Annotated in this window: 60 protein-coding genes and 1 riboswitch (2 of these 61 cut by a window edge); of the genes, 41 read left to right on the top strand and 19 right to left on the bottom strand. The window is 46.9% G+C overall.

Annotated features, from left to right (window positions below):
• On the top strand, positions 1-342 hold the 3' portion of the coding sequence (locus tag MHH93_RS20890; RefSeq protein ID WP_017691032.1) for a cupin domain-containing protein. Its footprint begins 120 nt before the window's first position; the window shows 342 of its 462 coding nt (coding positions 121-462); its start codon lies beyond the left edge, outside the window; the stop codon is at positions 340-342.
• 87 nt (positions 343-429) lie between these two features.
• Here MHH93_RS20890 and MHH93_RS20885 read toward each other — a convergent pair whose 3' ends face one another.
• The 3 genes from MHH93_RS20885 to MHH93_RS20875 form a co-directional block, all read right to left on the bottom strand.
• Entirely contained in the window at positions 430-1,284 is an 855-nt protein-coding gene (locus tag MHH93_RS20885) for a hypothetical protein (RefSeq protein WP_500055590.1), read from the bottom strand.
• Positions 1,281-1,799 carry a sigma-70 family RNA polymerase sigma factor gene (locus MHH93_RS20880; RefSeq protein ID WP_500055589.1) on the bottom strand — a complete coding sequence of 173 codons (519 nt, stop codon included), beginning with the start codon at positions 1,797-1,799 and terminating at the stop codon, positions 1,281-1,283. The genes MHH93_RS20885 and MHH93_RS20880 overlap by 4 nt, the downstream gene beginning before the upstream one ends.
• A gap of 269 nt (positions 1,800-2,068) precedes the next feature.
• Positions 2,069-2,896, bottom strand: coding sequence for an aldo/keto reductase (locus MHH93_RS20875; protein ID WP_500055588.1), 828 nt, complete (start codon positions 2,894-2,896; stop codon positions 2,069-2,071).
• A 332-nt stretch (positions 2,897-3,228) separates the two neighbouring features.
• Between MHH93_RS20875 and MHH93_RS20870 the strand changes: the two genes are divergently transcribed.
• The 4 genes from MHH93_RS20870 (at position 3,229) to MHH93_RS20855 (ending at position 6,797) form a co-directional block, all read left to right on the top strand.
• A complete protein-coding gene (locus MHH93_RS20870) occupies positions 3,229-4,485 on the top strand; it encodes a DUF445 domain-containing protein (RefSeq protein ID WP_500055587.1) in 1,257 nt (418 codons plus the stop codon).
• A 357-nt stretch (positions 4,486-4,842) separates the two neighbouring features.
• On the top strand, positions 4,843-5,124 hold the full coding sequence (locus tag MHH93_RS20865; RefSeq protein WP_091038121.1) for a hypothetical protein: 282 nt from the start codon (positions 4,843-4,845) through the stop codon (positions 5,122-5,124).
• A gap of 57 nt (positions 5,125-5,181) precedes the next feature.
• On the top strand, positions 5,182-6,474 hold the full coding sequence (locus MHH93_RS20860) for a Tle-like phospholipase domain-containing protein (protein ID WP_500055644.1): 1,293 nt from the start codon (positions 5,182-5,184) through the stop codon (positions 6,472-6,474).
• 50 nt (positions 6,475-6,524) lie between these two features.
• A complete protein-coding gene (locus tag MHH93_RS20855; protein WP_091018402.1) occupies positions 6,525-6,797 on the top strand; it encodes a hypothetical protein in 273 nt (90 codons plus the stop codon).
• 138 nt (positions 6,798-6,935) lie between these two features.
• Here MHH93_RS20855 and MHH93_RS20850 read toward each other — a convergent pair whose 3' ends face one another.
• The 4 genes from MHH93_RS20850 to MHH93_RS20835 all read right to left on the bottom strand — a co-directional run bounded on the left by MHH93_RS20850 (position 6,936) and on the right by MHH93_RS20835 (position 11,224).
• A complete protein-coding gene (locus MHH93_RS20850; RefSeq protein WP_500055586.1) occupies positions 6,936-7,712 on the bottom strand; it encodes a YcnI family copper-binding membrane protein in 777 nt (258 codons plus the stop codon).
• Positions 7,713-7,768: 56 nt separating this feature from the next.
• On the bottom strand, positions 7,769-9,484 hold the full coding sequence (locus MHH93_RS20845; RefSeq protein WP_500055585.1) for a copper resistance CopC/CopD family protein: 1,716 nt from the start codon (positions 9,482-9,484) through the stop codon (positions 7,769-7,771).
• A 251-nt stretch (positions 9,485-9,735) separates the two neighbouring features.
• Entirely contained in the window at positions 9,736-10,392 is a 657-nt protein-coding gene (locus MHH93_RS20840; RefSeq protein ID WP_036616682.1) for a response regulator, read from the bottom strand.
• A gap of 1 nt (position 10,393) precedes the next feature.
• A complete protein-coding gene (locus tag MHH93_RS20835) occupies positions 10,394-11,224 on the bottom strand; it encodes a sensor histidine kinase (RefSeq protein WP_500055584.1) in 831 nt (276 codons plus the stop codon).
• Positions 11,225-11,528: 304 nt separating this feature from the next.
• On the opposite strand from MHH93_RS20835, the gene MHH93_RS20830 reads away from it, so the two are divergent.
• Positions 11,529-11,696 carry a hypothetical protein gene (locus MHH93_RS20830; RefSeq protein WP_017691019.1) on the top strand — a complete coding sequence of 56 codons (168 nt, stop codon included), beginning with the start codon at positions 11,529-11,531 and terminating at the stop codon, positions 11,694-11,696.
• Positions 11,697-11,831: 135 nt separating this feature from the next.
• Here MHH93_RS20830 and MHH93_RS20825 read toward each other — a convergent pair whose 3' ends face one another.
• The 3 genes from MHH93_RS20825 to MHH93_RS20815 all read right to left on the bottom strand — a co-directional run bounded on the left by MHH93_RS20825 (position 11,832) and on the right by MHH93_RS20815 (position 16,229).
• On the bottom strand, positions 11,832-13,664 hold the full coding sequence (locus tag MHH93_RS20825) for a bifunctional diguanylate cyclase/phosphohydrolase (RefSeq protein ID WP_500055583.1): 1,833 nt from the start codon (positions 13,662-13,664) through the stop codon (positions 11,832-11,834).
• 311 nt (positions 13,665-13,975) lie between these two features.
• Positions 13,976-14,566 (bottom strand): DUF5317 domain-containing protein, encoded by a 591-nt coding sequence (locus MHH93_RS20820; RefSeq protein ID WP_500055643.1) that lies wholly within the window; start codon positions 14,564-14,566, stop codon positions 13,976-13,978.
• 241 nt (positions 14,567-14,807) lie between these two features.
• Positions 14,808-16,229: a hypothetical protein gene (locus tag MHH93_RS20815; protein ID WP_500055582.1), complete on the bottom strand. Its 1,422-nt coding sequence runs from the start codon at positions 16,227-16,229 to the stop codon at positions 14,808-14,810.
• Positions 16,230-16,507: 278 nt separating this feature from the next.
• On the opposite strand from MHH93_RS20815, the gene MHH93_RS20810 reads away from it, so the two are divergent.
• The 7 genes from MHH93_RS20810 to MHH93_RS20780 all read left to right on the top strand — a co-directional run bounded on the left by MHH93_RS20810 (position 16,508) and on the right by MHH93_RS20780 (position 23,975).
• Positions 16,508-17,539 (top strand): BMP family lipoprotein, encoded by a 1,032-nt coding sequence (locus MHH93_RS20810; RefSeq protein WP_500055581.1) that lies wholly within the window; start codon positions 16,508-16,510, stop codon positions 17,537-17,539.
• A 333-nt stretch (positions 17,540-17,872) separates the two neighbouring features.
• Positions 17,873-19,372 carry an ABC transporter ATP-binding protein gene (locus MHH93_RS20805; protein ID WP_500055580.1) on the top strand — a complete coding sequence of 500 codons (1,500 nt, stop codon included), beginning with the start codon at positions 17,873-17,875 and terminating at the stop codon, positions 19,370-19,372.
• Positions 19,369-20,436, top strand: a complete 1,068-nt coding sequence (locus MHH93_RS20800; RefSeq protein ID WP_017691012.1) for an ABC transporter permease — start codon at positions 19,369-19,371, stop codon at positions 20,434-20,436. The genes MHH93_RS20805 and MHH93_RS20800 overlap by 4 nt, the downstream gene beginning before the upstream one ends.
• Positions 20,420-21,343, top strand: a complete 924-nt coding sequence (locus tag MHH93_RS20795) for an ABC transporter permease (RefSeq protein WP_076332630.1) — start codon at positions 20,420-20,422, stop codon at positions 21,341-21,343. Before MHH93_RS20800 ends, MHH93_RS20795 begins: the two co-directional genes overlap by 17 nt.
• 46 nt (positions 21,344-21,389) lie before the next feature.
• Positions 21,390-22,061, top strand: coding sequence for a sulfite oxidase-like oxidoreductase (locus MHH93_RS20790; RefSeq protein WP_500055579.1), 672 nt, complete (start codon positions 21,390-21,392; stop codon positions 22,059-22,061).
• Position 22,062: 1 nt separating this feature from the next.
• Positions 22,063-22,821, top strand: coding sequence for a nucleoside phosphorylase (locus MHH93_RS20785; RefSeq protein WP_500055578.1), 759 nt, complete (start codon positions 22,063-22,065; stop codon positions 22,819-22,821).
• Between the two features lie 401 nt (positions 22,822-23,222).
• Positions 23,223-23,975, top strand: coding sequence for a hypothetical protein (locus MHH93_RS20780; RefSeq protein WP_500055577.1), 753 nt, complete (start codon positions 23,223-23,225; stop codon positions 23,973-23,975).
• A gap of 339 nt (positions 23,976-24,314) precedes the next feature.
• Here the strand turns inward: MHH93_RS20780 and MHH93_RS20775 are convergent, their stop codons facing one another.
• Positions 24,315-24,500 (bottom strand): hypothetical protein, encoded by a 186-nt coding sequence (locus MHH93_RS20775; RefSeq protein WP_076319539.1) that lies wholly within the window; start codon positions 24,498-24,500, stop codon positions 24,315-24,317.
• Between the two features lie 135 nt (positions 24,501-24,635).
• Between MHH93_RS20775 and MHH93_RS20770 the strand changes: the two genes are divergently transcribed.
• The 9 genes from MHH93_RS20770 to nfsA all read left to right on the top strand — a co-directional run bounded on the left by MHH93_RS20770 (position 24,636) and on the right by nfsA (position 32,318).
• The gene (locus tag MHH93_RS20770; RefSeq protein ID WP_500055576.1) at positions 24,636-24,923 is read left to right on the top strand and encodes a hypothetical protein; all 288 of its coding nucleotides are present in this window, start codon (positions 24,636-24,638) and stop codon (positions 24,921-24,923) included.
• Positions 24,924-25,024: 101 nt separating this feature from the next.
• Positions 25,025-25,210 (top strand): hypothetical protein, encoded by a 186-nt coding sequence (locus MHH93_RS20765; protein WP_036616704.1) that lies wholly within the window; start codon positions 25,025-25,027, stop codon positions 25,208-25,210.
• A gap of 121 nt (positions 25,211-25,331) precedes the next feature.
• Entirely contained in the window at positions 25,332-25,823 is a 492-nt protein-coding gene (locus MHH93_RS20760) for a GNAT family N-acetyltransferase (protein ID WP_500055575.1), read from the top strand.
• A 125-nt stretch (positions 25,824-25,948) separates the two neighbouring features.
• Positions 25,949-26,347, top strand: coding sequence for a metal-sensitive transcriptional regulator (locus tag MHH93_RS20755; RefSeq protein WP_500055642.1), 399 nt, complete (start codon positions 25,949-25,951; stop codon positions 26,345-26,347).
• A gap of 59 nt (positions 26,348-26,406) precedes the next feature.
• Positions 26,407-26,607, top strand: a complete 201-nt coding sequence (locus MHH93_RS20750) for a copper ion binding protein (RefSeq protein ID WP_253429412.1) — start codon at positions 26,407-26,409, stop codon at positions 26,605-26,607.
• A gap of 219 nt (positions 26,608-26,826) precedes the next feature.
• On the top strand, positions 26,827-29,313 hold the full coding sequence (locus MHH93_RS20745) for a heavy metal translocating P-type ATPase (RefSeq protein ID WP_500055641.1): 2,487 nt from the start codon (positions 26,827-26,829) through the stop codon (positions 29,311-29,313).
• A 352-nt stretch (positions 29,314-29,665) separates the two neighbouring features.
• Positions 29,666-30,823, top strand: coding sequence for a YhgE/Pip domain-containing protein (locus tag MHH93_RS20740; protein WP_500055574.1), 1,158 nt, complete (start codon positions 29,666-29,668; stop codon positions 30,821-30,823).
• 159 nt (positions 30,824-30,982) lie between these two features.
• The gene (locus MHH93_RS20735) at positions 30,983-31,582 is read left to right on the top strand and encodes a TetR family transcriptional regulator (RefSeq protein ID WP_500055573.1); all 600 of its coding nucleotides are present in this window, start codon (positions 30,983-30,985) and stop codon (positions 31,580-31,582) included.
• On the top strand, positions 31,575-32,318 hold the full coding sequence (gene nfsA, locus MHH93_RS20730) for an oxygen-insensitive NADPH nitroreductase (RefSeq protein WP_500055572.1): 744 nt from the start codon (positions 31,575-31,577) through the stop codon (positions 32,316-32,318). Before MHH93_RS20735 ends, nfsA begins: the two co-directional genes overlap by 8 nt.
• 102 nt (positions 32,319-32,420) lie before the next feature.
• Here the strand turns inward: nfsA and MHH93_RS20725 are convergent, their stop codons facing one another.
• The 5 genes from MHH93_RS20725 to MHH93_RS20705 form a co-directional block, all read right to left on the bottom strand.
• Positions 32,421-33,230 (bottom strand): TatD family hydrolase, encoded by an 810-nt coding sequence (locus MHH93_RS20725; protein ID WP_500055571.1) that lies wholly within the window; start codon positions 33,228-33,230, stop codon positions 32,421-32,423.
• Between the two features lie 105 nt (positions 33,231-33,335).
• Positions 33,336-34,244 carry an ABC transporter ATP-binding protein gene (locus tag MHH93_RS20720; RefSeq protein WP_500055570.1) on the bottom strand — a complete coding sequence of 303 codons (909 nt, stop codon included), beginning with the start codon at positions 34,242-34,244 and terminating at the stop codon, positions 33,336-33,338.
• Positions 34,245-34,283: 39 nt separating this feature from the next.
• The gene (locus tag MHH93_RS20715; protein WP_500055569.1) at positions 34,284-35,042 is read right to left on the bottom strand and encodes an ABC transporter permease; all 759 of its coding nucleotides are present in this window, start codon (positions 35,040-35,042) and stop codon (positions 34,284-34,286) included.
• A complete protein-coding gene (locus tag MHH93_RS20710) occupies positions 35,042-35,332 on the bottom strand; it encodes a thiamine-binding protein (protein ID WP_017690996.1) in 291 nt (96 codons plus the stop codon). Before MHH93_RS20710 ends, MHH93_RS20715 begins: the two co-directional genes overlap by 1 nt.
• Positions 35,333-35,554: 222 nt before the next feature.
• The gene (locus tag MHH93_RS20705; protein ID WP_500055568.1) at positions 35,555-36,595 is read right to left on the bottom strand and encodes an ABC transporter substrate-binding protein; all 1,041 of its coding nucleotides are present in this window, start codon (positions 36,593-36,595) and stop codon (positions 35,555-35,557) included.
• Between the two features lie 219 nt (positions 36,596-36,814).
• Positions 36,815-36,927, bottom strand: a riboswitch (TPP riboswitch).
• A 244-nt stretch (positions 36,928-37,171) separates the two neighbouring features.
• Here MHH93_RS20705 and MHH93_RS20700 point away from each other — a divergent pair.
• Positions 37,172-38,572: a phospholipase D-like domain-containing protein gene (locus MHH93_RS20700; protein WP_500055567.1), complete on the top strand. Its 1,401-nt coding sequence runs from the start codon at positions 37,172-37,174 to the stop codon at positions 38,570-38,572.
• A 229-nt stretch (positions 38,573-38,801) separates the two neighbouring features.
• On the top strand, positions 38,802-39,302 hold the full coding sequence (locus MHH93_RS20695; RefSeq protein ID WP_500055566.1) for a DUF2798 domain-containing protein: 501 nt from the start codon (positions 38,802-38,804) through the stop codon (positions 39,300-39,302).
• 371 nt (positions 39,303-39,673) lie between these two features.
• On the opposite strand, the gene MHH93_RS20690 is transcribed toward MHH93_RS20695, so the two are convergent.
• Positions 39,674-40,909, bottom strand: coding sequence for an MFS transporter (locus tag MHH93_RS20690; protein WP_500055565.1), 1,236 nt, complete (start codon positions 40,907-40,909; stop codon positions 39,674-39,676).
• Positions 40,910-41,297: 388 nt separating this feature from the next.
• Here MHH93_RS20690 and serS point away from each other — a divergent pair, with 388 nt between their 5' ends.
• Positions 41,298-42,596: a serine--tRNA ligase gene (gene serS / locus MHH93_RS20685; protein WP_500055564.1), complete on the top strand. Its 1,299-nt coding sequence runs from the start codon at positions 41,298-41,300 to the stop codon at positions 42,594-42,596.
• 67 nt (positions 42,597-42,663) lie between these two features.
• Here the strand turns inward: serS and MHH93_RS20680 are convergent, their stop codons facing one another.
• Both MHH93_RS20680 and MHH93_RS20675 read right to left on the bottom strand, forming a co-directional pair.
• A complete protein-coding gene (locus MHH93_RS20680; protein WP_500055563.1) occupies positions 42,664-43,281 on the bottom strand; it encodes a hypothetical protein in 618 nt (205 codons plus the stop codon).
• Between the two features lie 16 nt (positions 43,282-43,297).
• Positions 43,298-43,501: a hypothetical protein gene (locus MHH93_RS20675; protein WP_500055562.1), complete on the bottom strand. Its 204-nt coding sequence runs from the start codon at positions 43,499-43,501 to the stop codon at positions 43,298-43,300.
• 180 nt (positions 43,502-43,681) lie between these two features.
• On the opposite strand from MHH93_RS20675, the gene MHH93_RS20670 reads away from it, so the two are divergent.
• The 16 genes from MHH93_RS20670 to MHH93_RS20595 form a co-directional block, all read left to right on the top strand.
• The gene (locus tag MHH93_RS20670; RefSeq protein ID WP_500055561.1) at positions 43,682-44,788 is read left to right on the top strand and encodes an Ig-like domain-containing protein; all 1,107 of its coding nucleotides are present in this window, start codon (positions 43,682-43,684) and stop codon (positions 44,786-44,788) included.
• A 386-nt stretch (positions 44,789-45,174) separates the two neighbouring features.
• A complete protein-coding gene (locus MHH93_RS20665) occupies positions 45,175-45,726 on the top strand; it encodes a GrpB family protein (protein WP_500055560.1) in 552 nt (183 codons plus the stop codon).
• A 4-nt stretch (positions 45,727-45,730) separates the two neighbouring features.
• Positions 45,731-46,129 carry a ribosomal maturation YjgA family protein gene (locus MHH93_RS20660; RefSeq protein ID WP_500055559.1) on the top strand — a complete coding sequence of 133 codons (399 nt, stop codon included), beginning with the start codon at positions 45,731-45,733 and terminating at the stop codon, positions 46,127-46,129.
• 32 nt (positions 46,130-46,161) lie between these two features.
• Complete coding sequence (locus tag MHH93_RS20655; protein ID WP_500055558.1) at positions 46,162-46,719, top strand: GNAT family N-acetyltransferase; 558 nt, start codon at positions 46,162-46,164, stop codon at positions 46,717-46,719.
• A gap of 51 nt (positions 46,720-46,770) precedes the next feature.
• The gene (locus tag MHH93_RS20650) at positions 46,771-47,100 is read left to right on the top strand and encodes a DUF952 domain-containing protein (RefSeq protein WP_091038169.1); all 330 of its coding nucleotides are present in this window, start codon (positions 46,771-46,773) and stop codon (positions 47,098-47,100) included.
• Positions 47,101-47,169: 69 nt separating this feature from the next.
• Positions 47,170-47,760, top strand: coding sequence for a DUF1572 family protein (locus MHH93_RS20645; RefSeq protein ID WP_500055557.1), 591 nt, complete (start codon positions 47,170-47,172; stop codon positions 47,758-47,760).
• Positions 47,757-48,350 carry a histidine phosphatase family protein gene (locus MHH93_RS20640; RefSeq protein ID WP_500055556.1) on the top strand — a complete coding sequence of 198 codons (594 nt, stop codon included), beginning with the start codon at positions 47,757-47,759 and terminating at the stop codon, positions 48,348-48,350. Before MHH93_RS20645 ends, MHH93_RS20640 begins: the two co-directional genes overlap by 4 nt.
• Positions 48,351-49,184 carry a DUF2785 domain-containing protein gene (locus tag MHH93_RS20635; protein ID WP_500055555.1) on the top strand — a complete coding sequence of 278 codons (834 nt, stop codon included), beginning with the start codon at positions 48,351-48,353 and terminating at the stop codon, positions 49,182-49,184.
• 37 nt (positions 49,185-49,221) lie between these two features.
• On the top strand, positions 49,222-49,938 hold the full coding sequence (pxpB, locus tag MHH93_RS20630) for a 5-oxoprolinase subunit PxpB (protein WP_500055554.1): 717 nt from the start codon (positions 49,222-49,224) through the stop codon (positions 49,936-49,938).
• Positions 49,935-50,969: a 5-oxoprolinase subunit C family protein gene (locus MHH93_RS20625; protein WP_500055553.1), complete on the top strand. Its 1,035-nt coding sequence runs from the start codon at positions 49,935-49,937 to the stop codon at positions 50,967-50,969. Before pxpB ends, MHH93_RS20625 begins: the two co-directional genes overlap by 4 nt.
• Positions 50,966-51,763 carry a LamB/YcsF family protein gene (locus MHH93_RS20620; protein WP_500055552.1) on the top strand — a complete coding sequence of 266 codons (798 nt, stop codon included), beginning with the start codon at positions 50,966-50,968 and terminating at the stop codon, positions 51,761-51,763. Before MHH93_RS20625 ends, MHH93_RS20620 begins: the two co-directional genes overlap by 4 nt.
• Positions 51,760-52,218, top strand: coding sequence for an NUDIX domain-containing protein (locus MHH93_RS20615; protein ID WP_472474920.1), 459 nt, complete (start codon positions 51,760-51,762; stop codon positions 52,216-52,218). The genes MHH93_RS20620 and MHH93_RS20615 overlap by 4 nt, the downstream gene beginning before the upstream one ends.
• Positions 52,219-52,669: 451 nt before the next feature.
• Entirely contained in the window at positions 52,670-53,086 is a 417-nt protein-coding gene (locus tag MHH93_RS20610) for a pyridoxamine 5'-phosphate oxidase family protein (RefSeq protein WP_074093246.1), read from the top strand.
• Between the two features lie 475 nt (positions 53,087-53,561).
• Positions 53,562-55,805, top strand: coding sequence for a bifunctional 2',3'-cyclic-nucleotide 2'-phosphodiesterase/3'-nucleotidase (locus MHH93_RS20605; protein ID WP_500055551.1), 2,244 nt, complete (start codon positions 53,562-53,564; stop codon positions 55,803-55,805).
• Between the two features lie 214 nt (positions 55,806-56,019).
• Positions 56,020-57,078 carry an EAL domain-containing protein gene (locus MHH93_RS20600; RefSeq protein WP_500055550.1) on the top strand — a complete coding sequence of 353 codons (1,059 nt, stop codon included), beginning with the start codon at positions 56,020-56,022 and terminating at the stop codon, positions 57,076-57,078.
• Positions 57,079-57,251: 173 nt separating this feature from the next.
• Positions 57,252-57,671, top strand: the start of a protein-coding gene (locus MHH93_RS20595) for a methyl-accepting chemotaxis protein (RefSeq protein ID WP_500055549.1). It continues 1,677 nt past the right edge of the window; only the first 420 of its 2,097 coding nucleotides appear in the window; its start codon is at positions 57,252-57,254; its stop codon lies beyond the right edge, outside the window.

Genomic DNA, 57,671 nt, shown 5'->3' with positions numbered 1-57,671 from the left:
GATACATATTCCGGTCCACGATTCTCGGCAAGTTCCACGTATTTCCTGCTGCATGCACATGAAATTTCCGAGTGGCATACCGTTCTGTCCGATGAACTTTGGCTCTGGCATAGTGGCAGTCCGGTTGAACTGAAGCTGGGCGGCAACGGGGAGAACCCGGAGAATGAGGAAGTTCTTGTTCTGGGAATGGATATCGCTGCGGGACAATCACCACAGGTGCTCGTTCCTGCCGGCGTATGGCAGACAGCGCGCCCGCTGGGCGATGAGCCTGTGCTGGTAACTTGCGTAGTCGCGCCAGGTTTCCACTTTGATGATTTCAAGCTTGTATCCAAAAGCGAATAGAACCTGATATAGAAATAAGGAATAAGATATAAGAATCCCGATTCAGGTGCATAGGCATCCGAATCGGGATTTTTCTTATGGCAATAACTAATCCTTTGGATTTTCGTTACTCATCCAGCTGTCCACATAAAATTCTCCATGATAATCCGGTTGCCGGGCGAGTTCTTTGAGCTTCTGTTCAGCTTCTTCAGCGGAAGGATATTCTCCAATAACTGCTGTAAACTCACCAGTGGACGTTTTGAGGAAGGAGATGTCCTCATCTGGATATGATTCTTTAATTATGCCCATCGATTCTCCAAAAGGCATTGGTTCTGTGCGGAGAGAGTATACTTTCCGAGGGGTGACCGGTTTGCTGTCGGAAGTCAATTTCACTTCCAGGTATCCGGGGTTTTGGAATTCCGTAATGGCATACTGTACCCCTTCTTGTAAAACAACGACGAATCCGACGGAAGAGTCGTCTAAAATCATGGAACCATAAACATCTTTCACCAAAGGTTGGGTCATAAAGTCGGCTTTGACTTTCTCTACATCCATGTAACGTGCACCGCTAAACGTGAAGAGGACACGATTCGGTGCTTCTTTGTGTACGACATTATAAGAAGGTGCATCATGGGCCTGGTCCTGTTCGTCGGTGCTAAAATTAATTTTAAGCGTATTTTCAGTTGCTTCTGAACCCACGGTTACGCCATCCGTAACCTTGCCGCCATCGCCGAATTGAAGTACCTGAACAATCGTTCCGACCACAGGTATTTTGATCATGGCGTTTGCGACGGAAGGAATGTTGATGATGAGCAGAAAAGCGGCACATGCTACCAGACTGGAAGCGTAGCGAATGATACGGGATGAGCTTTTGCGAGCGGCAGCCTTTTGCTGCGCATGACGAATAACATCTGAAAGTTGAGCTGGAATTTCAATGTTCTCGTAACGTTCTTTACCTGTCATAGATCTCCAACCTCTCCTTCAATTAAATCCATTTTTAATTTGTTGATAATCCGATAGAATCTCGACTTCACGGTATTCTCTGACAGGGATAGCACCTCAGCGATCTCTCGAAAACGCATATTACCAAAAAACTTTAGTATAATATAGGCTCTATCTTCCGGAACGAGCCGATCCAGTGCATCATACAGATCCATTTTCTCTTCCACAGATGCCCCTCGCTCTGGAGCTACAAACTGCTGAACATGATCCTCCATATAGGTCACTCGTTGATTGCGTCGAATATGGTCTATCGCTGTGTTAATCACAATTCGTGACATCCAGGAATCAAAATAAGTCATGGATTCCATCTTTCCATAAGCGATGAACCCTTTATAGACTGCTTCGGATACGATATCCAGCGCTTCTTGTTCATTTTTAACGTAGCAGTACGCCAGTCGATATAATTTATTTTGAATCTCTGTTATTTTTTCGCTGAACTGTTCTTCTTTTGTCTTTCTATGGTTCAGTCTAATCACACCTGATCCCCCCATGATAAACCTAAATGTTCAAGTCACCGCTCGTTCCAGGCCTGGATTCAAGTGCTGCTTGAGTTCGCTTGACACTCGTTAGACTGATGAGGAGATAAAATAGTTCTAAATGGTCAAAAAAACTTTTTTCGGCACTGAATAGGTAAGCGGGCCTCGCCTCCATTCTTAACGACGAATAGATTGCCTATAACATCACATCACAAAACACCCGCTCTTCTAAGATCGAAGGCGGGTGTAATCGAATTAAGATGTTTATATTAAAAATTAAAGTTGTCTGGATCAGAACCAAAGCGTTTGTTCTCGTTCAGGCCATTAATCTGCTCTATTTCTTCCGAAGTTAACTCAAAATCGTAGAGATCGACGTTCGCGCGAATGCGCTCAGGCGTAACGGATTTGGGTATGGTCACGATGCCGTTCTGCAGATCCCAGCGCAGAATGACTTGTGCGGGGTACTTGCTGTATTTGGCGGCAATGTCCTGAAGCAACGGGTGATCCATCAGATGACCTTGTCCGAGCGGAGACCAGGCTTCAATCTGAATCTGATGTTTGTTGCAATACTCACGAAGCTCCGATTGAATCAAAAGTGGATGAAGTTCCACCTGATTGACAGCAGGTTTGACCGTGGCATCAATCATGAGGTCTTCCAGATGATGAATCTGGAAATTGCTCACACCAATTGCGCGGATGCGTCCTTCCTTGTGGAGTTTCTCCAGTGCTCTCCATGTATCTTTGTACTTGCCTTTGACCGGCCAGTGGATGAGATAGAGATCCAGATAATCCAGTTCGAGTCGTTCCATGCTTGCTTCGAAGGCGGCCAGTGTGGATTCATATCCCTGATCGCTATTCCATACTTTCGTGGTAATGAACAGATCTTCACGGGCTACTCCGGATTCACGAATACCCTGAGCGACACCTGTTTCATTGTTATACGCTTTGGCTGTATCAATGCTGCGATACCCGGCTTGAATGGCCGTTTTGACAGCATGAACGACTTCGTCTCCGTCTTTAACTTTGAATACCCCAAAACCGAGCCATGGCATTTTGACTCCGTTATAGAGCGTGGTTGTGTCCTGCACGTGTTTCATGGTCCGAAATTCCTCCTCTGATTGATTCATTGTCTCATTATGTAATTACCCTGTAGTTCAGCAGCCAATCGATATCAAAGGGCCGTTATGATTGATTATACTAAAATCTCCCTGGTATTGGAAAAGAGGCAGTCCATTTTACAAAGTAAACGCCCTATATGTCCTTTTTTGCCAAGCTGAGGTTTGGTTTTGACGCTTGTGGGTGATAAGATGAAGTATACGAAATATGGAAGTTATGACTTCGCTAGTGGAGAGTTTACATAAGAAACGATAGAGTGCGGAATCGGGTACAGGCCGGGCCGTGCGATTAATGATAAAGGAGCAAGATTACAATGGCTAAACCTAAACAAACCAAAAAAGCAGCAGCCTGGTCTCTCGTGGTGATGGGCGCGGGATTTGCAGCATCCTTGCCGTTCCAGGGCGTTCCCGTGGGCAAGTTGCTGGTAGGGTCATTTGAAGCAGGACTTGTAGGGGGACTTGCGGACTGGTTCGCAGTGACCGCTTTGTTCCGTCATCCGCTCGGCATTCCCATTCCGCATACGGCATTGTTACCGAAGAATCGGGATAAAATGACGGAAGGTTTGGTCTCCGCAGTAGAGAATAACCTGCTCAACAAAGACAGCATTACCGAGAAGATTGCAGATTTCAAAGCAGCAGAGACGGTGCTCGATACGTTGACGCGTGAGCTTCATAATGACGGCATCAAGACCATGATTGATACGCTTTGCAAACGAATTCTGGTGGGTCTGCCGTTAGAGCAGATTGCTCCACTCGTAGCGGGTGAGATCAAATCTCAGGCGGGCGCCTTTGATCTGGGTCCGATTCTGGAACGGGCTGCCCATCAGATGACAGAGCGGGGTTATGATGCCAAAGCATTGGATTACGGTTTGAAGCAAGCCGAAGAATGGCTGGTTAAAGCCGAGAATGTGATGTTTTTGGGTGAAAGCGGAATGAGAGCGATCAGCGGCATTCAAATGAACGGATTGATGCAGTTTGCGATGAATGCGTTCCTGGGTTATATGAACGAGGAGCGTTTGGGTGGCATTTTGCAAGGATATCTCTTCGATCGGGTAGAGGATATGAAACGTGAAGGCAGTGCTCTAAGGTACAAAGTGCTTGATATGGTACGTACCCAGACGGTGCGATTGGCAATGAGTGAGGCAATGCAAGATGGAGTCAACGGCTGGAAGAACAATATGCTGGAGGGCTGGAACGCAGAGGAAACGGTGCTGAACAAACTCACCGAACTGAGAGACAAGGCACTCGCTGCGATGGAAGATGGACAGTATGTAGATACGTATGCATTGCCTGCCATTGAACGGGTATTGGGTGACCTGCGGGCAGATCAAGAGTTGATGACAAGCATGAATGCCAAGATTGTAGATGGCGTCACAACACTGCTGGAGAAAAATCACTCCAAAATCGGTAACCTCGTGCGCGAAAATGTAGATAAAATGGACAATGCCTCCTTGATCTCAATGATTGAGGATAAGGTGGGGCAGGATCTGCAGTGGATCCGGATCAACGGAGCGGTTACCGGATTCATTATCGGGATTGCGCTGACCGCTCTGCGGATGGTGCTTGAATAGTAGCAGATAAGTATGGCAAAAAGGAGGGCCGCTCTAACCAAGAGCAGGCTCTTTTTGTCGTGGATGGGAAAATTACCTTGTATCTGTTGCAAGAATTAGGAAACGGGGTAATGTACACCAAAGTACCCTGTATGAATCATATAGGAAGAAAGTTACATGAAAACGATCCTGTTAGCCGATATGGCTCATGTTGATTTTGTACTATGATGCAGGTAACAGATGAATAGGGTGGACTTCACATACGGTGAATGCCCCGTTCTACCAAAAGGAGGGATCCGTATTAAACGTGCAGGATGGTTGAAGGGTTTATTCACACTAATGATGGTGTTTACTATATTTCTGGGAGGTTGTCAGAACATGAATGCAAGTGAGAAGGAAGCGTTATACCAGGAAGCTGAAGCAACCGTAATTCAGCACTTCAAGCAGAAGTTCGAGCTGGATGTTGTGATTACAAGCAAAGAGTTGTTGCCGGAAATGGCGGTGTCCCAGATTGGACTGAAAGGGCATGTGAAAGATCATGAAGATCAGAGCTTTGGCATTTCGTATGACTACAAAAAGAAGGTAACCAAGAACCTGGTCATTAGCCCTGAGATTGAGAAAGTGATGATGGCCAAGGGACACGATCCATACGCCAAATAAAGGGAGGTGTAGTTATTGAGTAACGGGTCCAATATTGATGATGAAACGTACAAAACGATGTCTGATCTAGCCTACCAGGATCAAAAGGCTGGAGACAAACTAACGGAACTTCCCGGATGGCAGGTCCTGGAAGGGACGGAAAGTAACAAATTTTCAGGTTTTGATGCCGTAACATTTTATAATCCTGAGACCAAGGAAGCGGTCATTGCTTATCGAGGTACAGAAGGAAGTGCGTCCCTGGATCGCTCTGTACCTGACTTTGTCATGGATGGCCGCATTGGGGGCGGAGAACTGATTCGTAAGGGCCAGCAGGAGGCCGGGAATTTTGTTGATAATCTTACGCCGGATTGGCTCGACAAAGGTGTCCAAGGCGTCAAGGATTTTACGGGTATATCCAAAGTGGAGAATTGGGCTGGTGACAGGGTAAGAGACGTGGAGAACTGGACCGGTGATCGCGTAAAAGATATTGAAAAAACCGTTTCCCCTACAGGCTGGGCCAATCAGATGTATCAATCCGAAGACTACGCAAGTCACATGCAGAACAAGCATAAGGATCTGAATTTCTCGATGACCGGACATTCCTTGGGCGGGGGAAATGCACAATATGCTTCTGCTTATACCGGAATCCCAGCCGTAACGTTTAGTGCACCATCGGTAATGGGCAATTTGACGCCAGAAATGCGTCGCCGGGCTGAAGCGGGTGAGTTCGACGGGCAGGTTGTGAACTATGCCAATCCCAGTGATCTGGTAGCCAGTGGAACGCTGGGCGGATATGATCGGCATGTGGGATCGACGTACTACATTAATTCCAATTATGAGGATGCAAACGATGGAGTGGGCATTATTGATAAAGCCAAGAATTCATTTGGCGGAGAGAACTATCACAGTCTGGATCAATATAATTTCAAAAATGGATACATATCCAATGATCTGTATGATCCGATTACTGGAGAGAGAGTCCGCTATTCACCACGCCTTATGGATCACATGGGGCCGTTCAGCAAGAACCTTGGTCCGTTAGGTTTCAGGTCTGGCGGCGGTATGGCTCTTGGGGCAGGTGCTTCCGGCTTGATTCAGGTAACGCCAGAAGAACTGAAAAGTGTCGCCTCCCGGTGGAAGCAAAATGCACAGCAATGCAACGCTGAGCTGAATCAGGTACGAAGCCGCATGGCTCAATACCTGCATACAAGCCGCAGTCGCAGGCTGGAGCCCATTGTTACCCAACTGGACGCGTCGATTCAAGAACTTAGCACATGGCATATGAAACATACCAGCCAATTCCTGAACTTTATCGATGAGAAAGCAGATGCTTTCCGGCAGGCGGACGAGAGTCCTGTTCATTTTAATTAGGAGTCAGGTTGGTTAATGTCGCTATCACGTACATGGGGGAGGGAACGCAAGTGGGTGGACAATTGCTGGTGGAATTGAATGATCTTCGAATTGCGGAAAAAGAACTGACACAGCTGCTTGCCCGTCTGCAAGCCGATGAACAGGAAGCGAGGGCGCTATACAGTCGCCTGAACGATTGGAAAGGGCAGTCTGCTGATTATACAAGGCAGCAGATTGAAGAGTTTTTTGCGGGCCTGTCCAAACGTATTCAATCCATCGAAATGCAGAAGAAAAGCTTGCTGCAATATATCGAGATTATGATTCAGACGGATCAGGAACGCTAAAGAGTGATATGGCTGTTGCCATATTGCGGATGGCAATCAGCGTGGATAGACAAAAAGAAGCCTGTGGTACATTGGGGTTGATCCCGTATGCCATAGGCTTCTTTGCTATTTCAAATTAATGTGTGCTGCAAATCGTTCTTAGCGCTTTTTGCGACGTGTCGCCAGAGCAATTCCCAGGAAGGAGAGGATCAGGGCCAGAATGGATACAATCAATGTTGCCTGTTGAAGCTTCAATGTACCTGGGTCTGTATCCGTGTTATTCGGCTCACCTGTAACGGTGTCGTTAAGTGCATCGCCCAGTGTGGTGTCATCGTTTGCTTTGCTATCGTCGGTAGCTGCATTATCTCCAGTGGCGACTTCTGTACCTGCGCTATCATGTCCATCGTTGGCATGACCTCCACCTGCCGCAGCATTACCAGCAGCAGCCGGATCTTCACTAATCGTTGTAATACTGTGTGGGTTGGCATCACTTGGCTGGCCTGTCCATTCTACAATACTGCCATCGCTGTAGTATTGGAAGGCATCCCAAGCGACTTCAGCTTCCGCCTTAGGGTTCTGTGCAACAAAGTTGAACTGTTGGAATTGTCCTGCGATGATACCCTCGTTATCACCTTCAATTTCCCATGTGATCGATGTGACTTCATTGGAATCGTTCTTCTCGGTGGTGATTTTCCAGCCAGCCAGTGGCTGATATTGCTTGAATGCTACACCTTCCGGTACTTTCATGGTGATTTTGGTTGTAGGCAGATCTTTCTCGGATGGAATCTTAATCGTGTACGTTTGCCATGCGCTTGTCTGTGCAACGGATGGGCTAACAGTAACGTGGGCGCTGGCGAACCCAGCGAATAGCATAAATGCTGCGGTACCTGTTGCGATAGTGGATGTTAGTTTGGAAATCCATGATGTTTTCTTCAAAATAAATAACCCCTCTCAGTTCTTATCATATATGATGCAATATCAACGTTGTGTAACTATGGTTTGGCGGTGTCGATCTCGAATTCGGCATCCAGTGCATCCAGCGATTTGGTTAGCAGATGTACCTTGATATTCCAACGTCCAGGCATGGAGATGTAATCTTCAGCCTTGTACACACCGGTGTCGTTTTTCGGAATGGTGATCTCATAGATCCCCATATCCATGTCCAGATGTGTGAGTGATAGGGTGATCTGTTCCAGATCATTAACGATACTGCCATCTGCACGTTTCACATCGACTTCGAATTGGTTCTCTCCCGTCACATTGGGACTCACCTGAAGTGTGATCGCTGAGCCGTCTTCTGTAGTCTTTGTCTCCTGATAAGGACCGACCGCAGCCGGTTGTCCTGGAGACAGGTGTGTTAGTACGGCAGCAAGGGCGAGAATCACAGCACCAGTAGCAAGCTCGGCTTTCAGGCTGCCGGATAATCTGCTCCCCGTTGCTTCCCTTGCTAATCTGGCGTGACGCCATGCAAAGAGCACCATTACAATCAGCAGCACGATCTTGCCGATCAGGACAAGGCCATAAGCTGTCGTGAACAAGGAAGTCAGTACAGGTGCTGGTAGAATAATCAGACTGCTGTATATTCCTGTAGCAACCAGAGCGGCTACGGCGCCAATCCCCCAAGCGGTAAACCTGCGAATGGCAGTCCAGTAGACTTCTCCTCGCACCTTCGAAGGCAGCTTGTCCGCGAGTGGGGGCAGACATATTGCCATCGCAGTCAATGCACCAATCCAGAAGGCGGCACCGATCAGATGCACGAAGTCCATGGCAATTGCGAGAACACGTTGATCCGCCGCAGCTGGATGTCCCGTCATCGCATGAGTGAATAGCCATCCAAGCACGAGCACAAGTGACCCATAAGAGGACCAGATGCGAGCACGGATGGATCGATCGCGATCATATCCGGAGAGAATCGTGACGGCCAGTAGCATTACAATGAGGATCTGTAACATCCAGATTTGGCCAAAGGAAGTCAGTTTAAGCGCACTTCCGATCAGAGCCCAGCTTAGTTCGCTCAGAGCCACACCAGATTCGTATAACGTATTCAGTGGCAGGCTGACCAGCGCGGCAAAGGAAGCAGCAGCATAGCTGATCCATAACAGTTTGTAGCTACCTGGAACGTCCATAGGCTCTCTTGTCATGGATGTCGGTGCAATTCGCAGCAACAAGAATGCAAGTGTCCCCAGAATGACAGACAATCCGAGATACTGAATCCAGTCTGTCAGGGATACGATCCATTTCAGCGGCCCACCTGTTGAACCGGAACCGGATGTAAGATCACTTAGTCCAGCAGGAGAACCGGACGGTTCACCGATATGGAAAACATATGCTCCTTGGATCGGGTGTCCATCGGCAGACACAGCTTTCCAGTTAACAGCATAAGTCCCGTTCCCGAGTCCAGCCTGCAGGCCAGTCTCCAGGATATGGGGACGATCCGCATCAATCTGTACATTTCCATCGTCTGCCTGATTTCCATCAGGACCGGTAACTTTGATATCATAAAAGGCCGTCTGCAAGGACTCATTGAACTCCATGGTCAGCCGATCCGGAGCAGCTACGAGAATTTCATTTTCTCCTGGCGAAGCCTTAACAATATAAGCATGGGCAGATGCCCACTGTGGCATAACAAGGCAGCACACAAGCAACAGGCTGGTGACCAATGCCCAGTGCCGTTTGCCCCATTTCAGGGTAAAGCTGGTCAAAATCAAAAAAACATCACCCTCAGGTTATAGATTTGTAGTCATTCCTAGCTTTTTATACACAATCTATCCCATTATAACTTTGTCCAAAATGACTGCGTATGACTACATTGGGCTATAAAAAAACGATTTGGTCTTCATAATTGTGACAAAAGCATGAATGTGTACGGTGCAGAGTACCCATCTCGTCTTATGTTACAAATCTCATATTGGTGTGTGATACGTTCGTGCTACCATTCACATATTGTTATGAAGCTTCGCTATTTACGAAGCTTACGTCCCGCAAGCCCACTCTCTAGCGCGTAGCGGGTGAGTTGTACCCGGTTTTCCAGCTGGAGCTTCTGCAAAATGTTCTTTAAATGATTCTTCACCGTCTGGTCTGAAATACCGAGCTGATCGGCGATCTCCCGATTGGTATATCCAGCGGATACCCATTGCAGAATCTCAAGCTCCCGCGCCGTGAGTGGATTATCTTGCACATCTTCACTTCGTGGTGCGGGAAACTCCTGCAAAATCCGGTAGGCCAGCTCCTTGCTAAGCGGTGCATCGTCGCTGACGATGGCACGAAGGTATTCAAGCCAGGTAGAAGGCGTTAGATTTTTGAGCAAGTATCCTTGAGCACCTTGTTTGAGTGCTTCGAACAGGAAGGTTACATCATCCGATACCGTGACCATAACAACAATAACATAGGGGAATCGTAGCTTGATCTGACGAGTGGCTTCCAGCCCGTCCATGCCCGGCATTTGTACGTCCATCAGGATCAGGTCGGGCATCCATTGTCCGGTAAGCTCCAACGCTTCCTGTCCATTCGAAGCAGTACCAATCACTTCAAACAGGCTGTCCTCGGATAAAATGCTACAGATCGCTTCACGCGCATGCGCATGATCATCAACAACCAATACACGTACATGTTCCATATTAGACATGCTCCTTTCCAATCGTCATTCGTGTATGCCCTGTTCTGGAATCAAGGGTAAAAGACCAACCCATCTCGGCGGCACGTTCCTTCGTAATTCGCAAGCCGTACCGATCCTTCAGCTGAAGAGGATCTTCACTTAGTCCATTGCCATTATCCTGAATATAAATAAACCAGGCAATTGGATTACCTTCCGCATGAACCTGAACGCGGGTAGCCTGTGCATGTTTACGTACATTCAGTAAACCCTCCCGGATACAGGCGAGCAGTTCCACTTGCTCCTTCGCAGAGAAGGTCACACCCCTGAGGTCCCAATAAATCTGTGCACCAGGTACGGTTTCCTTGACGAGCACTTCGACCTGCGCATGCAGTGAGATAATCTCGGGTGCCGCGGTAGAGGAGGGAACATAGCGCAACTGGGCAATGGCTTGTCTCACATATGTATTGACTTCATGCACGGTTTTTTGAATCTCCTGGATCTCGTGTTCATGTCCGGTTCCTGTTAGACTACGGCCTGCTTTATCAGTCTTCACCGATAGCAGGAAAAGAGACTGGGATATGCCATCGTGAAGTTCCCGGGCCAATTGGTCACGAGCTTCAAGGGCTGCTTTCGCTGCACGTTCCTGTTCCAGAGCAGCCCTGGCACCTTCGAGCATGTGGAACAATCGGCTGAGCAGTGTCACGCTGACGAGGTAAACGATGACTGGCGTTAACCAGTTACCGGCATCCATTGAAAGGTACGGCATTAGAAACTGATGGCGAATATATTCCCAGATGCCAACCGTAAATGTGGGGATCAACAGAATCATCCATTTGATTTGTTTATAGGACATGAAAGCAGAACTCCTTTGATCTAGGATTAGCTTAATGAGGTACTTTATTTATACAGGGATGGGACCATTATAACGCAAGCTTGTCCAAGACCCTAGTCTGTGTCTGTGGAGAAAGCTGGGGAGGATCAGGGAGTATTTAGAAGGATATCTAAGAATGACAAGGGGTGAAATGTTGTCACGCTAGGTGAGGGTTGGTGTGAACAGCTGAAGAAGGCTGAGTCCGTTTTCCCTATCGGAGAAGGTCCTCTATACTTATATAGAACGTAAATTCATTACAAAACATGTTAAGGAGTGAAGCAACAACATGAGTCAAGAAGTATTGGAACGTCGCAGTGAATTGCTCAAAAAGAACATTCACCAGATGCTTGTTCAAGACAATCAGCACGGTATCAGTCGTCAAGACAACATGTTTTTGCAGCAGATGATTAAAGAGCTGCATCAGACCTCACATGAACTGAATACCAAATCTTAATGTAGAATCTGCACGAGAATGAAGTTGTCTGGTGTAAGATTCATTCCATGATGAAAATGAAAATGGCGCTATCTCCGAATCAGACCGGGGATAGCGCTTTTGATTTTCTCTGAGATAGAAGAAGCTTCGTTCATCTTACAGCAACTGTTGCTGAGCGGTTCTTTTCTCAATATATCGAATGAATAACTCGGCAAGCTCCGGATCGAACTGTGAACCCGAACATGCGCGTAGCTCCCGAATGGCTTCTTCCACGTTCTTGGTCTCCTGATACGGCCGCTCTGTCGTCATGGCATCAAAGGAGTCAATTACCGTCAGCATCCGGCAGAGCCGGGGAATCTCGATACCCTTCAGGCCGTAAGGATAGCCCTTGCCGTCATAGCGCTCGTGGTGAAGTTCAATGTACGGAATCAGATCGGCGAAGCGATCGTTCGTGATCACCATTTTTTTGCCCCAGGTGACATGTCCTTTGATCGTTTCCCATTCTTCTGGGGTGAGCTTGTCCTTTTTGTTCAGAATGGACCAGGGAATCTCCAGTTTGCCGATGTCATGAATCAGTGCTCCCAGTACGAAACGGCGTTTCTCCGCATTGTCCAGTGCAAGCAGTTCACTGATATCCAGTGCATATTTGTAGACCCGTTTGGAGTGTTTAAACGTATCCATGTCCTTGTATCTGAACAGATTGAGCTGCTGCTCGATGTCACGAACGTCCTGTACCAGATCAATTTCGTGTTCCATGCCATCATTGCTTCCGTGGCGGTGCACGTTGTTTTTGCCCTGTTTCTTCGCATAATACAGTGCTTTATCCGCCTGATCCACGAGTTGGGATTTGTTATACATATCCACCTGATAGGGTGCGACGCCACCCGAGAAGGAGAGACAACCGTGCGGAAACACTTCAACGCCTTCAAATGGCGTGTCATTTAGTTGTTTGCGCAGCTTATTCATAAACTGGTAGGATTCGTCCAAGTCCATTCCTGGCATGAGTAGAGTGAACTCTTCCCCTCCATAACGAAAGGCCGTAACAGATGTACCTTCCGTCTTTCGCATCAGAAAATCTCCCAGCAGGGCCAGCAGACTGTCACCTTGGAGGTGACCAAACCGATCGTTATACTTTTTGAAATCATCGATATCAATAAGTCCCAGACAGAGTGGTGTTCCCTGCGTACGAGCCGTAGTCAGTTCACTTTCCAGCATGCTTTCAAAATAACTGTGGTTGAACAGGCCTGTGCGTTGATCCGTGTTAGCCTTCTCCTCAATGCTCTGATACATGACAAATAACTGTTTGAATGCATGGGAGAGCAGAATACTGAGACTCAGGTACAACAACAGACCGAGTACGCCATTGTGCACAACCAGAATCGTCAGGACAAGCGCCAGAATCAGCGTACATAAATAAACCAGCAGGGATTCGGTAACAAATGCCCGCTTCATCTGCTGTAATGCATCCTTCGTTGAGAAATGAAAGAACAAGCCAAGTGTGATCGTGTTGATGATGAAGTAGGCTGCGAGCGCTGCAAAATAAGGAAGCAGGTTATAGCCGTCCAGCGTTCCCGATTGACCGCCCGTCCACTCAAACACGGCAGCTGCTCCCGTAATCATGAGACTGTAGATGCTGAAATTGACAATGTGTTTCCACCAGGTGAGCTTGCGCTCTTTGATTAACAGGATGATGGAGACAGGAAGCAGTACAGACAAACTGAAAGCTCCGCCAAACATGAATATGCAGGCAAGGTATACCGATGAATCCATGGATTGCTGATTGCCTTTGGGTGGAATCTGGAACGTGAAATAATCCAGAATTAATGCCGCACCCAGCATGGTGTAGACCATGACCCAATCCGCCGTGGTTAGATGAAGGTAAGACAACTTGTTCATGTACAGAAAAACACCGATCCCGGTACAACTAAGCAAAATAACATAAAGACTGCTTCGATCTGCCTTATGGATAAGGTTACGAATAAAGTTCATAAAAAATCTCCTGCTTGGTTTAGTCTACTCTTGATGTGTATATAAATTGTTGTTCTTTTATAGGGATATACTATATAGATGTATAACATACCAAGTTGCCTGCCAAAAATCCAGAAAGAAAAAACAGGCCGCTGGGAGCCTGTTTGTCTTGTTTGGCGGTATGGATACTAGCCACCCAGCTTGTATCCCGAAGTTAATGCTACAACGACAGAAGCCACGATGATTGCGTTGATAACAATGCGGGAATATTTCACACCCTCAAATTTTTTCATGGAGAAGACCTCCCTTCCTTGGAGTCTACCTGGTTCTCGTCAAGCCTGATGAGTTTTAGCAGGTTGCACAGCCTTTTTGTCCCGATTCACCATCATGTACTGGATAAAAAGGAATATGCCAACGTTCATGACTACATCACCGATGCTGATGACTTGAGTCCGTGGATAAGGGCTGGAGAGTGGGATGATATCACCGAGAAAAGGCAAATGTGTAGATGCATCCATCATAAAATGCTTCGATACGGCGCCGCCTTCCCGGAGCATGTCTACATAGTAGGGCCCTAATACAGCAGAAGCTTCAACCGAAACGGGCATGCGCCCACCATTTACAGCCATCACGGCAAAATTGAGAAACACACCAATCCAGATGAGCATGAAACCGGTGTGGTTTCTGTTAAGCCACAAAAATGCGAGTCCTGTAATGTAGACGGCAGCAAAGAGATAACCATTTATGGATGCCACCCATTCGAATCGTTCCTGCAGATAGAAAATAAAGAACTGGAATAGCAGCAATACTGGGAAAATCCAGCCACTTCGCAACTTAAGTGCCGCAAACTGGTTGAGCCCATGCCGCAACCCGCCCCGAAAAAATCCAACGATCAAGCCGAGTAGAATACCGTCATATACCATGATTAACTCCTGTTCGTGCGGAGATGTGCAATAGGATTGCGTGTTTGTGTACATAAAGGATTCGACCTGATATTGGTAATTCCTGCATGAGAAAATGATTTTTTAGAAGAAATTTGCAAAATGCTGAACAAAAAACCGTCTTTACGAACCAAGGGGTCGAAAACCCTGTAAAGTTCGGTAAAGACGGTTACTTATAGTGGCAAAAAATGAGCTTTATTTCGGTTGGAGATAGAATTTGTTTTTATTCGGAACCACCATTCAGATAGTTGAAAAAAGGCTGGTCCACCCAGAAGTCATATGTTGTAATGTCCGCATCAGGAGCCAGCTTCAGGAAACCTTCCCGAATGGATTTGGCATTTTCCTTCAGTGAGAAGGACTGAGCATAATAATGGCCAAGCGCGATCTTATTATTGGAAATGACTGGATAGTTGGCCAATGCTGTTGGTGAGTAATATAGCGGTTGCCACCAGGAACTGAGAATTAATGGTGATGTACTGTCACTGTTCTTCTTGGCATATTTCAGAACAATATCATTGAAGCGGACTTTGTCTGCCACATTGTTGAACTCGAACTGAATATCATATTCCTTCGCAGAAGCAATATAGTTGCCGTTCTCGATCTGTGTCACTTTATAGTCTGGCGTTTCCTTCGGCTCGCCCCATTCCTTCAAATAAATGAAGGCAGATGTCTTCGGCTGAAATTGTACATCGGCGTCAATGCCTTCGCTACGCAGTAAACCAACCAGCTGTACAGCATGTTGGATATTATCGTGGCCGTAGGTAAGTGTCAGTTCATCGATAAAGTTGGAGTCAAAGCGACTGTCCTTCAGATTGTAACCTGTGACGAGATCATCTCGCAGGGCCTGATCCACAATTTTTCTCAACTCAGGTGATTCGATCAGATCCGCTGTGCGATAAGCAGCATACAGTTTGGAATAGATGTCCGCATCGCCGGAACGCCCAATCTCATGTTTGTATTTCCCTTGACTGACCAGCACGCGTCCAAGCAATGTATTAGCGAAATCTTTACTTGCTACGCCACCCTTAAGGAGAGCAGGGTAGAGGCTCTCAGGAATCAGGCCTGTATCGATCGCTGCAGCCAGTTCCTGTGCGGCTTGTCCCTGAACACGGTTCGGGCTAATGCCAACTTTGGCAAGTGCCTTGGCGGTTTTCTCTGTGGGATATGTATAAGCAAGTTCCTTGAATCCGGCTGCTTTCACCGCGATGAAGACGGCGGCATAAGTGCTCAGCTGATCCTTGGCACGTACTTCTGTACCCGTAAGAACCCCATTATTATATAAGGATACCGCAGCATCATAAGAAGAATCACCAGAGGCCAGATCGGTAAAGACAGGAGCTTTGGCTTCACCTTCGCTTGCTTGAGTGGTTTCCGTAACGGCTGCAATGGCTTGAATGAATTCACCTTTGTTAATCTGTTGCGGCAATTGAATATTGTATTTTGCTTGCAAGAATTGAGCGAAATCCGCTGCGCTTTCCGTATAAGCGACTGGAGCCTGAGCTAACGGTCCTTTGACACTTTGTGAAGTGGTTGGTTTAGCTGGAGTTGCAGATGCTGCAGAAGCAGAAGCGGGCAAGCTTAGGCTGCCGAGTGTTACCGGAGCGGCGAGCAGGGCCGCCAATGTAATCTGGGTGATTTTTTTCAAATGAATAGCCTCCTTAAAATGGGTTGGAAAATAAGTAGCTTTCGGTTATAATTCTGACAAATCCTATCAGAATAGAATAATTGGATTGACTTTAGCACGGAGACGCGCTGTATGTCAACGGAAAAAAAGCTTGCTATAAAGCGGTTTCCAAAGCTTGGTAGAAAGCAAATCATCAAATATATTCTAATTGAGTGTATACGCTCAAAGATTTATTGACAAGGATCGACAGTATCCGCTAGGATAAGAAAAAAAGAATATTGAAAAGGGGTATTTTCAAAATGAAAAGAGGTTTATCGTTCGTCTTATCGATCATCATGTTGGCTATTTTGTTGGCAGCTTGTGGGAATTCAGCTTCCAAAGACGAACAATCCGCCCAAGGCAGTGATTCGGAGAAATCTCTTCGGATGGCCCTCGTACTTCCCGAAAAAATAGGGGTTAACCCTTTCTTTGTACAGATGGATGAAGGCTTCAAAAAAGCAGGCGAAGAATTCAAAGTAGACACCAAGACGATTGAATCGACAGACCCGGCGGCATTTGAACAAAATCTGCGTGCTACGGTTGCCGAGAATTATGATCTGATCATTACAGCAACTTTCCAGGCAGAAGATGCATTGAAGAAAGTCGCTGCAGAAAATCCGGACAAGTCCTTTGCAATTGTGGATACAACCGTGGATCTGCCTAACGTTCGTAGCGTTGGTTTCCGTGAATATGAAGGGGCGTACCTGCTCGGTGCAGCTGCTGGATTGTCCACCAAAACAGACAAAGTCGGCATGATCGCAGCAATGGATGTACCATTGATCAAGAAATATACAGAAGGTTTCAAAGCGGGATTGGAATCCGTGAATCCGGATGCAGAATTCCTCGTGAACTATGTAGGTGGATTTAATGACCCGGCCAAAGCCAAAGAATTGGCCCTCGTACAATTCGGCAAAGGCGCTGATTTCATCGCTGGCGCATCCGCTGTAGGTGATCTGGGTGTGTTCGAAGCAGCGAAAGAAAAAGGCTTCTATACTTCAGGTCAGGATACGGACCGTACGGTTGAAGACCCGGAACATATCGTATTGTCTCAATTGAAATCAACCGATACGGTTGCTTATGAGACTGTCAAAGATTTTGTAGAAGGTAATTTCAAAGCAGGCGCTGTTAACTACGGTTTGAAAGAAGACGGTGTAGGCTTGACTTACGTTACACGTGATAGCGAATCACCGCTGAATGCTTTTGTTGGACAAGAAGTAATCGACCAAGTTAAAGCAATCAAAGATGATATCGTATCCGGCAAAATTGTAGTCAAAGATCCATTGCAACAATAGTTTTGAATGTTCTTTTCAATGAATGTGTGATGAAAATGATCAGCCGGCTGCCCGATCAGGCAGCCGGTTTTGCTGCTATTAAATGACCAGTATATGTTCAACTTATCGTTTACACGGTAACGAAGAGGACAGAAATAACCTGAAGAAGCTAAGCTAAAAGCTTTCTGAAAGAAAGCTACTTCGGAAGCATACACCTCGCCTTTATCACCGGATTTTCCCCTTAATAAAAGGGAATCAAAAAATCTGGGGATAACAGCGATCGGAAGGTTGTTCTGTCATCGTAGTGGCGAGTGTAACCTTATTAAGTTGAACTGAGGGGAGCGAACGCGAGATATGCTGTTGGAGATGGAGCACATTACGAAGAAATACGGCGGCTTCACCGCTAACCGTGACATCCGTTTTAATTTGCGTGATGGAGAGATTCATGCCCTTGTAGGTGAGAACGGGGCCGGTAAAACAACCTTGATGCGTATGCTGTACGGTATGGAACAACCTACGTCGGGCACAATCAAAGTCCGTGGACGCGAGGTAAGCTTTGCTACACCGTCCCAGGCGATGGCAAGTGGTATCGGCATGGTGCACCAGCATTTCATGCTGTTCCCTTCCTTTACGGTGGCGGAGAACATCGTGATCGGACGCGAGCCAGCTAAGGCAGGTACATTTGACCGCAAAAAGGCAGCGGCCCAGGTGAATGAGCTTGGCAGACAATATGGCATGCCGGTGGACCCGTGGAAAAAAGTATCCGAGTGCCCGCTTGGCATGCAGCAGCGTGTTGAAATTCTCAAGGTGCTGCATCAGGGCGCAGACATCATTATATTGGATGAACCTTCGGCGGTGCTGACACCGCTTGAAGTAAAAGAACTGCTGGCGAACATGAAATCACTCGCCAAGCTGGGCAAAACCTTTGTGCTAATCACGCACAAGCTGCAAGAAGTCATGGATGTAGCTGACCGGATCACGGTACTTCGAGATGGTCAGGTAACGGGTACATTGGAAGCGAAGGATACACATGTGGAGGAATTGTCACGTCTGATGGTTGGTCGTGAACTTGTGCGTATCGACAAGCAGCCATCGGTTCCAGCGGAAGCCGTGCTTCAGGTGGAAGGGGTTAATCTGTCCGGAGCGAAGGATCGTTCGGCGCTCAAGGAGATTCATATGGAGGTTCGAAAAGGTGAGGTTGTTGGTATAGCAGGCATCTCGGGTAACGGCCAGTCGGAACTGATTCAGGTCATTGCCGGACTGCGTAAGGCGGATAGTGGTCGTGTTGTGCTCTCTGGGCAGGATACAACCAACTGGCCTGTACGGCGCATCCGGGAGCATGGACTTGCTCATATTCCGGAAGATCGTTACATGTGGGGAGCGGCCAAGGACGCGAGCGTTCGCGAGAACGGGCTAATGGGGCATCATCATCGCTTGCAATCACGCGGTATTATTAAAGCCAAAGCAGCAAGAACGATGGTAGAGAGCTGGATCAAACAGTTTAGCATCAAGACGGGTTCTGCGGAAACCAAGGCACAGTTTCTGTCCGGAGGAAATTTGCAGAAGCTGATTGCCGCTCGTGAATTTGCGCAGGATACACCGTTTCTGATTGCCGCCGAACCAACACGTGGTGTGGATATCGGAGCGATGGAGACAATCCATGCCGAATTGCTACGCAAACGTAGTGAAGGTGCAGGTATTCTGCTCATTTCATCGGAGTTGTCGGAGATTTTGCAATTATCGGATCGCATTATTGTGATGTATGAAGGTGAAATCGCCGGGGAACTGAGAGCAGAGGAAGCGACAGAGGAACAGATCAGTTTGTTAATGGCAGGAGGGAAAGAGCGGATATGAATCGGGTAAAAGAAACACTTCGCGGACTCGTACAGCCGCTGCTTGCCGTATTCATCGGTCTGATTGCAGGGGCTGTGGCGATTCTGATTGTTGGCGGTAATGTGGTGGATACGTATGCGGAGATGTGGAAAGGGGCCTTCGGCAACTTCTACTTCTTCACCAATACACTGGCTCGTTCCACACCGATCATCCTGGCGGGACTTGGCGTAGCCTTGGCATTCCGTGCCGGATTTTTCAATATGGGAGCCGAAGGCCAGATGATTCTTGGCGGGCTCAGTGCCGCACTCACGGCGCTTTATCTGCCAGGGCCAGGCTGGTTCGTATGTATTGCTGCGATTGTCGCAGGTATTGTTGCCGGGGGAATCTGGTCCCTGTTTGCAGGCTGGCTGGATGCACGCTTTGGTATGAACTTGTTGATCACAACCTTACTACTTAACTATATTGCCATCTATTTTGGTGGATACATGGTCTCCTATCCATTCAAGGATCGGACTGGATCTGCAGCGATGGCTCAGACACCTATGATTGATCAAAGTATCTGGTTGCCGAAGTTGTTCCAAGGCATGGGACTGCATGCCGGATTCATTATTGCCATTGTAGCGGCTATTCTGATCTACTGGTTTACACATAAAACGGTGACCGGTTACGAGATTCGAATGCTCGGAAGCAACCCGTCCTTTGCAACCTATGGTGGTGTTCGCCGCATTCGCATGATGATGCTGTCCATGGTCATCAGTGGTGGACTTGCTGGACTTGCAGGTGCGGGGGAAGTGCTCGGTACACAGTACCGTTTCCTTGATGGCTCATTGTCATCGGCAAGTTACGCCTGGAGCGGCATTATGGCCACGCTGCTTGCCCGCTCGCATCCACTTGGTACAGCTGTAGCAGCTATTTTGCTGGCTGCGTTACAGACAGGTGCCATGGGGATGGAACGGAACACGGATGTGCCGCTGGAAGTCGGCAGTGTCATCCAGGCCGTATTGACGTTATTTGTATCAGCTCAGATCGGTTATTCATTCCTGAAGCGGAGAAAGGAGAAAAAGTCCAATGCAACAACTGTTTGATGCAGCCATGTTTGGCTCAACCTTGCGGATTATGACTCCAATCCTGCTTGCAGCGCTCGGTGGGGCTTTATGTTCCCGTGTCGGTCTGTTCAACGTGGGTCTTGAAGGGTTGGTTTTGATCGGTGCGTTCTCGGCTATTGTCGGTAATTATCTGTTTGGCAATGTGCTGTTGGCTGTACTCTTTTCCATTATTATTGTGATGTTGTTCTCGGCGCTCTTTGCCTTTATAAGTATTAATCTCAAAGCCAACGCCATCGTGGTCGGGATCTCGCTCAACTTCCTGGCAGCGGGAGTGACGACCTTTGCACTGCGTGCGATTTTTGATGTAAAGGGTGCATACTACGACAAAGACATGGTTGGACTTCCCAAATGGGATATTCCGCTGATCAAAGACATTCCGTGGGTGGGCGATGTATTATCGGGACATAGTCCCTTGGTCTATCTCGGCATTGTGCTCGTAATTGGACTGCAATTCTATCTGTTCAAAAGTGTATCCGGCTTCCGCCTGCGCTCTGTCGGGGAGAACCCGATTGCAGCACAGAGCATCGGGATCAAGGTACGCGGCATCCAGTATGGTGCCGTTCTGATGTGCGGTGTGTTGTGTGCTTTGGCTGGCGCACAGTTGTCGCTTGGTCAGGTGACGATGTTTACCGAAGGCATGACCGCGGGTCGTGGCTTCATTGCACTCGTAGCAACGATGTTGGGGCAAGCGAATCCGCTTGGCGTGATGGGCTCCAGTGTACTGTTTGGCTTCATGGAAGCATTGAGTATTCGTCTGCAAGGCTTCTCCTTGCCAACCCATTTCACATTGATGTTGCCGTATATTGTGACGCTGGTCGCGATGTTCTTTTTCAAAGACCGTACCTATGCACAGGATGCACTGAAAGCGGGCGGAAGCTCGCGTTAATTCCTGAATGGCGATGTAGAGGCAGCAAAAGAAGGAGGAATTCCACTTGCATAACAAGGCTGAACGTTTGAAAAAAGGAAAAACCCCGGCACCCAAAGCAGGCCATGATCATGGAGATCGCTTGCCGCCGGGACAGATGCTGACGGAGAAATTCCCGATTCTGCATGAAGGGGAAGTGCCAGAATATGACCTGTCCACATGGGACCTGAAAGTATTCGGCGAAGTGGAAGAAGAGAAGGTGTTCTCCTTGGCCGAGTTGCAGGCGATGCCACAGGTGAACACGGTAAGTGATATTCACTGTGTTACCCGTTGGTCGAAATTCGATACACCATGGGAAGGCATTCGTTTTTCCGATTTTGTGAAGCTTCTCGGGGTTAAGCCGGAAGCAAAATACGTCATGATCCATGCCGATCATGATTATGAGACAAATGTGCCGCTCGAAGAATTGATGCATGATGACGTACTGCTTGCATTCAAATATAACGGTGAACCACTAACGCCCAAGCATGGTTTTCCACTGCGTATGGTTGTACCGCAACTTTACTTCTGGAAGAGTGCGAAGTGGATACGTGGTTTGGAGTTTATGACCGAAGACCGGAACGGATTCTGGGAAGTGAATGGTTTCCACCATTTTGCCGACCCGTTCAAGGAACAACGCTTCTCGGGTGAAGATCTGCCGATTCCGGAAGACGAATGGACGAAGAAGGAGTTTGATTGATATGTTGATGCCTATTTTGCAGATTCATTCGGAAGACATGCCGGCATATGCCATTGTCTGTGGTGATCCGGCACGTGCGGAGAAGATTTCCCGTAAGTTGGAGCAAGCGAGAGAACTGGCGTTCAGTCGGGAGTATCGCACGTTTGTTGGTCTGTACGAAGGGGTACAGATCGCTGTGGTCAGCCATGGTGTAGGGTCACCTGGAGCGGCTGTCTGCTTCGAGGAATTGATTCGAGCGGGTGTAACAACCCTGATTCGTGTAGGTACAGCGGGATCGTATACAGCGGATTATCCGGCAGGTAGTGTGATTGTGAGTACAGCCGCTGTTCGTACAGATGGATTGACTCGCCAACTGGTGCCGGATGGTTTCCCAGCGGTAGCGGACATTGGGGTGACTCAAGCATTGATTGAAGCTGCTCGTGAGCAAGAAAGCGCAGATGCTGCAACATTTGCAGGCAAAGTGGGCGTTGGTATCACCGTAACGCTGGATGCGTTCTTTGCAGGCGTGGAAGAGATTCCACACCGCAAGTACAAGCAGGCTGGAGCACTTGCGGCCGAGATGGAAATTGCGGCTCTCTACATCGTGAGCACCTTGCGTGGCGCTCGCGCCGGAGCTATTGTCGCGATCGATGGATTCGCAGACAGCGACTTGGCTGCCGAGTATGATCCGCATACGGATGCGGTTGGACAAGCGGTCGAGCGCGAGATTAATGCAGCGCTACGTGCGCTAGTCGCGCTTGCGCGCCAGGATCAGGCTTAACAAGGTCTTAGGATGTTCGAGTTTAGTAAAAAAATAGGTGCTTCCCTCATCTGAGGTGGAAATTAAAGGAAAGGCCATTCTATAAAGTCAAAAACATGACTTTATAGAATGGCCTTTTCTAACGTTAGATCGGGTAAAAGATAAGGTTCTCTTAGAGAAATTCCTTTTAAAAGGAAGATAATAGTTGAGGAAGTATGATAATGCTCTATTAAATAGCGGAGATAAAGAAAACATTAATACGATATATAAATATATCAACTTGTCCATATTTTTAAATGAATTATTGGATAATGAAATAAATTATATATAGTTAGTTCGAAACATTTTATATCTATATTATACTGTAATACTTCATTTCATATTATAATAGCATAAAATACATAAAAGGGAGTTATTGAAACATGGAAAGAGCTGAAGCTATAACACCAATTGCTACTTTATTAGCATTTCTAAAATCGGTTGAAGAGTATAAAAAGGAATTTAATAATAATACAAGGACTTATATGGATATATCTGTTAAAGATGTATTTTGTGAAGTTTTAGAATTAGAAGAAAAGGACCTTTATTGTACATTAAGTGAATATCTATCGTTGATCACTTTGATAAAGAAACAAGTAACGAGTAATTTTAAACACACAGATAGGTATATCACTCAATTAGACTCAATTCAAAATGCTTTGATATCAGTAGGTCTAAATAGCGACATTGCAAAGTTTCAAAAACATATTACTGCTGTGGTTATAAATACTCTAGAACTATGTTCTGATGGTCTTGAAGAGAAAGAAGAAAATACCATTATATCGCAAGAGCAAATAGAAGAAATAGAAAATCAAATTGCCGAACTAATAATACAATTAGAAGACTCTCATTTGCCTAAAAAAGTTGTGTTTGTGCTATTACATAAGTTGGATGATATAAAATCTGCAGTTCAACGTTACAAGCGTTGGGGCATAAATGAGTTTGAGAAAGTATACGATTCCCTGTTAGGGGGGCTTTATAAAAACAAAAAGAATATTGACAATGAGAAGAATAAAGGTTTTTTAGAAAAATTATCATCGTTTATGATTACATTACGGGGAGTTAGTGAGAATAGCGGTGAAATAGTTGACAATGCAATAAAAATAACAGAAAAAGTTACTGATTTCTTGGATTGATTTTGATTATTACGCTAAAACGAATGGTGGCTTTGTTAAGCCATCGTACGTCTCCGTTAAGAATCATAACTTTTAACATAGTATGAGGTTATTTGAGTAGTTAAGCCTCCTTTTATATTGCTCATGTTTCATGACTTCTAAGGCTGATACCAGTAAGCAGTTATTGCAGATATTTTTCTATATGACTGCTTACTCTTCACCTTGATTTCCTCCTTGTTCCTATGCGTCAGTTTTAATTAAGTATTTGGTATTGTATACGAAAACAGGTTGATTTTGATTAACAGGATATACCATGAAAAATGACGTATGGATCATGCGCATGTACTAAGGGCGCAAAATCTATACGTCATTATGTTTATCTGGGTAAATAACACCTTGTTCTTTCTCAAATTCTTCAATATGTTGTTCTATAAGATACTCAATTTGCATTGCGATAGATCGTTTGTTTTTGTCCGCAATCACTTTAATTTTCTCAAAATTCTTTTCTCGCAGCCTAAGTGTAAAGACTCTTTTATCAGTAGCCATGAAATAAAATCTCCTCAAAGAGTAATGTTCATATTGTATCATTACAAAATAATTCAATATACAATCATATTGACATCTAAGTGATTTCACTTTGATATTTATATTCATAGTGACGTCACTTTTTTGGAGGGGATCATGGAGAACTTCGAAGAAATATTTAACCAGTTCAAAGCTCTTCGTATGGAGAGTATCAGAAATCTTGTCATTTATAATCCAAAAGAATATAAAAGATTGATTCAAGAAAGTGATCGTTTGTTTATGGAGCTATGTGAATATGTTAAGCCAGAGGGGATGGCTTTATTTTTGGACTATTGTATTGTGATAACCCTTCTTCAGGGTACAGCAGAGTCAGTAATGTACGAGCAAGGGTTTAGAGATGGATTTAGCTTAATAAAGTTAATGTTTAATTCAAATAACACATAACTTGGGGGGCGGCCTGATCCTCAAAGAGAATGATAATGCAGAAAATGGGCACGTTATATAAAGGAACATCACCATGAACATGAAAAAGGGAGGACTCTACGATGACACAGAACAATCAACCTCAGGACGAGGCGGAAATTCGCAACAAGCTGGATGAAGACGGGGATTCCTTGATGGAGAAAAAGAAAATTTTAAGCGGAGTCGACATTGAGCCGCAGGCAGACGAATGGGCAGCGAAGCCATCACCTGTTGCTTTTAATGAAGGAAATACTTCTTCGAAAAAATAAACAATGAGCATCACATGGGCTTGATGGAATGAAGATAAATTTAGTGAAGCAGGTACCCTTATGGTATCTGCTTTTTAGTTGTATAATAATGTAAAATTCAGTAGACGAAAGAGTGATGGGGATGAGCACGAAGGGGAATGTTAACATCAGAAAGGCAGAATTGCGGGACTACTCTGGCGTGTCATTACTGATGGATGAACTGCACCAGATGCATGTCGAGGCGCGGCCGGATCTATACAGAGTGTTAGAGACCAGAATGGAGGAGAAGGAGTTCACCGAACTACTGGAAACGGACAAGCGTTACCTGTATGTTGCCGAGTCCTCTGAAACGGGCTTGATTCTGGGTTACGGGAGTGCGCAGTTAAGTGTAATTCAAGATAACCCATTGATGGTGGATCGCAAGATGCTGTACATCCATGAACTTGTGGTGGATACCAAGCATCGGGGCCAAGGAACGGGTAAACAGTTGATACAGGCATTCATCGAGCTAGGAAGAGAGCTTCAGGCAGACAGCGTGGAATTATCCGTGTCGACGTTTAACTCGGGCGCACAGGCCTTTTATGAACAGATGGGTCTGGTCGTTCGCAGCAGCAGGATGGAATATACCTTGTAAGATGCACTGCTCTTTTTAATTGGAACAAGCAATCATCCATTTTTAACAAAATATCAAAATGAACTTGAATACCCCCATGGGGTATGTTACTCTTAGAAAAGAACGAAAGAAAAGGGGTGTTCATGATGGATCATCAGAGCCATCCCGAGGAACCTTTGCAATCCTCCGTGTCCGCTTCAACGGAAGCTACGGGTACAGTTCAAGAAGCGGTATCTTGTCATGCCGAGGGCAGTGATGGGAAGCATGTGCGCAAGAGTCACCATTCGCAGGAGATGAAGAGTAACCTGGTTTCTCGTTTGAACCGTGTGGAAGGTCAGATTCGCGGGATTAAGGGATTGATCGAGAAGGATACGTACTGTGATGATGTGCTGACGCAGATAGCGGCGGCTCAGTCTGCTCTTAATTCGGTAGGCAAACTTCTGCTTGAAGGCCATATGAAGAGTTGCATTGTTGAGCGCATTCAGGCTGGTGAACATGAGGTCGTGGATGAACTGCTAGTTACGATGCGGAAGTTAATGAAGTAAGCTACATTGATTTACCTAATGAAGTTATCATTTTAATATACCCCAAGGAGGAATTTAGAATGTCTAATGTTACGTTGAACGTTACGGGAATGTCTTGCAATCACTGTGTGAAATCGGTTGAAGAGGCTGTGAAGAATGCTGGGGCGAGTGGTCACGTGGATCTGGCAGCGGGAACGGTAGCTGTGGAATATGATGAGCAGACAGTGAACGTGGATCAGATCAAAGCTGCGATTGAAGACCAAGGATACGATGTAGTCTAACGGCATTACAGGCTTAAACCGAACATGCTCATGGGTAAAAAGAGGTCAGAAGTCTTTTTTCCTACGAGTCAGGTTTAAGCCTAATTTTCTGTCTGATATATACCCCTTGGGGGTATGCTTAATTGCAACAATACAATAAATTGAATCAACATGAAAGGAGCTGACATGATGGATAACTCAACGAATAAACCAATGGATGGATCATCCGAACCCACACCAATGCCACATATGGCAGAAGCACCAGGACTGAAGGCAACGCTGCACATCACGGGGATGACCTGTGCTGCATGTTCGACACGAGTGGAGAAGGGCTTGTCCCGCATGGAAGGGGTGCATCAGGCCAATGTGAACCTGGCCATCGAACAGGCAACCGTCTCTTATGATCCGAAGACAACCAACGTGAATGCATTGCGGGATAAAGTAGAGGCGCTTGGCTACGGTACGGTGTCCGAATCAGTAGATCTGAACATCACTGGTATGACGTGTGCTGCCTGTTCTGCGCGGATTGAAAAGGGTCTTTCCCGACTACCGGGGGTATCTCAGGCGAATGTGAATCTGGCGCTGGAGACAGGGCATATCGAATATGCTGCAGGCACATTGAAACCTTCGGATATTACTGCCAAGATTAAGCAGATGGGCTATGGTGCTGAATTGCAATTGACGCAAGAAGAGACCACATCGGTTCGTGAACGTGAGCTGCAACGCAAAAAGTGGAAATGGATAATATCGGCTTTGTTATCGATTCCTTTGCTGTGGGCCATGGTGGGGCATTTCTCATTCACATCGGGAATCTATGTACCTGAGCTGTTCATGAACCCGTGGTTCCAACTGCTGCTGGCAACGCCAGTACAGTTCGTGATTGGATGGCAGTTCTATGTGGGGGCGTACAAAGCACTACGTAACCGCAGCGCCAATATGGACGTTCTCGTCGCATTGGGTACCAGCGCAGCGTTCTTCTACAGTCTGTATCTGACGTTATCCAGTGGATACTTGCCTTCTGCAACAATGGATCATGGGGCAATGGGAACGGGTACAGCCGCCATGCCTTCAGTAGAGCTTTATTATGAGACAAGTGCGATTCTAATTACGTTAATTTTACTGGGAAAATGGTTCGAAGCTGTGGCGAAAGGCCGCTCTTCACAGGCAATCAAAAGCTTGATTGAACTGGCTCCACGTGAAGCCCGTGTCATTCGTGATGGACAGGAAGTTATGGTTCCTGCCGCATATGTTGCGGTGGGCGAACTGATCCTGGTGAAGCCGGGGGATAGCATCCCGGTGGATGGTATCGTTGAAGAAGGGCAATCCTCAGTAGATGAATCCATGCTAAGTGGAGAGAGCCTTCCCGTGGATAAAAAACCGGGAGATGCTGTTACAGGTGCTACGCTGAACAAAAATGGGGTATTACGACTTCGTGCGACCCGAGTGGGATCGGACACGGCTTTGTCCCAGATCATCAAAGTAGTTGAGCAAGCGCAGGGTTCCAAAGCACCGATTCAGCGGATCGCAGATGTCATATCAGGCATATTTGTTCCCATTGTCGTTGGCATAGCCGTGCTGACATTCCTGATCTGGTATCTGTTTGCAAGTCCGGGTGACTTCTCGGGTTCCCTTGAAAAAGCGATTGCCGTGCTCGTCATTGCCTGTCCATGTGCACTGGGGTTGGCCACGCCGACTTCAGTCATGGCTGGATCAGGACGAGCGGCTGAATATGGCATTCTGTTCAAAGGTGGCGAACATCTGGAGTCGGCACAACGGATTCAGACCGTGGTGCTCGACAAAACAGGGACAGTAACCCAAGGTAAACCGGTGCTTACGGATGTCGTCACGGCTCCGAATTGGACGGAATCCGATCTGCTGGAGCGAGTGGGAGCGGCCGAACAGAGTTCGGAGCATCCCCTAGCAGAGGCGATTGTTGCTGGTATCCGTGCCAAGGGTCTGGAGCTGACTTCATCTGAGACGTTTGAGAATATACCAGGATACGGCGTGCGAGCTTCAGTACAAGGGCAAGAGATTCTGGTCGGTACACGACGGTTGCTTGCGGATGCACAGGTGAATGTCTCTGAGGAAACCGTTCAGCAGATGAACCGTCTGGAGGAGCAAGGTCGTACAGCGATGCTAGTTGCGGTGGAGGGTCAGTGGGCAGGAATCGTGGCGGTGGCTGACACCATCAAGGATACCTCTCGTGAAGCGATCGGTCGTCTTCAGGCGATGGGGATTGATGTGATCATGATCACGGGAGACAATGAGCGAACGGCTCGCGCTGTAGCGGAACAGGCAGGGATCGGTAAAGTGCTGGCTGAGGTTCTGCCGGAAGGCAAAGCTGCGGAAGTGAAGAAACTCCAGGAGAGTGGCCTGAAAGTCGCGATGGTAGGTGACGGCATTAATGATGCTCCGGCACTCGCTACTGCTGATATTGGGATGGCCATTGGAACAGGAACGGATGTAGCGATGGAAGCAGCAGATATTACCTTGATGCGTGGTGATCTGAACAGCATTGCAGATGCGATTGAGATGAGCCGGCGCACGATGGGGAACATCAAGCAAAACCTGTTCTGGGCACTCGGATATAATGTCATTGGTATTCCCATTGCGGCTGTTGGCTTCTTGGCTCCCTGGCTGGCAGGGGCGGCGATGGCGTTCAGCTCCGTGTCGGTTGTACTGAATGCGCTGCGTCTGCAACGTATGAAACTGAATAGAAATGGCTAACCGACCCATGTTTAATGATATATTCAACGTCTCATTGTTATGAAGTGAGGATAAATCAATGCGCGGTTCGCTGTGGCGGACCGTGTTTTTTTGTTGAGAAAATACGGTTTGAATCGCTAGAAAGGTAGGCCTGAAACGTTGGTATAAGTGTTCTTTTCTTTGGAAAAAGAATATCATAATGCTCTTTTGTGAAAATGGATCGATTGTATTCATGAATAAAGCTTATGTTTTCTGAATATTTCAAAAATCAGTTGACAATATGGACATATTCACATAAAATTTAAACGATCGTTTGATTCAAACAACTGTTTAAATCAAATTAGAACTATTTGAGTAATGGAGGACACTTTTTATGTTGCAGGCATTACGTACATTGTTTAAAAAACCGCCAGTGATCGTGGGGATCGTAACAGCACTTATGTTCCAAGTGATTTTTAGCGTGATCTGGATGACCGCATATTCTGGAGTAAATGACCGTACGAAAGAATTGACGGTTGCGATTGTGAACGAGGACGGTGAAATGTCCAAAGGAATCGCAGATTCCCTTGCAGGAACACTGCCTTTCCACACCGTATCCAATCTTAGTGCAGCTGAAGCGTTGGATCAGCTGAATCATCACAAAGTACACATGGTGCTGGATATCCCGGCTGGATTTAACGAGTTGCTTCAAACGGCTGGCTCAACCGCTGAGATTAAATACACGCTTAATGAAGCGAACCCGGTTACGATCAAAAGCATGATGCAAGGTGTGTCACAAAGTGTGACAAACACAATTAACAAACAAGCTACTGCACAAGGGGTACAGACGGTGTTAACCGCTTCAGGTGCGCCTGCTGATCAGGCTGCTGAAGCTGCTGCGAATCTGGCTACCCGCGTGGAAGGAACAACAACGTCCATCAACCCGGTTAACGGGATGAATAATCAGATGGTGCCGATGATGATGGTACTGGCTTCCTATGTAGGTGCCATGATCATGGGGATGAATCTCCAGACAGCGATGGGTATGCTCTCCTCTACCTTTTCCCGATTGACTTTGTTTGGCGCAAGAGTAGTCATTAATGTGGGTTCTGCTTTGGTTGTTTCATTGCTGGGATCATCGCTGATCGTGGCACTGGGCGGACAGATTGCACAAGGATTCGTCGCGTTCTGGTTATTCCAGGCACTCTTCCTGTGCACGTTCATGTTCTTCTCCCAGTTCTTCCTGATCTGCTTCGGACCCGCAGGAAGTCTGTTCAACATTATCTCGCTGTCCTTGCAACTGGTATCCTCCGGTGCAATGGTGCCGCGTGAATTGCTGAACAGCTTCTATAGCGGCATCGGACAGTACCTGCCTGCAACATATGCGGTTCAGGGTATTATGAGCGTGCAGTTGGGAGGCCCAGGAGTACAGTCTGCTGCGGGCTCCATCGTGATTGTCCTGTTGGTTGCTGTTGCTTTGTCACTAGTCGTGACGTTGTTGAAAAAACAACGCATGCCAGCTGGTGCACCAAGCCCGGCTCGCGCAAACTAATATAGCAAAAGCATTGTAATTGCTCCATAGGTTGTTAGGACAAGTACCCCGATGAGTTTCATCGGGGTGCTTGGTGTAATATAATAGACAGATAGAGTACATGCTACAGCCCTTGAGCTGGAGTGAATGAAATGAACGGACAAGAGGGAGCGGGACGGAATGACGGAACCGGAGTTGGACATCAAGACGAGGATACTGCTTGCAGCCAAGAAGCTTTTTGCACAGCAGGGGTATGACGGGACGAGTGTTCGTCAAATCTGTGATGAGGCGGGTGCGAATGTGTCGCTGGTCTCTTATCATTTTGGCGGAAAAGAAAAGGTGTTCGAAGCGTTATTTGAGCATTATTTTCCTGGACATATGATGAACTTGCTGGTGGAAGAGTCCATGTTCTCGCCTGTTGATGGTATCCGACGAATTATTGGTGAAGTTGTGAAGTTCACGATGACGGATCAGGAGATGAGCGATATTGTACAGTTGGAGATTACACTGCGTACACATCGCACAGCTACCGTATTTCGTTTTCTAGACCCTGTCTGGACCCGAGTGAGGGAATTGCTGCAAGAAGGGAAAGACCAGGGATTGTTCCAGATCGAGTCCGTATCTTATGCGATGCTTCAGGTTATGGGTGTGGCTTTGGCGCACAAACGGGCCAAGAATTCACGATTTGGATTTGATTATCAGGATATGAATACAGACGAACTTGCTGAGCAGACGATTGAGTTCGTACTTCGAGGATTGGGAGTGAACAGCCATGAATGAAACCATCGAATTGATGATGAAACACCGCTCAGTACGCAAATTCAAGCCAGATCCGGTGAGTGATGAGCAGCTTGCAGCCATTGTATCGGCAGGGCAGATGGCTTCCTCTTCAAGTAGTGTGCAGGCCTATACTGTGATTGCTGTGACTGACATAGAGCAGAAAGCCAAGCTTGCTGAACTGGCAGGCAATCAGGCCTATGTCAATGAATGTCCCGTGTTTCTCGTATGGTGTGCTGATCTGTATCGACTGAGTGATGCTGCGAAACGTCATCTTCCTGAGAAGGAATCGTATGCCGATTCGACCGAGAATTTCATGGTAGCCACGATTGATGCCGCTCTTGCTTCCCAGAATGCTGCTCTTGCAGCAGAGTCGCTTGGCTTCGGAATCGTATATATCGGCGGGCTTCGTACCCGGATAGAAGAAGTCGCTGAGCTGTTGGGATTGCCGGAGGGCGTATATCCAGTGTACGGCATGTGTATTGGTGTTGCAGATCAGGAAACGGGAATTCGGCCGCGTCTGCCACTGGATGCAGTTCTGCATCATAATCGCTATAATGCCGAGCAGAGCCTCAAAGGTGTCGAGCGCTATGATGAGACAACGACAGCGTACATGAAAGAACGGACTAACGGTGAGCGAACGACTCCATGGTCCGAGCTGATGGCGAAGCGCCTGACAGAGCCAACACGGTTGCAGGTGAGACCTTTCCTGGAAAGCAAAGGGTTCTTGAAGCGCTAAATTATATATGTAAATTAGAAGCCAGTCGGGGTGAAAACGACTGGCTTCTTTGTGTTGTGTGGGTACGGGCAAGCGAGAGTGCTTGCTGCTGGATGATTGTACTCAAGTTAAGCCGTAGAAACGCTTTGTGTTCTGATAAAAGAGACGGGTGGCTCGTTCGGTTCCCATACCAGTGATCTCACTCCATGCCTGAATGACTTGTCTGGTCATGGCAGGGTGTGTCATTCGTCCCTTAAACGGTCCTTCGAAGGGCCAAGGTCCGTCGGTCTCGGCCATAACTTGTTCTGCTGGATATTGCCGGGCGAGTTCACGAATCTCTTCTTCATACCGAATATCTGGTGTGAAAGAGATAAAATAACCGTTGTCCGCCATACGTTTTACAGTTTGGCGAGATCCTTTGAACCAGTGGAAATGAGCACGTCGGAAATGATATTGCTCCAGCAGATCACAGACGATATCTGCATCTTCGTATACGGCATGAAGGACAAGTGGTTTATTGTACTTTTTCGCGAGTTGGATGAAACGTGCAAGTAATTCGATATATCCGCTCTGATCGAAATGCTGCCCTGCCTGCTCCGCTTCCAGACGGTTGTAATAGGGAAGGCCGACTTCTCCTATAGCCGTAGCTTGTCCCATATGCTTCTCCATCCATTGAAAGAACAGGTCCATTTCTGCAGCAGAAGAAGGCAGCTCCTGTTCAGGATGGAAACCGAAGGCTGGATAGATGGTGCGTGGATGTTGCTTGGCAAGCTCCAGGTTGGCCTGAGCTGAAGCAAGATTCATGGACACAGCAATGACTGCTTCGACTTGCTGAGACGGGAATGATAGCAACATCTCACGTTGTTCGTCAGGGGTATACTGATCCAAATGAATATGAGCATCAATCAATGGTGCAAAAGCTTGAGAATGCACGAGGGAATTCCTCCTTGTGTTCCTATATATTTTAACTATGTTACGCAGAATTTCTTGTGGTGGATCACCCATTAAAGGAAAATAATAACTTTAAAACCCGCGCTATCAAGATAGGCGGGTTTTCTGCTGTTCTTCTCTCATCCACTGTGAAATCTGCCGTTTACGCTCCAGAAAGGCGGATTCCTCCGTAATTTCTTCTCTTCTGGGGCGATCAAAAGGAACATGTACCTCATGCAACACCGTTGCAGGTCGGTTGGATAACACATAGACTCGATCCGCAAGCAGCAATGCTTCTTCGATATTGTGGGTGATGAACAGCACCGAGCGGCGGTTCTGTTCCCAGATATCGAGCAGCCAGCGTTGCATGTCGCTACGTGTCAGTGCATCCAGCGCGCTGAAGGGTTCGTCCAGCAGCATCAGCTCCTGCGGACTAAGCAGGGCGCGCAGGAATGCAGCGCGTTGCTGCATACCGCCTGACAGCATATGCGGGTATGCCTGCTCGAATCCGGCAAGACCCACGCTGCTTAACCATTTTCGAGCCTCCGCAAGTGCTTCGGCCCGGGGAGGAGCGCTTGAAGCTACTTCACCAGCAAGCAGTACATTGTCTTCAATGGTGCGCCAAGGGAAAAGGGCAGGCTGTTGTGGCATATAACTGATCTTGCCGCGTTGGCCTGTAACATCGTGACCGTTCATGAGCACTTGCCCTTCCTGTGGCTTCAGCAAACCACCGATGATATGGAACAGGGTGCTTTTGCCACAGCCGGATGGACCAACGATAGCGACAAACTCACCTTGCTTCACAGTTATGGACAGGCCGTACAGAACCGGTAGCCTGCTCCGTCGTTCCCGGAATGATGCATGAACATTTACGACGTCCAGTGCAGGTGGGACCGTAGCAACAGTTGTATTTGTCGGTAGACCAGGATTAGCCGAGTGAAGTTTTTCACCGTGCTCTGGTTCCAATGCGCGTGCTCCCCGTTCAGGCTGGACGTGTTCGTCCTGTTGCCGATTCATATGATCATCACTTCCTAATATATAGACTTACATGCTTCATTATCGCTTCTGTGGACGCCAGCGCACGAGCAGCTTCTCCAGCAGCGCGATGAGCAGGAAGAGCAGCAAGCTGAGCGCGACAATAATCATGATTGCGACAAATAGCCGATCTGTGCGATAAGCTGACTTTTGCAACATCATATAATAGCCAATGCCCTTGTCTGCACCAATCCATTCGGCAATGATGGCACCCATCACGCTATAGGTAGCGGCGATTTTGACACCGGAGAACACGGATGGCAGAGCATGAGGAAGCTCCAGTTTCCAGAAGATATGATGACGTTTCGCACCAGCCATGCGCATGTAGTTCATCATCGCCGCATCGGTACGGGTCAAGCCGTCCATCGCAGCTACCGCAACGGGGAAGAAGCAGACCAGTATGATGGTAATCAGCTTGGGCAACAGCCCGAATCCGAACCAGATTAACAGGAGCGGCGCGAGCGCGATGGTCGGAATATTTTGACTAAGAATAAGTAATGGATACAGGGCCGACTTGAGAAAAGGGACCAGATGCAGCACCATTGCGATCAGTAATCCAACCGCTGTGCCGGCTGCGAATCCGATCAGGGTTAACTGAATGGTTGCGGAAGCGTGCATGCCAAGCCGTTCGGCCTGGGTTGCCGCTTCGCGGGCGATGTCGGACGGTGCAGGCAGCATCCATTTCTCGATATGGAACAGGGAGACAGCTCCTTGCCATAGGGCTATAAAGAGAATAACCGCCACAATGGGCGGCCATACACTTTTGAAATAGGCAGGCATTAGCGATACTTCTCCGTCAGGGTATCCATGCTGAAGCCAGTAGGGCTATGGGCGATTTTGATCTGGGAGATGATGCTTGGGCTGCCAGCCTCCACAAGTACCTCGTGCATCTTGCGGACAACCTCCAGCAGTTCCTCCAATTCCCCCTCCATCGTGGTGTCGAGCGCGTTCACCTGATATTTTAGACCGGATTGCTGAATAACTTCAATGGCGCGATCTACGTAAGGATAAGAGTTCTCGCCATTTGGCGTTTTCGGAATAACCTGAATGCTAAGCAGTGTGCTTGCCATGAGAGATCACGGCTCCTTTCGTGATATATAAAATGAACCAATGACTGTTACACTTGCCACTTCGATGACAGAATAACCTTCCAATCGCTGTTATCCCCAGATTTTTTGATTCCCTTTCTCTAAGGGAAAATCCGGTGATAAAGGCGACCGCTTCGCTTTTTCACGTTATTTCTGTCCTCTCCGTCCTCGTGTAAATATTAAGTTCGTTTTATATGAGAAATTTTATTGGGGTAAAAAATCGTTTGTATATGCTTTGCTCACGTCGACCTGTTCATCCAGCAGTTTTTTGCTAAACATCCAGTCGGTGTAGTTCTGCCATACTTCCTGTTTCTGTTCTCCCCAGCGCGGGGCATCATCCGTGTATTTTGGACTCAGCCATTTCTGGCTTGCCAGTACCAATTCCTTGTCCAGATCCGGTACAGCCTTGATCAGAATGTTCGCTGCTTCTTCTGGATGATCAATTGCGTATTGATACCCTTCGGAAGTGGCTTTCAGGAATGCTTTCACCAGTTCAGGGTCGTTCTCAATCGTCTGCTCGTTCGTCACGAGGACAGGCGTGTAGTAATCCAATGCATCTGAATAATCCTTCACATACAACATGTCGATCGGTTCCCCGCGCAGTTCGGCTTCAATACCCGTCCAGGCGTAGAAGATCCATGCAAAATCAATGTCCCGTTTCACAGCGGTGAAAAAGTCAGCGTCACCCATGTTAATGTTTTTCACTTTGGATACATCGGCGCCTTCGCCTTCCATAATGGATTGCATCACGGCTTCTTCCACAGGGGAGCCCCAGCCGCCATAGGTTTTACCTTCAAAATCTTTCGGTGATTTAATATTCCGATCTGCCGGAGCAGCAAACCCGGATGTATTATGCTGAATAACCGCTGCGATGGAGACGAGTGGAACCCCTTGTGTACGGGCTTGCGTTACACTTTCCTGATAACTTACGCCAAATGGCACTTCATTCGATGCAACCATTGTATCTGCGCCGCCGGCACCTGGCTGGACAATCTCCACATTCAAGCCTTCGGCCTTATAAAAACCTTGATCTACAGCTGCATATAAGCCGGTATGATTCGTATTTGGTGTCCAGTCGAGTACGACTTTAATATCCTTGAGGGCTGCGTTGTCACCTTCGTTGCTGCTCTCCGTATTTGTGTTGCCGTTCTGTTCAGCCGGGGCAGCTTCTTTACCGCCACATGCGGCCACAGTCACCAGTAGTACACATAAGAGCAACAGTCCCATTGTTTTACGCCATTTCATCTGTGATTCTCTCCTTCGGTATGTCCGGCCAGTGGCACGGGTACTCCTTGGCTTCATATCCAAGCTTCTTGCATAAATCGACAGATTTATACCAGCTATGATCCGGATAACGTCACTTTTTTTAGCTCTCTGGCTATATAAAAGAACATTAAAAAAGCGCCCCGTAATCCGGGACGCGTGCAGGCGTTAGAGAGGTGGCGTTCAGCCATAGGGCTGTGCCATTTCGATATACTCCGATTCCTACGCTGGCATGATCCAGATCAGGTCTAAGGGTTAGTATCTTGGTGGGATACACTCTCAGCCGGCCAATTCCGACTCCCCTGGGAAACTATGAAGTTACGGGCATTACTAGGTGTAATTATAGGCCAGAGGCCCAGTCGTGTCCAGTCAGGAACTGGATGGGAACGGATTTAGGGTCATCGTCTACTTGCTTCTCAGCCGCTTCGGTGATTAGTTTTTGATCGTTTGGCCTTGAGCCGAGCAGCTTGATTCATTTAAACAACATAATTTAGAGACAAAAGGAGATAGTACTGCTATATCAATAATTACTTTTACATAAAAATGGGGGAGTACTGAATGATCCTTAAAACCATAATCGCAATGATTCTGTGTTATAGTGCCTACGTTTTTTTCACAGCCTACCTTTTATTTTTGGTTCCGTCTCCATCTGCTATCGAAAATACGGATATGCAAAAATCGTTAACAGAAGGAAGTACAACAGATCGCGTAATGCTCCTGGAGGACGGCTTTCAATCGGGACAGGTGAGAATCCAGACCATTCGAGAGGCGAAAACAAGCATCGACCTGGCCTATTACTCCATTCAAAAGGGAAAAACATCTCAGCTTTTTTTTGCTGCTTTATTCGATGCGGCTGATCGGGGTGTTCAAGTTCGAATCATTTTAGACGGGATTTTTCATAGCATGCGCGGAGAATTGCGTGATATTCCAGATGCCATTGCAGCTCACCCCAATGTGGAATTAAGATATTATGAACCGCTCCACCTATTTATGCCATGGACATGGCATAACCGTCTGCATGACAAGATCCTTCTTGTCGACAACACATATGGCATCATTGGCGGCCAAAATATTGGTGATAAATATATGGCATTGCACCCCCCAAAAGACTATGTTTTTGATCGGGATGTCCTTGTTTACAATCCAAACGATAATACGAACAGCACGGTTGTTGAAATGAAACAATATCTAGATCAGTTATGGAACCATCCATTCACCAAACCAGAAAAACATGCAAAACGTCAGCATCATGCAAAAGGGTTAAAAGAGCTGGCTCAGTTGGCTGATTTATATATAAAAGCCCAGGCTCAGAGTGATCCTTTTGTTAAAGAGTTACCGAAGGAATGGGCTCGAGGAGCGCTTCATTCCGACCACGTTGCTTTCATTCACAATCCAATTAAAAGGCTGTATAAAGACCCCATCATGTGGAGGACATTTGTTCATTTCGCCAATCAAGCAAAGTCGAAAGTGTACCTTCAGACGCCATATGCCATTCCTACCAAGAAAATGGAGAAAGCCGTACATCTGTCGATGAATCCAAAAGCAGAATGGGTCATGCTGACGAATTCAATCCAACAGACCCCTAACCCTTTGGCTTTCGCGGGATACTTAAGCACTAAAAAACGGTTGCTTGATACCAGTCTGGCTATATATGAATACGAAGGCCCTTATTCCATACACGGCAAATCATTTGTCATGGATGATTACCTCAGCATGGTTGGTTCGTATAATCTTGATCCCAGATCTGCCTTCCTCAATACCGAATCCGCTGTGGTCATTTCCGGTTCTGCATTCGCCAACCAACTAACAGAGGCTATGGATATCAAACGTGCACTTAGTACACTTGCGGTTAAAGGTGAACATCCAGCAGAATCTACGAATCAGAAAGGCGCTGTTTTCAAACAAATAGCAATCACAGCGTTATCCAAACTGTCTTTTCTCTGGAAATTTATGTTATAGAAAAAACCCACAATTTTTTGAGTTGAATTTTTGCTCCAGCTCATCAAAGCTTGCTTATATTTCTTGCGCCAATATAAATGGATCTGTATCGGAGAAGAACTAGATAATAGATATTGTTACTTCCACAAATTTTAATTTGGAAAAATCATATTTGTTCACGGAATGTTCACTTATGTGGTGGGGTTCATCATCTCTATAATTACGAAGGTAAACAGAGAGGATGAGAGAATTGCCTACGAGCAAGAAGGAACAAATTATTTTCGGCTTAATGATGTGTACAGGAATGGTCCTGGTGATGATGACTTTCAATTTGTGGCACACTGGGATACTTGGCAAGTTGTCCCCGCTTGAGATCCTGTTTCAATTCATATTGTGTTTTGTCATCGCTTTTCTGGTGGAGTCCTTCATTGTTGGCCCAGTAGCGAGAAAAATTGCATTTTCCTTACCTTTTGACAAATCCAACAAGATCCTTGGTGTGCTGGTCATGTCATTTTTTATGGTGATTGGTATGGTTCTGATCATGTCCTTGTACGGAATGATTTCAGCGTATCTTGGGGACCAATTAAATGGGGTATCCTTACTTGGTACGTACCTTCATACAATTACTCGTAATTTCAGCCTCGCGCTTCCCTATCAATTAATTATTCTGGGGCCGCTCGTACGATATGTATTCGGTAAATTCATCAAGAGCAACGGGCCTGTAATGCCTGCTGTTAACAAAAGTGTGTAATTCCGATGGCCTAAAGTATTTCCTGGGCAATCTTGTGCAAACGTATAGATCGTAATTATAGCGCTAACGAATCGAGAACACCTTATTAGGCCGATTCTTGTGGAATGAAAAATCTAATGAATATCAGCGGCGTTATTATGCCAAAAAACTGCAACAAGACCTTGATTTGAAGCTCATTATCAATAATAACGTCTCTAGGATTCGTTAGATATCAAACATACAGAAATGGAGGGAAATAGCGTGTGCTGGATTCGTAAAAACAGAGTAACGCTACAAAAAATGTCTACCGTCAAGTCATGACAGTAGACATTTCGATTTGTTTAATAGGCAATTCTGATTCTACGGCTCTGAACTGTATCGACCCATAACTGTTAAGTCGCTGAATCGACCACATGTTTGTTCTGCCACTGGTACGTGATCACACTAATGACAAGCAGGCCAACTGCAAAGATGGCAAGCATCCATGCAGACTGATTAACCTCCAGATGATCAAGACTCCATCCCGTGATCAAAGGCAGAATGGCACCGCCGACCCCACCTGAGGCAATCAAAATGCTGGGTGTGGATTCTTCAGTTCCGGGTAGCAGTTTGCTGGCGAAGACAAGGGCAATGGAGAAGATGCCTGACATCGCAAGTCCGAGTAGTAAGATAATGAGAAATGCAGACCAGATTTGGTTAGTAAATGGGAAAACAATTAATAAAAAGACAGACGCGAGACAACTATATAGCACATAGACGCGGTATTGGAATTTCTCTGCGATATATCCCGCGAAGAGCCGTCCTACAGACATGGCAATCCAGAAGCAGGTAACACTCAGTGCTGCTCCGGCTTCCTTCATGTTCATTTTCTCAATCAGGATCGCTGGCATGAAGTTCGCAAGACTCATCTCGGTGCCAACATAAAGGAAGAAGAACAGGACGAATAGAACCAGAAGAGTCAGGTTACGTCCGCGAAAGGTTGGACCGGATGTACTGGTAGCTGTGGAATGCAGTTCATCTGACGCACCAGCAGTGTGCGTATGTACCGAACGATGATTTGACCCCCGCCGATCCAGCACCTGATCCAGCTCACCGAATGATCCTTTCGCCCAGAAAACAAAGGTCAGCGCTGCGCAGATTGCAACAACGAGAAAGGACAGACGCCAGTATCCGGCAGCAATCAGTCCGCTGGCCATGAGCGGCATGACCATCGCTCCGATCCCGAATAACACTTCCAGTCGGCTCATGGCAACGGCGGTATTGTCTTTGATTGCAGCGATGATAATCGTACCAATGACCGCTTCAACCATTCCGAATCCGAAGCCGGCAGCGGGTGCGATGACGTACATCCAGCCCCATGGCGGCAACAGCATGTAGGATAATTCTGCGATACAGAGCAATGCTGTCGCGATTAACAGGCCTCCCCTTTTACCGAAACGTCGGTTCAGCCATGGAGATAACAATACACCGCCCAGGAATCCGGCGAATTGAGCGAAGATCAATGTTCCGCCCTGGCTATAATCTTTGCCGTAATGTTCGAGCGCAACAGGCAGAATGGAACCGAGTACAACGTGGGCAAGTCCTATCAGGAAATAGGAGAGACACCCGATCCAAAGTAATTTTTTCATAAAGAACTCCTTCTACATATATACATAAATTGAGGATTACGATAAAGCGCAATCATGGAGACAACGTCTATCATAACAGGACAGGTTATGTTGTGCCATGAATTCCTGATCGATACTAAAGGTTGCAATTTGGTCTATCGTTCGTATATACTGAGACACAACAATTACAGATCGGACCATGCCGTTGATGAGCATCCAACTCGGAGGCGTTTTCGCCAGGGGAGCGATATTTCCCCAAGTTAACCGGAACCGCCCGTTATCGCGGACCAAGAGGCTGGAAGCAGGATATCCTGATTCAGCAAGTTGGGTGGCACCGCGAGCAGAGCGCTCCTCGTCCCAAGGGATGAGGGCGCTCTTTGTATTTTTACAGCCAAAGGAGACGGTGACCATGTTGGAAATGAAGTGGATTCGGGCACACGCAGAAGAGGTTCAGGCGGCAGCAGACGGGAAAAAAATCAAGATTAACATTCGCACATTGCTGGAGCGGGATGAGGAACGCAGAGCACTTTTGCAGGAATCGGAAGAAGGGCGCAGATTACGCAATACGTTATCCGCAGACATCGGCAGACTCATGCAAGCCGGGAATCGGGAAGAGGCCGATGGTTTGCGGGCGCAGGTGAAACAAATCAATGAACAGTTGGAACACGTGGAAGCGAAGCTTGCCCCTGTGCAGGAGGAAGTAACGAAGCTGCAGTGGCTGGTCCCCAATATCGTATCCCCGGATACCCCGAAAGGCACGTCGGATGCGGATAATGTGGAGCTGCGACGTGTGGGAGAGGTGCCGACGTTCGAGTATAACACCAAAGATCACGTGGAACTTGGGGAGTTGCATGATCTGATCGATATTCCCCGTGGCGTTAAGATTGGCGGTACGCGAAGCTATGTATTAAAAGGCGCTGGCCTGTTATTACATCGGGCAGTACAGCAACTGGCGCTGGATCTGTTGCTGAAGCACGGGTTTACGCCTATGGAGGTTCCGTTGATGGTCCGGGAGGATGCGCTGGTGAACACCGGATTTTTCCCAACGGGCCGGGACCAGGTCTATGAACTCGAAGGGGAGAACAAGTGGCTGGTGGGGACTTCTGAAGTGCCGCTTGTCTCGTATTATGCGGATGAGATAGTCGATGTCCAAGAGCCGTTGAAGCTGGCCGCGGTATCGACGTGTTTCCGTAGTGAGGTTGGCTCCGGCGGACGTGATGTACGCGGATTGTACCGTGTGCATCAGTTTGCCAAAGTCGAGCAGGTCATCCTCTGTGCCCCTGATGCGGCAGAATCGGAGCGCATGTTGCAAGAGATTACGGGACACGCCGAGGAACTGCTGCAATTACTTGAACTGCCGTATCGTGTTGTCGCCGTCTGTACCGGGGATATGTCGCAGAAAACGTACAAACAGTATGACATTGAGACCTGGATGCCGAGCCGCGCTGCATATGGAGAAACTCATTCGTCGTCGAATCTGCATGATTTTCAGGCTCGACGTTCGAATATTCGTTGTCTGGATGCAGAAGGCAAGTTGGCCTATTGTCACACGCTGAATAATACGGCGGTGGCGTCGCCGCGTATCCTGATTCCTTTGCTTGAGAATCATCAGCAGGAGAATGGAAGCATTCGCATTCCGGTAGCCCTGCGGCCCTATATGGGCGGCGCGGAGAGCTTGATTTTGCCAGAGCAGGATGAAGTGAAGTAGAGAAGATATAAAATGTTTTAGGAAATGAAGAAGAATCAGAAAAGGAACCCCTTGACCGGGGTTCCTTCTAATTAAACATATGATCTGTTACCCACTGGTACTCTTTTTCAAGTCGAGCTGCCAATTTGGGATCCTCCTGGGCTGCAACTTTTCTCATGTATGTTAAATCAATCGTATCAAATTGACTGTAAATCAGGTAACGTGCCCATTCCAAGCTTCGGGCATCTGTCCAGTACTCGGAGGCTCTCAATCGATCCAAAATAAGGTCGTCTATTCCAATTACGTAACAGTAGCCTTCAGGTGTTAATAATTTGATAATCTTATCTTTTGAACCTTCCAGTGTATTAGAAGGTATTTCGATAGGGATGTCCATTTCGGAGACATAATAATGTCTTCCCTCGCGGACGAAACCCAGATGATCAAATAAACTTCGGGCCAAATCATCTCTGATCATGACCAGATCAACATCAGCTGTCTTGTAACTTCCAGAAGTGTATAGTTCAACAGCATGTCCTCCAACAATAATGGCTGGATCTGCATCTAATTCATCAAGAATAGGAGTAATAATACCCATTACATAGAACTCTTTTAAATCACTTTTGGTCACATCAGTTGCAAGTTCCTTCAATTTTCGTTTAGCCCATTTAATTCTCTCCTGCATTTCTGGTGTTTGAATACGTTCCATAGTTCACCTATATTCTTTAACGCAGCTTCCATTCACGCTCGTTAATGATTTCAATTTGTCCAGATTCAAGGGCTTTTTTGAAACGATTGCGGGCTGTTTTCATCAATAGAACCATTTCGTCTTCAGGACGAATCTTAGTGGATGTCGAAGTGACGATAGCTTTCATACGTTTACGATTATTTTTGGGTAAAACCATATCAAGCAAATTCTTTTCGATCATACATATCCCACCCCCATCTTTTAGGTTTATTAAAACAGTATTACGCGACCTTCCCATATTATACAATGAAAATCATGAATTGTTCCAAGACTCTCACTCACGTTATTCAACTTTATGCAATTCGTATCCGATATAATATAATAGAAGTAAAATATTGGATTATGGGAGATGGAGATAGAAATGAGTAGAATCAAACTGGCGCTTCGAGGCACACTTGCCCTTATTATGGTATTAACATTACTTGTCCCTTCGTTGGCCTTGGCAGCCACGGGTGACGTGACATCGATTGAAATAACCAACAGCAATCCTCAGAAGATGAGTGTATCCGAAACAGCTACACTTCAGGTGATGGCAACGGTAGAAGGTTTTGATAACAAGCAGGATGTTACCGAAGGTGTGACTTGGTCCACCAGTAATGCAGCAGTTGCAACGATGGTGAAAGGCAAAGTCAAGGCTGTGGCCGCGGGCGAAGCAACCATTTTTGCAGAGGTAGACGGGTCCAAAGCTCAGTTGGTCGTGCAGGTGCAGGAGAAGATCAAAAGCATCAAAGCTTCACCAAACTCCTTTAATTTTGTTAAAGGCAGTGAAAACACCCTTCCAAAAGTAAGCATTACCCGTGCGAATGGTAAGGTAGAAGATGTGACGTCTGAGATTGTATGGTCGGTATCAAGTAGCTCGGCTGTGCTGGAAAACGGTAAAATCAAAGGTGTTACACCTGGCAGAGTATTGCTTCAAGGAAAATACGGAACAACGATCGTGAAAGTCCCGATTGCCGTGACGGACGAGATTACCAAAGTCGAGGTTACACCTGCCACATTGCAGCTGAACATCAAGAAGTCCAAAGCGTTGAAGGTGATCGGCACCTACGCAAACGGCAAAACGATCAACCTTTCGAAACAAGTGATATGGACCTCCTCCAATACGAATGTAGCTATTGTGAAAAATGGAGCCGTCAAGACGTTGACTGAAGGACAAGCCACCTTGACAGGAACTTATCAAAATCAGACAATAAAGGCAGAGGTTACCGTTGTACCTTTACTCAAAAAGCTGATTACAGGCCAGAAAAAACTGGTCTTGTCTCCGCAGGGAAGTACAACATTGAGTGTGATGGCCCAGTATGATACGGGCAAAACCACTGTTGTAACTAACAGTGCGGTGTGGAGTAGCACGAAGCCGAGCGTAGCGACAGTTACGAATGGAAAGATTGTGGCTGTAGGCAAAGGTAAAACGTCCATAACGGCCAAGTGGGGCAACAAAAAAGTGACCATACCTGTTACGGTAAAATAAATCTTCATATAATGAAGCGCTTGGCATAAATCCAAACATAATTTCAGTACATCATCACGTTAAATATCATCAATGTGACTAAGGGTATCAGACAATCAGGGGCGTAGACATACGCTCCTTTTTGAATATATAGAAATAGGGATCTGGAATGCCTTCTGTTTTAACAACAATATAACGGGAATGGGGGGGATGAATATGAAAGCATCGATTATAAGCTCAGACCCTAACTCTAGTGAGCTGGCTTACCTGAAATATCTTCTTCTATCCCTAAGTTCCATACTTACATTTCAACGGAGTACTACGATTGAGTGCACTAAGCAACACACCTATGAAAAATACAGAGAAGGTTATCATTTAAAATGTCATGGTCAAGAGGAGGTACCTGAATGACAGATCCAATGCAACCGGAAAACTGGCCTGCCTGGGCGACAGAGTCGGTAGAGATCGCTCCGCCCAATCCGAATTGGGACATGCAGGCTCAGGACGAAATCCGGCAACTGAAACGCCTTTTAGAGCAATCTAATATCCATCATTTCGAACATATCGGAAGCACGTCCATACCAGGGTTACCCGCCAAACCCATTATTGATCTGATGGCACAGGTACAGTCATGGGATGACATGGATCTGATTGCCGATCAGTTGAATCCGTTGGGCTGGAACTACGTCCCGCCTGAACTGGATGGTCGGGATTATAGACGATTCTGGGTGAAGGTTAAGGATGGCAAGAGATCTGTACACCTTCATCTGATGCGCCCGGGAGAAGAACGCTGGGATCGTCAAATGCGGTTTCGGGATGTGCTGAGAAAACGCCCAGATCTGGTGGAAGCCTATGCTGTCTTGAAAGCGAAACTTGCTGATGAGAATAAGGAAGACAGGGAATCGTATACCGCGGCCAAAACGCAGTTTATTTTACAAGTGCTTGATGAAGGCGTGTGATTGATTGAAAAGCATACTTATGAGGCTAATCTATTTCATCGCAGTTATGGTGACTATGGCGGCAGGACTCGCCTCCAGACACTTCGGTGAACGATTGCCAAATTGGGTGCATGAACATTCAGGAGATGCATGTTGGGCGGGCATGATCTATTTCGGAGTTCGCATGGTGTGGCCTCGTCGCAGTTTGGTATGGGCGATGTGTTTAAGCTGTGCATTCAGCTGGATGATTGAGTTCTCGCAGTTGATTCAGACGCCTTGGCTGATTGAGATACGCTCAACCGTGTGGGGTTCTCTTATTCTGGGCCATGGTTTTCTGGTGATTGATCTGATTCGATACACGGTCGGTATTCTGTGCATGGTGATAATAGATCGTTATTTCCTGAGAAATAAGATGGCTCGATGATGTACTCAATTCTAATCATGGAGGTACGCTGAATGAATGTAGAGAAACTTTTTGCCGAATCGGCCGAATTCGAAACACAGCGGCTGAAGCTGAGACGCCTTACGATGGATGATCTTGATGAATATTATGCGTTTGCCTCTGATCCAAGGGTGAGTCAGCAAAGCTTGTGGAATTGCCATGAGACGGTTGAAGATTCAATGCAATATATTCAGCGGGTACTGGATAATTATGAACGGAGAACGGTCCATATCTGGGCTTTTGTCCTGAAGGAGACAGGGACGTTGATCGGGAGAGGTGGCATTTTTCATCTCAACGAGCCCATGCAAAGTGCTGAACTGGGGTACGCGATAGCCAGCAGTCAATGGGGGAAGGGTCTCGCAGTAGAAGCGATGCAACCCATCGTGGATTATTGCTTTCGGGAACTGGGCTGCAATCGGCTGGAAGGGAAATGTAATGCAGGCAACATAGGCTCTGCACGTGTCATGGAGAAGCTGGGCATGTCGTACGAAGGTCTGCTGCGTAAACAGTTGAAGATCAAAGGGGTGTTCACGGATCAAAAAATGTACTCCCGTATCCGGGATGATCTATAATATTTCCAACGACACATAGGGTACATCGCAGAAATTGAAGGAGGCGGAACCATGATCTATAGTATTATTTCCCGTTCGTTGTGGGAGCAAGTGTCCAAGGGAAGTGAGTATGCACCTGATAGCCTGGAGACAGACGGATTCATTCATTGTTCCACCAAGGAACAGATTCCTTGGGTAGCTGGGCAATACTATGCAGGCCGCACGGATCTGTTATTGCTTAGCATTGATGAGAAGGCATTGAAGCCGGAACTGGTGTATGAGGATCTGTACGAATTAAATGAACTATTTCCACATATTTATGGAGAACTTAATTTGGATGCGGTCCGTAAAGTCATTCCATTTGAACCGAATGCAGACGGCACATTCTCATTTCCTGAATAAAGTAACATGTGACGGATCGGTCTGAACGTGATCAGGGCACAACATACTTTTCCGAAGGGTGGTTAACGGATGGATATGAATCAGGTTTTTCTGGAGACAGCGGAGAAGCAATTTCTGTATTACAAGCAGCTTGGGGAAAAAGCGATGGCGCAACTGGAGTCCGAGCAATTGTTTCAATCCTGGAATGAAGACGCGAACAGCATTGCGGTAATCGTAAAACATTTATGGGGCAATATGCTGTCCCGTTGGACGGATGTACTGACAACAGATGGTGAGAAACCGTGGCGTGAACGGGACGCCGAGTTCGTGAATGATATTTCTTCCCGGGAAGAGTTGCTCTCCAAATGGGAGGAAGGCTGGAATTGTCTACTCGAAGCCATTCGTTCGTTTACCCCGGAACAATTGTCTCACATCATATACATTCGCAATGAAGGACACACCGTCATGGAGGCAATTATCCGGCAATTGGCGCACTATCCATATCATGTCGGACAGATTGTATTTGCCGCGAAAATGCTTAAAGAAACAGCTTGGGACAGTCTCTCGATTCCGAGAGACGGGTCTTCTCAATATAATGGCGGCAAATTTGCCAAGCCGAAGGCACGCAAACACTTTACAGAAGATGAACTTCATATAGAAAAAGGTGAGGAAGAACAATGACTGAAATTGCATTAATTCGCCATGGAAGTACCGCATGGAATAAGGAAAAACGTTCACAGGGACAGACGGACAATCCGCTGGATCAGGAAGGAAGGGAACAGGCAGTATTACTTGCGGCGAGACTGGCCGAGGAATCCTGGGATGCCATCTATGCAAGTGACTTGGAACGTGCAAGTGAGACGGCTCGCATCATTGGTGATCGCTTGGGTATTCAGGAGATTCATCTGGACCCTAGACTTCGCGAGATGGGCGGAGGACAGGTTGAAGGAACGACGGAAGAGGAACGGTTAGCCAAGTGGGGAGCGGACTGGAGCACCCTGGATCTGGGACGTGAGCTTGCAGATGCAGGGAGTGTTCGAGGTAGTGCGGTGCTTGAAGAGATTGTACAGCAGCACCCCGATGGGAAAGTAATCGTTGTCAGTCACGGAGCCGTTCTGCGGAACACACTTCGAGGTCTGGTGCCTGCGCTTGATATCAGCGTGAAGCTGTCCAACACATCCATTACTCGGATCGCCAAGAAAGATGATACGTGGCAATGCGAACTGTACAATTGCAGCGTGCATTTGGATTCGCCCAGGGATGCACAATAGATGGATGCTCTGACGTTAAAACAAAAATTACAGCATATTCAGTCGTCTAATCATTCCATTGATCACGAGGAACAGCCTTACAAATTGGCACTGCACATGATGAAACATATTGGTAGTACTGACCCTGTCCTGCGGGATGAATTGATCTATGTTACGTTTGCAACCTGGATTGGACAGGGTGTGTTTTCGGAAGATCAGCTAAGGCATGTGTTACAGTTGGCGCTGGACGATCAGCACCTGTTCTATGGGATCGGAGAGCAGGGAACAGACAATGTGTTTACACGGACCTTCTCGGTGTTATTACTGCCTCCCATTCTGAATGTGGATCGTCAGCGACCTTTCCTGGACAAAGAGGATATCACAGGGGTTCATCATCGGTTAACTACATATCTGACTTGTGAAAAAGATGTTCGCGGCTATGTCGATGATAAGGGTTGGGCGCATGCTCCGGCACACGCCGCTGACGCAGTTGAAGATCTGGCCCAGTCACCCTATCTGATGCGGACGGACTTACAGGAACTAATGCATGCACTCGCTGTAAAAATAACGGAATCCAGTGTGGTTTACATCCATGATGAGGATCAGCGAATAGCGCATGCCATAATGACCATTCTTCGTCGCAACTTGCTGGAGCAAAAGGATATTACGTTGTGGATCGATTCCCTTCATCAAGGAGATAAGGCAGTAAACAGATCACTTCTGGACACCAGTCATAGGAAGCTGAACGTGCGTCTGTTTTTGCAGACACTGTATCTTGCGATACGTATAGAAGAAGACGAGCCGTTTCCGTTGGTTCGTACACTAGTGTTACAGGCATTGGAGAGAGTGAAATAACGATACGCTAAACGTGTGGAAAAAGGGGAGATGGCGCATGAGCGAATTGACGTATGCATGGACAGAGGAAATCTTCTCTCCGCTGGGCGAGACAGCCGTGATTATTGATTGCGGGGATCACTTGTCTGACACAGTGCAGGGCAGAGTGATGTCTGTATGCGCTCTACTGGAAAAAAGCGCTTTGCCAGCCATGATCGAATGGGTGCCCTCATACACATCCGTTACGGTATTTTACGATCCGTTTATCTCCCCTTATCCCCAGTTATGCCGCACTCTGCTTCATCTGTTGAACCAAATGAAGGAATCCGTTCAGGACAAGTCCAGAACGGTCACGATTCCCGTATGTTACGGTGGCGAATGGGGGCCTGATCTGGACTATGTTGCCAGTGAGCATGGACTGACCTCAGAAGACGTTATTGCGATTCACACATCCGGGGATTATCTCGTACATATGATTGGATTTGCCCCAGGTTTTCCGTATCTCGGTGGGTTATCTGAACGGATTGCTACGCCCAGACGGGCAACGCCAAGGCTTCGGGTAGAGGCCGGTACAGTAGGGATTGGGGGCAAACAGACGGGAATCTATCCGGTGGACACACCCGGAGGATGGCAATGTATTGGACGAACGCCACTCCGGTTGTTTCGGCCGAGTGAAGACGTACCAAGTTTGCTTGCAGCAGGTGATCGGGTTCGATTTGAACAGATTACGATGCAGGACTATCTGGCGTTGAAGCGGATGGAGGATGAACGATGAGTATCGAAGTGATTCGTCCTGGGCTGTTATCTACCATTCAGGATGAAGGCAGAACCGGCTATCGCAGGTATGGTATTCATCCTGGCGGTGTCATGGACACCTTTGCAGCCAGAGCAGCCAATATGCTTGTGGGCAACTCCCGCCATGCCGCCGTGCTGGAGATGACGATGACGGGGCCGGAGCTTCGATTTCAGGAGAGCCAGCTAGTCTCCTTATGTGGGGCCGATCTGACGGCAACCGTGGATCATCTGCCTGTGCCTTTGTGGCGTCCTGTGCTCGTGCGGGCTGGAAGTGTACTGAAGTTTGGCCCATGCCGTCAAGGCTTGCGCGGTTATCTTGCATTTGCCGGAGGCATAGCTGTGCCTGAAGTGATGGGCAGTCGAAGCACAGATCTCAAGACAGGCCTTGGCGGTTTGGAAGGTAGAGCCCTGCATGTGGCAGATCTATTATCTACAGGTGAACCTTCTGAAGAAGCACAAGGATGGATGAAGCGTCTGGAACAGCAAGGTGAGGAGAGTGAGTGGAACCACCGAATATTGGCGCCAGCGTGGTTCTTATCTGAACGCGAAAGACCTGACTATTATGGGAGATCTGTTATTCGTGTGATGGAGAGCAAGGACAGCTCGCTGTTCAGCGAGGCAAGTCTGGGACAATTTTATGCGGAAGAATATATGATCTCTCCGCAATCCGATCGGATGGGCTATCGCTTGCAAGGCTCCAGACTGGAGCTGAATCAGCCGCTGGATCGGTTGTCTGAAGCCGTTACCTATGGCACGGTGCAGGTGCCACCAGATGGTCAGCCCATCATCTTGATGGCAGACCATCAGACCATTGGAGGTTATCCTGTTATAGCACAGGTGGCTCAGGCGGATATACCAATCTTGGCTCAGGCTAGGCCGGGAGCCCGAATTTCGTTTGCACAGATTACGCATGATCAAGCCCGGCAGTTGTACACGGAACAGGAATGCAACATGCAGCTCATGGATAAGCTGATACGCAGAAGAATGGCAGAAATGGAGAGTACGCAATGAATACCTCAAAAACCTTGGATATCAATTGTGATCTGGGCGAAAGTTATGGTATATATCGCACGTTATCGGACGAAGCCATTTTGCCCTTGATTACATCAGCCAATATTGCCTGCGGATTTCATGCAGGAGACCCGGCTACGATGCGGATCACGGTGGAGAGGGCATTGGAGCATCAGGTGGCAATTGGAGCTCACCCCGGGTTGCCGGATCTGCAAGGGTTTGGCAGAAGACGTATGGACATTACGCCACGGGAAGCATATGACATGGTGGTGTATCAGATCGGTGCGCTGGACGCCTTTGTCCGTGCAAGTGGGGGGCGAATGCATCACGTGAAACCGCACGGTGCCTTATACAATATGGCTGCAGAAGATGCGAAGCTTGCTGAAGCTATTGCCGAGGCAATCTATAAAGTTCAGCCTGGTCTATATCTGTACGGTCTGGCGGGCAGTGTGCTGATTCACGCTGCGGATCGCATCGGTCTGCGCAGTGTGAGCGAAGTGTTTGCGGATCGAACCTATGGGGCGGATGGTAAGCTAACCCCTCGAAGCCAAGCGGGATCTGTCATTGAAGAGTCGGGACAAGCGATTGCTCAAGTGCTCCAGATGGTGAAAGACAGCGTGGTTGTATCCACGGATGGTACGCTGGTTTCCATGAAGGCAGAGACGGTCTGTATCCACGGTGACGGAGCGAACGCTCTCGTATTTGCCCAAGAAATTCGTAGTGTACTGGAATCGGAGGGTATTACGTTATCCGCTCATAATTTAGGAATGACAAGGAGTGAAAGAACAGAATGAAACCCATACGCAACTCGGCGAAGGCCGTCATTGTGCAGGATGGACGATTGCTGGTTATCCGGCTGGAAGACCAATATGGTACCGCTTATGTGTTCCCGGGTGGAGGACAGGAGAAAGGTGAAGAACTCAAGGATGCGGTCGCGCGTGAATGTCTGGAGGAGATTGGTCAGGCTGTGAACGTAGGAGAGCTGTTACATATCCGGGAGTATATCGGAAAAAATCATGAATTCGCCGAGTGGGATGCAGATATCCACCAGGTTGAATTTTATTTTGCGTGCAGCCTGATCGATCCGGAGGCAACTATTTTTGAAGGCTCCAATCCTGACGACCATCAAGTCGCCGTGGAATGGATTGCGCTGGAAGAGCTGTCTCAGGTTCGTTTATATCCAAAAACCATCGGTGAGTTACTGCTTCAATCGGGTTCTTCATCAATCTATCTTGGAGATTTAAATTAAATCAGCCATGAAGAAATTTTGCGCTAACCCCTTTATGTAAACATTTTTATAAAGAACTTTTCCGATTTTGTCACGTTAGTGTATCGGTTCATGGATTCACCACAGGTGAGGTGGGTACACTATAAGTACAGGCTTGTTACAGAGCTGCATTAAGCTGGCTCTAGTTATAAGCGATTAATGAACTGTCATTAAACAAAAGAGAGAGTAACAACTACACTTCTCTTTGTACTTTTATTATCTACCCTTAATTGGGAGAACAGTAGACGTAGTGGAGGGGACGGAATCGATTCTGAGGAAGCGAAGCGTTCGCCTTTATCACCGGATTTTCCCTTTGAGAAAAGGGAATCCAAAAAATCCGGGGATAACAGCGATCCAAAGAACGATCCGTACCCTGAACGGCCGCCTACATAGTCCTTCCAATATTCCCCCAAAACCGAAAGGAGCACTTCCCATGAACCAGACTGAATTGGAACAAAACATTGTAAAAGCATTGGAAAACAACCCTTTTTGCAGCTTTTCGACTGTAGAGAATGGTAAACCGAAATCCCGCTATATGGCGCTTTTCAACGATGGCCTGAACATTCATCTGGCAACGAACCGCCGTACACACAAAGTAGAGGAACTGGAGAATAATCCGAATGTTAGCCTTCTGCTTGGTTATGAGGCTGGTGGTTCCAAGGAAGTCGTTGAGATTGAAGGAACCTGTGAAGTGACGAAGAACGAAGGCTTGCGTGAGCAAGTATGGAACGACGAACTGAAGGCGTGGTTCGATGGACCTAATGATCCGAACTATGTCATTCTGGATATCACCCCGACTCGTATTGAATATACAGGGAAAGATCATGAACATCATGTGTGGGAACAATAATCCGAATATGAACATAACCTCTGCAAAGTAGCGTCCTTATGTGAAATATGCGCAGAGTTCAATCCAACCGTGAAAGCCATCAAGGTTTCACGGTTTTTGGTATGGATGAATAAAGCTGAATTGGTTATACATGTAAGACAAATGTAATATACGTATTTTAAAGATATTGAGTACAATATACCTACTAAAATGTTGAAAAAAATGTCGAAATCACGCATGATAATGTAAACTTGCCTAGGTATGTGCGGGTAATGTAAAAAATAATGCTTTTCAATGGCTGAACATTGCGTTATGATTTGGAATGTAAACGACAAGCACAGACATAAATAGATGTTCATGTGAGATAAACTTACCTGGAATTCCGATGCATGTCATCAGAGCGTCAGTACGCACAACCCATGAGATCTATCTTTTTCTGCGCTCTTCGTTTGCCCATTAATGCATGATTCAATGTACATAACCGGGAGGGGTTATTTTGAAAACGAGTAAAAAAGTATTATCAAGCCTGACTGCCGCTTTGGTTGCATTAAACGTGCTTGCGGTGTTTCCGGTACCTGTATCGGCTGCGGATGCTGCCAAAGTTAAACTGCGGATCATGGAGACAACAGACATTCATGACAATCTGATTAACTACGACTACTATTCCGACAAAGAGACAGACCAGTATGGACTTGCCAAAACAGCTACACTGATCAAGAAAGCACGTGATGAAGCCAAGAACAGCTTGCTGTTCGACAATGGTGATCTGATTCAGGGTAACCCGCTGGGAGACTATGTCGCGAAGATTGATCCACTGAAAAAGGGTGAGACTCACCCTGTATATAAAGCGATGAATCTGCTCGATTATGATGCAGGTAACATCGGTAACCATGAGTTCAACTATGGCCTGGACTTCCTGGACATGACGCTGGAGGGAGCGAACTTCCCTTACATTAATGCCAATGTCTATGTAGATGATGGTGATGATGATGAGACGAATGACAAGAATTACTTCACACCGTATGAGATTCTGGACAAAAAAGTAACGGATGAGACTGGCAAAGAGCATACGATCAAAGTGGGTGTGATCGGATTTGTGCCGCCGCAAATCATGCAGTGGGACAGCGCTAACCTTGAAGGCAAAGTCATCGCCAAGGATATCATCGCTACTGCGAAGAAATTCATTCCGAAAATGAAGGCTGAAGGTGCTGACATTATTGTAGCCATTCCTCACTCCGGATTTGAGGATATCCCTCAAACGGATCTGATGGAGAACTCCGTATTGTATCTGAGTCAGGTAGAAGGCATTAATGCCATTCTGTTTGGACATGCTCATAAAGTATTCCCAAGTGCCGATTTTGCCGGCAAAAAAGGGGTAGACCTTGAGAAAGGTACAATCAATGGCGTTCCTGCTGTTGAGCCAGGTTTCTGGGGTGATCATCTCGGTATTATCGATCTGGATCTGGAGTTGGTAGATGGCAAATGGAAAGTGGTGGATTCCAAAACGGAAGCACGCCCAATCTATGACACAGCCAATAAAAAACCTCTGGTAGATGCAGATCAGGACATCATTGATGCGGTTCATGAAGAGCATGAAGGTACATTGGAGTATGTTCGTGGTCCAGTAGGCGAAACGACAGCACCAATCAACAGCTTTTTCGCTCTGGTTCAGGATGATCCATCCATTCAGATCGTAACGAATGCACAGAAATGGTATGTTGAAAAACATATGCAAGGTACGGAGTATGAGAAAATCCCTGTATTGTCCGCAGGTGCTCCATTCAAAGCCGGTGGACGTTCAGGCGCTTCGTATTACACGAATATTCCTAAAGGCACCATTGCGATCAAAAACGTTGCTGACCTGTACGTGTATCCAAATACGGTACATGCTGTAATGGTCGACGGTGCAGAACTGAAAGAATGGCTGGAATGGTCTGCTGGCCAGTTCAACCAGATCGACCCGGCTAAAGGTGGTCAACAACAACTGATCAACAATGACTTCCCAACGTACAACTTCGATGTTATCGATGGTGTAACGTATCAGATTGATGTGACTCAACCAGCCAAATACGATAGCAAGGCTACGATCGTTAATGCATCCGCAAGCCGGATCAAGGATCTGAGCTTTAACGGCAAACCGATCGATCCAGAACAGAAATTCATTGTAGCGACAAATAACTACCGTGCTTCTTCATCCAAATTGGCTAACCCGGACGGCAAACGGATCGTTCTGGCTGCACCGGATGAGAACCGTCAAGTGATCATTGACTACATCCGTGAGAATAAAACGATTAATCCGGCAGCGGACGGCAACTGGTCCCTGGCACCAATCAAGCCATCTGCGGGTGTAACCGCAGCAACGTTGAGTGATCTTGAAGTTGTGTTTGCTTCATCCCCGGATGCGAAAGGTCTGGTTGAAGCGAATCCGGCGATGTCGTTCATCGGTACGAACAAAGAAGGTTTTGCAGAGTACGGTTTGAAACTGACAGGTGAAGCAACAACAACACCTGAAACAGGTACGGAGCCAGCTCCAACGCCTAAACCAACGCCAACGCCTAAGCCTCAACCTGAGAAACCGGCAACTAACAACAAGGTTGTATATGTGGTGAAAAAAGGGGACAACCTGTACCGCATCGGTTTGAAATATGGTGTGGACTGGCGCAAGCTGGCAACAGCTAACAAAATCTCAAATGTGCATAACCTGAAAGTTGGACAGAAAATCGTGATTCCTGCTTCTTAAAGGTTACAAGCGATGAGAAGGAGACCGACAGTCATCAGACTGTCGGTCTTTTTTCTGCCATTTTGAATATATTTGTTTCATTAGCCGTCATATACGAAGTCATCAAAACAGTAGAGATTAATTTTAAGACCCATGATATAATATTTACAAACTTTGGGTATATACAAGTGAACATTAATGGACATGGAATCATAAATTGGCAAGGGGGTCCTACATGAATTGCAGTGGCTGCAGTCCAATCTATCCTATAGAGGGCCAAGGTACCTTGTACCTGCGTCCCATTTCCCCCGCTTTGCTGGAAGCGCTGCAAACGCCGGGAAGACTTATCGAGACGTTGGATGACATGATGTGGATGCATTATTCGAATCCTGAGGCGGTTCAGAGTTTAATAGAAGAGATCGGTGAGATGAATCCAACATTACGAGATTCCCTAACCGTTCAGATGATGCCTTTATACGAACAGGCGAATGAAGAAAGCTGGATTAGTCTAACCATGCAGGAGTCCCGTTTCAAGCATGCAGAGCTTGTTTCCATTATTCTGGAGCATCAATTCAGCAGTCATATGCAGCCCATCGTTGATGCATCGGAGCAGATTGTCGGATATGAGTTTTTGCTTCGTCCTGCTGAGAATGGAAGATCCTTCAGTTCCTATGAATTATTTGAAGTTGCGCGTGAGACCGGACTACATTCTTTCCTGGATCGAATGGCGCGTATTACTGCTATTGAGACCAGTGCTGTTTTTCTGCCACATGGTGTCAAACGCTTCGTAAATTTCCTGCCTTCCTCCATATATAACCCCGAATATTGTCTTACACATACGTTTGAAGCGATTGAACGTCTTTCGCTCGACCCTAAAGATTTTGTGTTTGAAGTCGTGGAAACAGAGCAGATTCAGCATATGCCCATCTTGCAGCAGATATTTGAGGTGTATCGTTCCCGTGGAATGTCGGTTGCATTGGATGATGTAGGTGCCGGATATTCGACAATAGAGTTAATGAATCGGTTAGAACCGGATTTTGTCAAAATAGATCGAAGTCTTATTGATCGTTGTGATCAGGATTCGACCAAACAACAGCAAATTCTTCATATTGTTGAGATGTCGAGTCGATTTGGAGGTCAAGTCCTTGCTGAGGGGATCGAACGGATGGAAGAGTTTGAATTCTGTCGTTCCATAGGTATTGAGCTTGCACAGGGCTATTATTTTGGTAAACCCTCGGCACAACCTCCAGGCGAGCCATACTCCAATGCTTCATCTAATACATGGAATAATTAGTAATCTGTACCTTGTACAAGTCACTTCTGATCAGAGGTGGCTTGTTTGGCGTGCCTGCACATTTTTCTCTCAAATAAATCCCCTTATCTAGCCGATATATAAGATAAGCCTTTTAGATTCATTCATACATAAAAAGAAAGAGGGCATTTTTACATTTAAAGGGGGATAAAGACATGAGTGAAACTCAGGATAACAAAGCAATGAAAGCTGCGAAACCTGCCAAACCAAAACATAATCAAAATAAAAAGAAGAAGAAAAAGAAAGGTTTCGTCTGGAATATAAGGAACAAACTATTAGTCTCCTTCCTGGCCGTTCTGCTCCTGCCAAGCTTGGCGATCGGCTTGATCACACTAACGATGGCTGAAGATGGCGTACAAGGACAATTAGTGGATAGTGCCAAGCAGAGTGTGAGCACTGCCAATACCATTGTAGAAAGCCAAGTGAATTACAAGATCCATGATATTAACTATTTCGCGGATGCCCTTGATCCGAGCCTGATCAAAGGAGAGAACGATAGTACAGAGCTTCAGTTGAAGCTGGAGCAATATCTGGGTTTACATCCGGATGCAATGAACATTTTTGTAGGAACAACC

Source organism: Priestia sp. FSL H7-0729 (assembly GCF_038005685.1).
Classification (GTDB): Bacteria; Bacillota; Bacilli; order Paenibacillales; family Paenibacillaceae; genus Paenibacillus.
Note: the sequence above shows the minus strand (reverse complement) of the source record. Positions and strands in the feature narration are given on the sequence as shown.

Coding starts and splice junctions, on each gene's coding strand:
- serS (WP_500055564.1), top strand. CDS start 41,298: ATGTTGGAAATGAAGTGGATTCGGGCACACGCAGAAGAGGTTCAGGCG.
- MHH93_RS20620 (WP_500055552.1), top strand. CDS start 50,966: ATGAATACCTCAAAAACCTTGGATATCAATTGTGATCTGGGCGAAAGT.
- MHH93_RS20625 (WP_500055553.1), top strand. CDS start 49,935: ATGAGTATCGAAGTGATTCGTCCTGGGCTGTTATCTACCATTCAGGAT.
- MHH93_RS20785 (WP_500055578.1), top strand. CDS start 22,063: ATGTTGATGCCTATTTTGCAGATTCATTCGGAAGACATGCCGGCATAT.
- MHH93_RS20750 (WP_253429412.1), top strand. CDS start 26,407: ATGTCTAATGTTACGTTGAACGTTACGGGAATGTCTTGCAATCACTGT.
- MHH93_RS20865 (WP_091038121.1), top strand. CDS start 4,843: ATGAATGCAAGTGAGAAGGAAGCGTTATACCAGGAAGCTGAAGCAACC.
- MHH93_RS20760 (WP_500055575.1), top strand. CDS start 25,332: ATGAGCACGAAGGGGAATGTTAACATCAGAAAGGCAGAATTGCGGGAC.
- MHH93_RS20870 (WP_500055587.1), top strand. CDS start 3,229: ATGGCTAAACCTAAACAAACCAAAAAAGCAGCAGCCTGGTCTCTCGTG.
- MHH93_RS20735 (WP_500055573.1), top strand. CDS start 30,983: ATGACGGAACCGGAGTTGGACATCAAGACGAGGATACTGCTTGCAGCC.
- MHH93_RS20635 (WP_500055555.1), top strand. CDS start 48,351: ATGGATGCTCTGACGTTAAAACAAAAATTACAGCATATTCAGTCGTCT.
- MHH93_RS20835 (WP_500055584.1), bottom strand. CDS start 11,224: ATGTCCTATAAACAAATCAAATGGATGATTCTGTTGATCCCCACATTT.
- MHH93_RS20830 (WP_017691019.1), top strand. CDS start 11,529: ATGAGTCAAGAAGTATTGGAACGTCGCAGTGAATTGCTCAAAAAGAAC.
- MHH93_RS20610 (WP_074093246.1), top strand. CDS start 52,670: ATGAACCAGACTGAATTGGAACAAAACATTGTAAAAGCATTGGAAAAC.
- MHH93_RS20640 (WP_500055556.1), top strand. CDS start 47,757: ATGACTGAAATTGCATTAATTCGCCATGGAAGTACCGCATGGAATAAG.
- MHH93_RS20885 (WP_500055590.1), bottom strand. CDS start 1,284: ATGACAGGTAAAGAACGTTACGAGAACATTGAAATTCCAGCTCAACTT.
- MHH93_RS20740 (WP_500055574.1), top strand. CDS start 29,666: ATGTTGCAGGCATTACGTACATTGTTTAAAAAACCGCCAGTGATCGTG.
- MHH93_RS20765 (WP_036616704.1), top strand. CDS start 25,025: ATGACACAGAACAATCAACCTCAGGACGAGGCGGAAATTCGCAACAAG.
- MHH93_RS20600 (WP_500055550.1), top strand. CDS start 56,020: ATGAATTGCAGTGGCTGCAGTCCAATCTATCCTATAGAGGGCCAAGGT.
- MHH93_RS20650 (WP_091038169.1), top strand. CDS start 46,771: ATGATCTATAGTATTATTTCCCGTTCGTTGTGGGAGCAAGTGTCCAAG.
- MHH93_RS20680 (WP_500055563.1), bottom strand. CDS start 43,281: ATGGAACGTATTCAAACACCAGAAATGCAGGAGAGAATTAAATGGGCT.
- MHH93_RS20795 (WP_076332630.1), top strand. CDS start 20,420: ATGCAACAACTGTTTGATGCAGCCATGTTTGGCTCAACCTTGCGGATT.
- MHH93_RS20745 (WP_500055641.1), top strand. CDS start 26,827: ATGCCACATATGGCAGAAGCACCAGGACTGAAGGCAACGCTGCACATC.
- MHH93_RS20805 (WP_500055580.1), top strand. CDS start 17,873: ATGCTGTTGGAGATGGAGCACATTACGAAGAAATACGGCGGCTTCACC.
- MHH93_RS20825 (WP_500055583.1), bottom strand. CDS start 13,664: ATGAACTTTATTCGTAACCTTATCCATAAGGCAGATCGAAGCAGTCTT.
- MHH93_RS20770 (WP_500055576.1), top strand. CDS start 24,636: ATGGAGAACTTCGAAGAAATATTTAACCAGTTCAAAGCTCTTCGTATG.
- MHH93_RS20645 (WP_500055557.1), top strand. CDS start 47,170: ATGGATATGAATCAGGTTTTTCTGGAGACAGCGGAGAAGCAATTTCTG.
- nfsA (WP_500055572.1), top strand. CDS start 31,575: ATGAATGAAACCATCGAATTGATGATGAAACACCGCTCAGTACGCAAA.
- MHH93_RS20775 (WP_076319539.1), bottom strand. CDS start 24,500: ATGGCTACTGATAAAAGAGTCTTTACACTTAGGCTGCGAGAAAAGAAT.
- MHH93_RS20700 (WP_500055567.1), top strand. CDS start 37,172: ATGATCCTTAAAACCATAATCGCAATGATTCTGTGTTATAGTGCCTAC.
- MHH93_RS20715 (WP_500055569.1), bottom strand. CDS start 35,042: ATGCCTGCCTATTTCAAAAGTGTATGGCCGCCCATTGTGGCGGTTATT.
- MHH93_RS20780 (WP_500055577.1), top strand. CDS start 23,223: ATGGAAAGAGCTGAAGCTATAACACCAATTGCTACTTTATTAGCATTT.
- MHH93_RS20875 (WP_500055588.1), bottom strand. CDS start 2,896: ATGAAACACGTGCAGGACACAACCACGCTCTATAACGGAGTCAAAATG.
- MHH93_RS20860 (WP_500055644.1), top strand. CDS start 5,182: ATGTCTGATCTAGCCTACCAGGATCAAAAGGCTGGAGACAAACTAACG.
- MHH93_RS20690 (WP_500055565.1), bottom strand. CDS start 40,909: ATGAAAAAATTACTTTGGATCGGGTGTCTCTCCTATTTCCTGATAGGA.
- MHH93_RS20705 (WP_500055568.1), bottom strand. CDS start 36,595: ATGAAATGGCGTAAAACAATGGGACTGTTGCTCTTATGTGTACTACTG.
- MHH93_RS20720 (WP_500055570.1), bottom strand. CDS start 34,244: ATGAATCGGCAACAGGACGAACACGTCCAGCCTGAACGGGGAGCACGC.
- MHH93_RS20670 (WP_500055561.1), top strand. CDS start 43,682: ATGAGTAGAATCAAACTGGCGCTTCGAGGCACACTTGCCCTTATTATG.
- MHH93_RS20615 (WP_472474920.1), top strand. CDS start 51,760: ATGAAACCCATACGCAACTCGGCGAAGGCCGTCATTGTGCAGGATGGA.
- pxpB (WP_500055554.1), top strand. CDS start 49,222: ATGAGCGAATTGACGTATGCATGGACAGAGGAAATCTTCTCTCCGCTG.
- MHH93_RS20665 (WP_500055560.1), top strand. CDS start 45,175: ATGACAGATCCAATGCAACCGGAAAACTGGCCTGCCTGGGCGACAGAG.
- MHH93_RS20675 (WP_500055562.1), bottom strand. CDS start 43,501: ATGATCGAAAAGAATTTGCTTGATATGGTTTTACCCAAAAATAATCGT.
- MHH93_RS20820 (WP_500055643.1), bottom strand. CDS start 14,566: ATGGTATATGACGGTATTCTACTCGGCTTGATCGTTGGATTTTTTCGG.
- MHH93_RS20755 (WP_500055642.1), top strand. CDS start 25,949: ATGGATCATCAGAGCCATCCCGAGGAACCTTTGCAATCCTCCGTGTCC.
- MHH93_RS20710 (WP_017690996.1), bottom strand. CDS start 35,332: ATGGCAAGCACACTGCTTAGCATTCAGGTTATTCCGAAAACGCCAAAT.
- MHH93_RS20810 (WP_500055581.1), top strand. CDS start 16,508: ATGAAAAGAGGTTTATCGTTCGTCTTATCGATCATCATGTTGGCTATT.
- MHH93_RS20800 (WP_017691012.1), top strand. CDS start 19,369: ATGAATCGGGTAAAAGAAACACTTCGCGGACTCGTACAGCCGCTGCTT.
- MHH93_RS20655 (WP_500055558.1), top strand. CDS start 46,162: ATGAATGTAGAGAAACTTTTTGCCGAATCGGCCGAATTCGAAACACAG.
- MHH93_RS20840 (WP_036616682.1), bottom strand. CDS start 10,392: ATGGAACATGTACGTGTATTGGTTGTTGATGATCATGCGCATGCGCGT.